Raw genomic sequence first — 54793 nt, forward strand, 5'->3', positions numbered from 1 at the left:
CGAACAGGAAGGCGAAGGAATTAAACAGCATGTTGCCTCCTGGCCGTCAAGGACTGGGCCTGGCAATAACAATCGGCAATCTGCGCGGCCACCCGTTCCCAGGTAAAACGTTCCACCAGGGCTTGCACGCGGGAGCGCTCGGGCGGCAACGCCAGCAGTTCGAGGATGGCCTGGCGTTGCGCGGGGCCATCGTCCCAGCGCACCTTGCGTAGCGCGAACGCGGAATCGGGCAAGTCCAGCGCGCTTTGCGCCGTCATGACGACGGGCGTACCGGCCGCCAGCGCTTCGAGCACGCTCAAGGGAAACACTTCGCCCTGGCTGGGCAAGGCCGCCACGGCCGCCGCATGGTAGGCGCTGGCCAGCAGCGGGTCGGCATGGTCGAGCGCGCCCAGCCAGCTGACGTGCGGCAAGTCCAGCAACTGTTGCAGATACGCTTGCTGTTCGCGCGGCGCGGCGCCGATCAGCACCAGGGGCAAGCCGGCCCCCACCAGCGCCTGCGCCAGTCCCAGCTGGTTTTTATACGCTGAAATGCTGCCCGTCATCAGCACGAACGGCCCGGCAATGCCCGTCTCGCGCAGGAACAGATCGCCATTGGCCGTGAAGAAATGCGGGTTGATCCCATTTGGCAAGACGCGGATGGCCTCGGCTCCCATGCCGAAACCTTGCACGATGGCGTCGCGCTCGGCCTCGCCCAAGGCGATCACCACGTCGGCCAGCTGCAAGGCACGCCGCGTTTGCGCATAACTGGTTTGCACCATCCATTCCGTCAGGCGTCCTGCCAGCCGGTCGGCCAGCCGCGCGCGCCAGGCGCTGGCGCGGCCCCAGCCAGGCGACAGCAGCGGCGACAGCACCACGGGCACGCCTTGCTCGCTGGCCATTTCCATGATGCGGTAAGTGCCATTACTGGCCGAAAACACGTGCAGCACGTCGAAATCGGCCAGCCGCTGATGGTTGGCGTCGACCAGTTGCACCTCCAATGGGCGCGCCGCCTGCTGGGGCAAGCGGTTCAGGGCGGCAATGGTTTCGCGTACCTGGATCTGCAAGCCGCCGTCGCGCTGGAACAGCATCGGGTAGGACAAGATACCGACACGCATGGTCATCCTTTCGTGCGCCCGCGCCGCTGCCGCGGCTCAGTGCGGTGATTTGACTGCCAGCCAACGGCCAGCCAGCTTGCGTTGCAACAACAAGAATTCGCTGGCGAGCTCATGCTTCAACAGGAACAGACCGGCCAGCCAGCACAGCAAGGTCGCCAGCGCCGTGCCCATCAACGCCAGCAGCGCCGGCGTATCAGGCGGCAGCCACAGCAGCGCAGCGACGGGCGCCACGGCACTAAAGCCGCAGAGCAGCAGACTCTTGCGCAATGCCCGCGCCAGGATACGCCAGTCGAGTGCGCTCAAGCGCCGCAGGCAGCCGTAGTTCAGCCAGCTGCGCAGCACATTGCTGAGCACCACGGCCCAGGCCATGGCCACCAGACCGAACGGCGCCGCAGCCAGCAGCAGCGCCACTTTTATTACGCCAGCGCAGGCATCGAGCCGCACCTGCGCATGCAGCTGGCCCGTCGCCACGAACAGGTAGCGGGCCATGCTGAACATGCTATACACGGCCGAAGACAGGCACATGATGCGGATCAAGGGCACACAGCCGATCCATTGTGTGCCGTACAACACCTTGACCAAGGGCAAAGCCATGCAGGCGAGGAAGAGAAAGAAAGGCCAGGCCAGCGCCGTCATGTAGCTGATCGTGCGCAGATACACGAGCTCCGCCCCGCCCTGCCCGCCCTGGCCCCCCCCTTCCCGCGCGCGCGCCGCGAACAGGGGAAACACCACGGGCGAGATGGCGCTGGTGATGGCCTGGTTGAAAATGTTCAGCACGCTTTGCGCCTTGCCGAACAGGGCCAGGCTTTCAATGCCGATCAGCTTGCCGATGATGAGGTCCGGTGCCGCCACGCCCGCCTCGTCGACCAGGCCGCCACCCGTCGCATATGCGCCAAAGCGGGCGATGGCGCCCATGCCGCGCCGTGCCGGCAGCCACGGCAGCTCGCCAGGGCGCACCAGCAGGCTCACCAGCAGCGAAGCGCAGGAACCGGCCAGTGCCGCCCACACCATGCTCATGTAACTGTAGCCATGCAGCGCCAGCAGCACGGCCACCAGCAAGTTGACCACGCTATTGGCCGCGTTGATGGCGTAGATGGCGCGAAAGCGCAACTGGCGGCGCAGCATGGGTAACGTTAGCGCACTGAACGGGATCAGCAGGAAATTGATCGCCAGCAGACGCAGCACGAGGGTCAGCCGGGGTTCGTCATAGAACTGCGCCAGCGGGGCGCTGGCCAGCAGCACCAGGCCCGCCAGCAGCCAGGCGACGAGCAGGCTGGTGGCCAGCGCGGCGCGCAATTTCACGGCATCGAGCTGCTTTTCCTGGATCAGGTATTGCCCCACGCCAAAATCGCGCACCACTTGCGCCAGCGCCACCAGCACGGCGCCCAACGAATACACGCCCACCTCGGCCGGCGTAAGCAGGCGCGACAGCACCATGGTGGCGATGACGCCCAGCAGCAGCACCGTGTATTTTTCGGCGAAGGAAAAGAAAAACGAATGGCGGGTGGCGCTCATGCGGGCCGCCCGCGCCTACACCAGGCCGGCATAGAACTGGCGCAACTGGCGCTCCAGGCGCGGCATCGAATAGCGCTGCACGGTTTCCTCGCGCGCCAGCCGTCCCATGCGCGCGCGGCGGGGCGCATCGGCCAAGAGCTGCGCCACGGCCGCGCAGGCAGCGTGCTCGTCGTCCAGCGGCAGCAGCATGCCGCCTGCACTGTCGTGCAGGATATCGTGGGTGCCCGGCACATCCGTGCCCACGGCCGGCACGCCGCAGGCCATGGCTTCGATGGTGGCGATGCCGAAACCTTCATTTTTACTCAGCAGCACATGCAGGTCGAAGGCGGGCATCAGCAACTCGATGCGCTGCTGGAAGCCGGCAAACACCACGCGTTGCTCCAGTCCCGCCTGGTGAACCTGCAGCCGCAGCACGGCTTCCAGCGGCCCCGTGCCCACCAGCACCAAATATAGCTGGGGAAACTGCGCAGCCAGCATGGCGAACAGGGCCAGCAGCGTTTGCGGGCGCTTTTGCGCGGACAATCTGGCCACGCAACCGAGCACCAGCGCGTCCGGCGGCAGCCCGAATTGCCGCCGCGCCAACGCCCGCCGCTCGGGCGAGACGACGAAGGTGTCCGTATCGACGCCGTTCGGGATCACGGCCAGCCGCGTGGCGGGCGGCAGCATATCGCGGTACAGGTCGAGGAAATGCCGCATGGCGGACGGCGACACGGCATACACGCCTTGGACGCTGCGAAACGCTTCCTGCAAGCGGGGCCGCTGCCAATCGCTGAAGGTTTCCAGAGGAAACGCATTGTGCACGCTGATCACGGCCGGCAAGCGGCATTGCCGCGCCAGCCACAGGATGGAAGCGCCATAACTGGTCCAGCAAAACGCCACGTGGACCAGGTCGGGCCGCAGCCGCCGCAGCCGCCAGGCGCCCGTCAGCCGGGCACGCAGCAGATTCCAGCGCCTCCAGGCCCAGTGTTCGAGAAATAGCGGCGGTTCATACACACGCACTTGCATCTGCCTTGCCCGCAAGCCTTGCGCCCAGGCAGTAAAACCAGGAAAGCGCCGCAGCGCCAGCACGCTGTCATAGCCGCTCTCGCCCAGCACTTTCGCCTCTTGCGCCATGCGCAGCTCCATGCCGCCCAGCTCGCCCGAATAGCTGCTGATGACGATGCGCGGCAGGCGTTTGCGCCGTCCCAGCCAGGCTTCATGGAAAAACCCCCGCAGCCAGGCCCGTTCCCACTGGCGCAGGAACAGCTCGGCGTGGTCGCGCCGCAGCCAGGCCCGCACGGCACCGAGCGTATCGCGCACGTATTTGCCCAGCATCCAGCGCGGCACGCCCAGCAGCTCCACGCTGGGCGCGAGCGTGGCCAGCCGGCATTGGCCCCGACCGAACAGCATGGCGCGGCGCAGTATCCAGGCGCGCTGCACTTGCTGTGGGCGGATGATATGCGCCACCTTTGCTTTCGGACAGAACCAGGAAGGGTTGCCGGCCGCATGCATCTCCAGGTTGAGCCGGGTTTCACTGCCCATGGCGTAATTGCTCCCTTGCGGGCCGATGCTTTCATCATAGCGGGCGCCCGCCTCGAAGATGCGGCGGCGTATCGCCATGTTGGCGCCCCACACGAGGCCCGGATACACGGGTGCATCGCGCAAGTCGGGGCTGGTGATGCCCCACGTCAAGCCAACGGGGGTCAGGCGCAGCAGCCAGTCCGCCACTTGCTCCCGCCAGGCGGGCACGATGGCGCCGCCGAACAAAGCGTAGCCGGGGTGGCTGCGCGCGCTGTCCTGCAAGCGGCACAGCCAGTCGGGCGCGGGCATGGCGTCGTCGTCGCCAAAGACGAACAGCTCGCTGCCATCGCCGCCCTGGCGCAAGGCGTGCTCGACCGCGCCATTCAGGGCGGGACTGCGGCCGCGCCGCGCCACGTAGACCGAGCTCAAGGGCAGACGACCGCGAAAGGCGGCGATCACCTGGGCCGTGGCGTCCGTGCTGCCATTGTCGGCAATGACCAGGCGCCAGCCGCCCACGGGCGCTCGCAGCGCCATGTAGGCGCGCAATACCTGGGGCAAGGTGCCGGCGCCATTGTAGGTCGCCATGAGAACGGTCAACAAGGACATGCCTCCTTGGTCTTACCATGACAAAACTGATGCACAGTTTCAACAACGCTGAGCAGTATTAATCCAGTGTACTGAGCCGGCCAGCCAGCCCGTTGACAGGCATCAATACCATGCCAACCCGGCCAAAACCAGGAGCCTCCCCTTCATGCGCGACATTGTGATCACCATCATCATCCTGGGTTCGCTGCCCTTCATCCTGAAGGCGCCGGCCATCGGCGGCCTGATGTGGGTCTGGGTCAGCGTGATGAACCCGCATACGCAGGCCTGGGGCTTTGCCACCCACATGCCGTTCGCTTTCATCATCGCCATCGCCACCATGCTCAGCCTGCTCATCACGCGCGAACCGAAAAACCTGCCGCTCACGCCCGTCAGCGTGCTGCTGTTGCTGTTCGTGGTGTGGATGAATGTCACGGCGCCGTTCGCCCTGCTGCCGGAAGCATCGTGGGTGCAATGGAATAAGGTCATGAAGATCATGCTGATGAGCTTTGTGATCATGATGGTGATACGCACGCGGCGCGACGTCGTGCGCCTCGTGTGGGTGCTGGTGGGCTCGATCGGCTTTTACGGCGTGAAAGGCGGCATCTTCACCATCCGCAGCGGCGGCACGGAGCGCGTCTGGGGGCCGGAAGAAACGTTTATTGGGGATAACAACGCGCTGGCCCTGGCCCTGATCATCACCATCCCCCTCATGTATTACCTGCAGCAAAGCACGGAGAAACGCTGGCTGCGCCACGGCCTGACGGCGGCAATGCTGCTATCGGCGCTGGCTGCGCTGGGCTCGTATTCGCGCGGCGGGTTGCTGGCCATCGCCGCCATGGGCTTGTTCATGTGGCTGAAAAGCGACCGCAAGCTGGTGCTGGGCGCGTTGCTCGGTGCGGTCGCGCCGCTGCTGCTGGCCTTCATGCCCGAGCGCTGGGCCGAACGCATGGACACCATCAACACGTATCAGGATGATGTCTCTGCCATGGGCCGCCTGAATGCCTGGCGCATGGCCTGGAACCTGGCGCGTGACCGCTTTCTTGGCGGCGGCTTCGATGTCTCCGACGCCAGCATCTTCGCCCGCTACGCGCCGAACCCCATGGATGTGCATGCGGCGCACAGCATCTATTTCCAGGCGCTGGGCGAACACGGCTTTGTCGGCTTACTGATTTACCTGGCGCTGGGCATCGCCACCTGGCGCACGGCCGCCGCCATCATCCGCCGCACGCGGGGCAAGCCGGAACTGCGCTGGGCGCACGGCCTGGCCACCATGAGCCAGGCCAGCCTGATCGGCTTTGCCGTGGGCGGCGCCTTCCTCAGCCTGCTGTACTTCGACATGCCGTATTACCTGATGGCCGCCCTGATCGCCACACGCATCATCGTCGAGCAGCAGGCACCCACCCTCACCCTCACCCCCAAGTCCAGCGCCCGCCAGGCCAAGGCCCGGGCCGCCATCGCGGAGCAGCCATGACGGCCACCTTGTCCATTTTGATCTACCACCGCGTGCTGGCGCGGCCCGACCCCCTGTTTCCCGGCGAAGTGGACGCCCGGCTGTTCGAGCGCCAGCTGCGCCTGCTGAAGCGCTTTTATGTGCCGCTGTCCCTGGCCGAGGCCGTGCACCGGCTGCAAGATGGCAGCTTGCCGCCGCGCGCCGCCTGCATCACCTTTGACGATGGCTATGCGGACAATGCGCAAGTCGCCCTGCCGCTGCTGCAGCGCCATGGCTTGCACGCCACGTTTTTTATCGCCACGGGCTATCTGGACGGCGGGCAGATGTGGAATGACACGGTGATCGAGGCCGTGCGCCATGCGGCCGGTCCCGTGCTGGACTTGCAGGAACACGAACTGGGGACGCTCCCCGTCGCCAGCCTGGCACAGCGGCAAGCGGCCATCGCCACCTTGCTGGGCCAGCTCAAATACCTGCCGTTTGCCCGGCGTCAGCAGCTAGCCATGCAGATCCGCCGCCAGGCGGGCGCCACGGCGGGCCAGGCCGCCATGCTGAGCACGGCGCAGTTGCGCCAGTTGCAAGCGGCCGGCATGGGCCTGGGCGCGCACACGGCCAGCCACCCGATTTTGTCCACTTTGCCGGACCACGCCGCGCGGCGGGACATCGCCAACGGCAAGCGCCAGCTGGAAAGTTTGATCCAGGCGCCCGTCTCCCTGTTTGCGTATCCGAACGGCAAGGCCGGGCGCGATTATGGCGCGCCGCATGTGGCAATGGTCAACAGCCTGGGTTTCGAGGCGGCCGTGGCCACGGACTGGGGCGTGGCGCGCCCCGGCGCGGGGCTGGACCTGCTGCAACTGCCCCGCTTCACGCCGTGGGATCGAGGACGCCTGGCATTTCTGTGGCGCTTGCGGCAAAACCGCCGGCAAGCGCACCCAGCGCGCCCGGATGCTGGCTGAGCCACTGTTCCAGCATCAGCAGCAGCCACACCATGGTGCCGTGATAGGCCGGATGTTCCGCCAGCAAGCGTCCTTGCAGATCGTCGATAAAGGCGGGCCGCACGATGCCGCGCCCGCGCAGCTGCGTCAGGTTATCAAAGGCAAATTCGCGCAGCGGCGCGTGGCTGTGCAGCCACTGGCCGAAAGGCAAGCCGAAGCCGTGCTTTTTCTTGCGCACGATGGCCGGCGGCAGGATCTCCGCCAGCGCCCGCTTGAAGAAGGGCCGCAGCTGCCTGCCATCGAGCTTGTCGCGCGGCGCCAGGCGCGCGGCAAACGCCACCATCGCATCGTGCAGGAAGGGAAAGGCCGCTTCCACGCCGGCCAGCTCGCACGCCTTGCGCACCTTGAACAGATCGTTGTCGGCCAAAGTAAAACGCATGTCCAGCGCCAGCAGTTCATTGATCTGGCTCAAGCCCTGGCCTTGCCGCTGCCAATACGCGCCATTCACGCAGCCGGGCGCCATGCCCGGGGCTATGGTGTCCATAAAACCCGCTTCCAGCACCGTGCCATGGCCATGGCGCAGCAGCAGGTTGTAGCTGTCGAGGCGGGCCGGCAGCGGCAGGCTCGCTTGCTCGATGTAGCGGCGCGCCTTGTCGCCCAGCCGCCACGGCTTGCCCGCGCGTTCGCGGAAGAGCAGCGGCTCGATGATGGCCTGGCGCAGCATGACGGGCAAGCGCCCGTACTGCGACAGCAAGGCCTGGTGCGCATAGCGCTCATTGCCGCCAAACAATTCGTCGCCGCCATCGCCGCCCAGCAAACGCGTCACGCCATCCTCGCGCGCCATCTGCGCGCAGTAAAAGGCGGGAATGGCCGAGGCATTGCCGAAAGGCTGGTCGAAAATGGCCGCCATGGCGGGAATGGCTGCCAGCACGTCGCTTGGTGTCACGTAGCGCTCGTGGTGGATGCTGCCCGCGTGGCTGGCGGCCAGGCGCGCATACGCCATTTCGTCATAGCCGGGCACGTCAAAACCGATGGAGTACGTGCGCGCGGGCCGGCCCGTCACTTGCCCCATGATGGCAGCCAAGGTGGAACTGTCCGTGCCGCCGCTGAGAAACGCCCCCGTATCGGCCCCATCCGCACCCAGGCTGCTTTCCACGGCCAGGCGCAGCAGGCGCAGGAATTCCTGCTTGTTGCCGGCAAAGCTGGCCCGCGTGCGCGCCGCGCTGGGCTCCTGGAAGGCCAACTGCCAGTAGCTGCCCTTGCATTGCTTGCCACCGTGCACATGCAGGTATTCGCCGGGCAGCAAGCGCTGCTGGCCCAGGTAAGCCGTGGCCGGGCCAGGCACCATGTGGAAGTACAGGTAGTGATACAGGGCTTGCGGATCGAGCGCGCCCCGCACCGATGGATGGGCCAGCAAGGCGTCATGCGAGGAGGCAAAGAACAGGCCCTGCGCATTGTTCGCATAGCTGAGCGGATGCATGCCGGCGCGGTCCACGGCCAGCAGGGCCGAGCCGGAAAAGGCGTCGAGGATGGCCAAACAGAAAGGCCCGGACAGGCTGGCGCAGGCGGCCACGCCCCGGCTCAGCCACAGGGACGCGAGGCGGCTCGCCACCTCGTCCGCCGAACCGTCGAGCACGGGCCGGCCCCAGATGGCCACTTGCAAGCCATCTTGCTGGTACACATGACGACTGCCATCGATGGCGGCCACGGCCATGCCGCCCACGTCGCTCACGCTGGCGGCCAGGGACGCGCCATCAAAACGCGACAGCGGTGCAGCCATGGCCGCCAAGGTGGCCCGCGCCGCGCCATCGGCTGCCGTGCCGCTATCGGCAGCAAGACCGGAAGCCGCCGCCAGCCAACCGCACAGGCCGCTCATACGAGCACCTCGGCCGGCAGCGGATGACCGAGAAAGGCCGTCGGGCTGGCCGTCAAGCCATACGCGCCCGACTGGAACACCACCACCAGGTCGCCCTCTTCCGCGCGCGCCATCTCCATCTGGTCGGCCAGCAAGTCCAGCGGCGTACACAACGGTCCCACGACGGACGCCACTTCGCGCGCCCCGCCCTGCAGCCGGTTGCCGATGGCGACCGGGTAATTCTTGCGGATCAGCTGGCCAAAATTGCCGGAGGCCGCCAGATGATGGTGCAAGCCGCCATCCGTGACGAGAAAGACTTGCCCATGCGACACCTTGCGTTCGAGCACCTTGCACACATAAATACCGGCCTCGGCCACCAGGTAGCGGCCCAATTCCAGGTTCAGGCGGGCGCCGGGCGCCGCCTGGGCCAGGATGTCGAGCTGCCGCTGCAAGCCTGCGGCCACGGGCGCCAGGTCGAGGGTCTGGTCGCCGGAGAAATACGGCACGCCGAAGCCGCCACCGATATTCAAGGTGCGCAAGGGCGACGGCGCGCTGTCGGCCAGCTGCAGGGCCAGTTGCACGCTCAGGGCCTGCGCTTCGGCCAGGGCCGCCGCCGACAGGTTTTGCGAGCCGGCATACAGGTGAAAGCCGTGGAAATCCAGCCCCAGTTGACCGATGCGGCTCAGCAGCCCCGGCACCAGGGCCGCATCGACGCCAAACGGCTGCGCGCCGCCGCCCATGCGCATGCCCGTGCGGCGCAAGGCGAAGTCGGGATTCACGCGCACGGCCACCCTGGCCGTCACGCCCAGCCGTTCACCGGCCAGCGCCACCCTTTCCAGCTGGGCACCCGATTCCACGTTGATCAGCACGCCTGCTGCCACGGCCCGCGCCAGTTCGCCATCGCTCTTGCCTGGCCCCGCAAAACTGATGCGCGACGGCGCCATGGGCGTATCGAGCGCCGTCGCCAGTTCGCCGCCCGACGCCACGTCGATGCCATCGACCAGGCCCGCCAGCCACTGCACCACGGCCGGCATGGGATTGGCCTTCATGGCGTAGTGCACGAGCACGCCGGTGGGCAAGGCGGCGCGCAGTTCGGCCACGCGGCGCGTGATGTGCGCGCGTTCATACGCATAGAACGGCGTGCTGCCCACGCGCTGGGCCAGCCGGTGCAAGGGCATGCCGCCAACCTGCAACATGTCGCCAGCCACGGCGAACTGGCGCAGGGGCGCGTGCGACGGCAGCTCCAGCCTATCGGGGCTATCCGGGCTATCCGGGCGGCTCAAATAGGCGTCCTTCATGCCGGGACCGTTCATGCCGCATCTCCTGACTGGACCGCATACGCGCGCGCCAGTTCCCTGGCCAGCAATGGACGGTCGATCTTGCCATTCGGATTGCGCGGCAGCACGCCGTCGCGGATCTCCACCCACAGCGGCACCATATAGCTGGGCAGGCGCGCGCGGCAGGCGGCCAGTACGCTGTCGCGCAGCAATTCGACGCCCGGCGCGGGCGTGACGAGCAAGGCGATGGCCTGGCCCAGCACGGCATGGGGCAGGCCCAGCGCGGCCGCCTCGCCCACCAGTCCGCTCGCATACACGATTTCCTCGATCTCGGCCGGGCTGACCCGGTAGCCGGAGGTCTTGATCATGTCGTCGCTGCGGCCCACGAAATACAGATAGCCGTCCGCATCGCGGCGTACGGTGTCGCCCGACCAGACGGCCAGTTCCGGCAGCACCAAGCCGCTCGCCTGCGGCGGCAGCGGCTTGAAGCGCTCGGCCGTGCGCGCCGCATCGTTCCAGTAGCCAAGCGCCACCAGCGCGCCACGATGCACCAGCTCGCCCGGCTCGTCGGCCTCACACACGCTACCGTCCGGGCGCAGCACCAGCACTTCCGCGTTGGGGATCGCTTGCCCGATGGAATCGGGGCGCCGCTCCAGCTGTTCCGGCGCCAGGTAGGTGGAGCGAAACGCTTCCGTCAAGCCATACATCAGGTAGACCTGCGTGCGCGGCAGCGACTGGCGCAGCCGGTCGAGGGTGGATCTCTGCATCACGCCGCCCGAATTGGTGATGTAGCGCAAAGGCGTGGACAAGGGCCAGCTCAGCTGCGACAGTTGCACCCACAGGGGCGGCACGGCGGCCAGGCCCGTGATGGCTTCCTGCTCCACGAGCTCGACAATGTCGCGCAGCAGCAGATAATTCATCAGCACGGCGCAGGCGCCGCTGGCAAAGGCTGTCGTCAGCTGGCTCAGACCATAATCAAAACTGAGCGGCAGCACGCACAAGATCCGGTCTTGCGGCGTATTGCGCAGGTACGACGAGACGCTGAGCGCACCGGCCAGCATGTTCCGGTGCGACACCACCACGCCTTTCGGCCGCCCCGTGCTGCCCGAGGTATACAAGATGGCGGCCATGTCCGTGTCGATCACCGCGTGCCACAGGGGTGCGGGCGCGGCGGGTATACCACTCCACGGCAGCAGCTGCACCTTGCCCAGATGCGATTCCGTCTCCCCTTCGCCCGTCAGCAGCACCGTCCGCAAGTCGGGGCAGGCGGCCAGCGCGGGCCCCAGCTGCGCCAGGCGTTCGCGCGAGGTGACAAGGATGGTCACGTTGCAATCGGCCAGGATGTAGGCCACCTGTTCCGGCTTGAGCAGCGGATTGACGGGCACGAACACGCCGCCGGCCGCCGCCGCGCCAAACATGGCGCTGACGTTTTCCGGGCGTTTTTCCAGGTACACGGCCACGCGCGCGCCACGCTGCAAGCCCAGCGTCAGCAAGGTGCTGGCCGCCTCGCGCACGGACTGCGCCAGCGCGGCATAGGCGAGTTCCTCGCCCTGCCACGACAGCGCCGGCGCGTGCGGCGCGCGCTGCGCCATGTCGAATATCAGCTCGTGTATCAGTGTCGCCATCGTTTCGTCCCCGGGTTGCCATGATTGCCATGCATTCCCCTATGATTCAGACAAACGGCCACGACGGTCTTGATTTTGATCAATTAACAGTTTCAGCAACACAGCTTGAGCCGGCGCAAGACCACCGCCGTCCGCTGCGCTCTAATGGACAACATTGGCTGCATAGCCGCCCCATCCTTTACCGCCATGGCCAGCTTCGCCCGTTTCCCCCATTTGCACCGGCTTGCCGCCAGCCTTCGCCAGCTGGGCTGGCGCGACAGCGCCTGGCTGGCCCTGGCGCGGCTGCTGGCAGCGGTGCCGGGCGGGCGCTGCGCGCTGCACCGCTACCAGTTCGTGGCACAAGCCGTGGCGCCCGGTTCGCTGTGCCGCGGGCGCGGCCAGTCGATCACCGTCACGCCCTGCCTGGCGGAGGCGGACTTGCCGCCCGGCCCCGAACGCCGTCCCGGCGCGCTGCGCGAGCGCTACCGCCAGGGCGCGCAATGCCTGGTGGCGCGCAGCCAACCAGACCCGGACAAGGACGCCATGGCCGGCTGGATCTGGCTGCTGCGCCACGGCTGCCAGGAAGACGAGGTGCGCGCCCGCTATGCGCTGGCGTCCAGGCAGTCTTCGTGGGACCTGGACGTATGGGTCCATCCCGCACAGCGGGGCGGCCTGGTCTTCGCGCGCCTGTGGGAAGAAGCCAACGCCGTGCTGTGCGCGCAGGGCGTGCGCTGGTCGTGCAGCCGCATCTCGCGATTCAACCGCGCCTCGCTGGGTGCCCATGCGCGCCTGGGCACGCATGCGCTGGGCACGGCCACCTTCCTGCGCTGCGGGCGCTGGCAATGGATGGCCGCCAGCCTGCCGCCGTATTTGCACCTGTCGCGCCGTCCGGACGACATTCCCTGCCTGGCCTTCGATACGTCTTCCCTGCCGCACTATCCTTCCCTGGAGCTGACATGCCGCATCTTGAAGCAGTAAAACACATCCTCGACACCACCCTGGGCTTGAACGGGCGCGTACTGGAAGCCCACACGCCGCTGCTGGGCAGCGTGCCGGAACTCGACTCGATGGCCGTGATCGGCGTGATCGCCGCGCTGGAAGACCATTTCGGCATCTTTGTCGCCGACGACGACATCCACGCGCGCCACTTCGCCACCGTGGGCACCCTGCACGATTTCGTCTTTGCACAGCTGCGACTATGAGCCATACCGCCACCGCGGCGCTGCCGCTGCTGCCCTTCTTCCTGCCCGCCAGCGGCGGCCAGCGCTATTGCCTGCTGCACCTGCCGCCGCCGGGCCGCAACGCGCGCGGCGGCATCCTCTACGTGCATCCGTTCGCGGAAGAACTGAATAAAAGCCGCCACGTGGCCGCCGCGCAGGCGCGCGCCTTTGCCGCCGCCGGCTACAGCGTGCTGCAGATCGACCTGTTTGGCTGCGGCGACAGCAGCGGCGATTTCAGCGAGGCGCGCTGGGACATCTGGCACAACGACCTGCACCTGGCTTGCGCCTGGCTGGCGCAGCGCGTCGACGGTCCATTGACCGTGTGGGGCGCGCGCCTGGGCGCCCTGCTGGCGCTCGATTTTTCCAGCCGCGCGCCACTGCCCCTGGCGCGTTTGCTGCTATGGCAGCCGGAAGCAGATGGACGGCGCAGCATCGACCGCTTCCTGCGCCTGCGCCTGGCCACCAGCATGCTGGCCGGCGGCGTGCAGGAAGCGCCCGGCCAGGCGCGCGCCAAACTGGCGCAAGGTGAGCCTGTGGAAGTGGCCGGCTACCTGCTGGCGCCCGAGCTGGCGCAAGCCATCGATGGCGTCAGCGCGTCCGCGCTGCTGCCCGCGGTGCCCGTCTACTGGCTCGATTACCAGGGGCCGGAGCAAACCTGCGCACCCCTGCCGCCGCTGGCGCGTCTATGGCGCGAACGCGGCGCCGCCGTGCACATGGCCAGCTTCGGCGACGGCCCGTTCTGGCACAGTGGCGAGCTGCTGGCGTGTCCGCAACTGCTGGACGCCACGCAGAAACTGTGCCGCGACTGGCTCGACGAGGAAAGGACGCCGCCATGAAGCGCGACAGCAGTCAGCAGCACCTTGCAGGGCAAACCGTGCACCAGCTGGCGCTGCGCTTTCGCAGCGCGGCCGAAGGTGCCGATGCGGGTGAAGACGGCGAGGCGCAGGCGCGCATGGTCGGCATCCTCAGCCTGCCCGCCGTGCCAGGGCCGCGCGGCGTATTGATCGTCACGGGCGGGCCGCAGTACCGGGTGGGCAGCCACCGCCAGTTCGTCTTGCTGGCGCGCGCCCTGGCCGCGCAAGGCTGGCCGGTGCTGCGTTTCGACCTGCGCGGCATGGGCGACAGCGAGGGTAGCGCGCGCGATTACCGCGCCGCCGGTCCCGACATCGCCGGCGCGCTGGCGCAATTCTTCGACGCCGCGCCCTCGCTGCGCGAAGTGGCGCTGTGGGGTTTGTGCGACGGCGCCACGGCGGCGGCCTGCCATGCGCCGCGCGACGCGCGCATAGTCGCCCTGATCCTGCTCAACCCGTGGGTGCGCAGCAGCGCCGGCCTGGCGCGCGCCACCCTGCGCCATTATTATCTGCCACGCCTGCTGCAAGGCGCGTTCTGGCGCAAGCTGGCTGGCGGCGGACTGCAGCTGGGCGCCAGCCTGGCCTCGCTGCGGCAAGTGGCGGCCGCCACGCAGAAACCGGCAGCACTGGAAAACGACGCGCCCGCGCCGGCCTTGCTGCTGGCGCTGACGCAGTTCCAGGGCAAGGTCTTGCTGATCCGCAGCGGCGACGACCTGGGCGCGCGCGAGTGGCAAGCCCTGATCGATGGCGATGCGGCGTGGCGCGCCGTCGCCGCGCGCGCGCACTGGACGCAGGCGCAGGTCGATGGCGCCAACCACACCTTCGCCAGCGCCGCCTGGCGCGGCGAAGTCGAACAGCTATGCGCCCGGTGGCTGCAGTCATGCTAGGGATCACGCCGAACGCGGCCCGACCGAACGCGGCCCGACCAAAACGGGTGCTGATGATCGCCTACCATTTCCCGCCGCTTGCTGGCGGCAGCGGCATCCTGCGCACCCTGGGCTTCGCGCGCCATTTGCCCGACTGCGGCTGGCAGCCGCTGGTGCTCAGTCCCGCGCCGCTCGCGTATGCGCAGCGGGGCGATACGCAGTTGGCGCAGATCGGCGCGCAAGCCACCGTGCGGCGCACCCTGGCGCTGGACGCAGCGCGCCACCTGGCCATCGCCGGGCGCTATCCGCGCTGCCTGGCGCTGCCCGACCGCTGGAGTTCCTGGTGGCTGAGCGCCGTGCCGGCCGGCCTGCGAATGATCCGACAGTACCGCCCCGACGCCATCTGGTCCACCTACCCGATCGCCACGGCGCACCTGATCGCGATGACCTTGCAAAAACTCAGCGGCCTGCCGTGGGTCGCCGATCAGCGCGACCCCATGTTGGACGACAGCGACCCGCTGGCGCCGTATCCGCCCGAAGCGCGTTTGCACCGCATGCATGCGTGGATCGAACAGCGCATCGCGGCGCGCAGCGCGGCCATCGTCTGCACCACGCCGGGCGCCATCGACGCGCACCAACGGCGCCTGGCGCAGGTGGGGCGCGAGCGTTTCTGCCTGATCGAAAATGGTCATGATGATGACGAAGGCGCCGTGCAGCCACACGCGCTGCATGGCCACCCCGGCCACCGCAGCCGCTTCCAGCTGCTGCACAGCGGCGTGATCTACCCGTCCGAGCGCGATCCGCAAGCCCTGTTCGAGGCCCTGGCCAAGCTGCGCCACGACGGCGTACTGCATGCGCGCAATTTCCAGCTGGTGCTGCGCGCCACGGGCCACGACGCATGGCTGGCCAGCCTGCTGGTGAAATACGGCATCCTGGACCTGGTGCGCCTGGAACCTTTGCAGCCGCACGGCGCGGCGCTGAAGGAAATGCTGGCGGCCGACGGCTTGCTGCTGCTGCAGGCGGCCAATTGCAACGCGCAGATTCCCGCCAAGCTGTATGAATACCTGCGCTGCCGCCGGCCCATCCTGGCGTTGACCGACCTGGCCGGCGACAGCGCGGCCAAGCTGCGCCACTGCGGCATCGACACCATCGGCCAGCTGGCATCGAGCGGCGACTGCGCGCGCGCCTTGCTGCGCTTCCTGGAACTGGCGCGCCAGGGCCGCGCGCCGCTGGCCAGCCCCACCGCCATCGCCCTGCAATCGCGGCAAGCCCGCAGCAACGCCCTGGCCGACTTGCTGGACCAGGTCAGCCACAGGAGAACAGCATGAAACACCTGATACTTGCCTGCGCCCTCGCCGCCTGTTGCGCCCATGCCGGCGCTGCCGGATGCCCGCCCTACGTGAAACACACGCCGGGCGGCGACTATACGAGCGCGCAAGACCGCGCCGGCCTGTCCGTGGTCGAGAAATTCCATTTTTCACGCGCCGTGGAAACGCTCACGCAAGGCATGACGGGCAGCCTGGGTGCCGATATCAGCTACACGCTGGAACACTTCCCGAATCACCACCGGGCGCTGGCCTCGATGGCCAAGCTGGGCTTGCGCCTGAAAAGCGCGCAGCCGGTCGGCGCCCGCTATACGGTCAGCTGCTACTTCGAACGGGCCATCGCCTTCGCGCCGCACGACGTGACGGCGCGCATGGTGTATGGTAACTACCTGCTGGCCACGGGCCAGGATGCGACGGCGCTGGAACAGCTGGACGCGGCCAGCCGCCTGGCGCCCGACCAGGCCACCATCCAGTACAACCTGGGCCTGATGTATGTCAAAAAGAAGGAATACGAGAAGGCCAGCGGGCACGCGCAAAAAGCCTATGCGCTGGGCTTCCCCTTGCCAGGGCTGAAGAACAAGCTGAAGGCGGCGGGCAAATGGCACGAACCGGAGCCCGCACCCGCCGTCGTTGACGCTAAGGAAACGAAGGAAGCGGAAGGAACGCCAGTACCCGCAGTGCCCGAGCCTGTGGAACCGCCTAGCGGGGAATGACGGCCGGCCGCTTGGCCAGGCTCAGATACCCCGTCGGCGAAGCAGTCAGCGCGGCGGCCAGGTCGCGCCGCGACTGCGCCTTGTCGGCGGCCTCGCTGAGGTACGCCAGCTCCGCTGGCTGCAGCACGGTGATGGTGAGCAGCATCACTTCCCCATACGGCGTGTCGAACGTTGAGGGAAGCGTGGCCGCGCCCTGGGCCAGCAGCACGCCCACCTGTTCGTTTTCATCTTCCAGTCCCTTAGGTGCATCCTGCAAGTCCAGCACCATCGAGACGCTGCCGTGGCGCTGCAGCAGCAAATCGATGGAGCCGTGGTCGGCCACGTTCTGGCTGACCTGGTAGACCAGGTCGAAGAGCCAGGACTGCGCCACTTCCTGGCCGTCGAAGGCGGCCAGCGGCGCCTCGATGCACACTTCCAGCAGGTGGCCACGCGGCACGAAGACGTCGGCGTCATCCTCGAACGGATCGCTCAAGCCATCGCTGGCGATCACGATCGAGCCGGGCCGGCGAATCACGCGCCAGGCCTGGCGCAGTGACGGCCAGCGTGGCCCGCCCATGAACGCGGGATTGAGCAGCGGCGCCAGCGCGTCGCCATCCATGGCGCCCAGCGTGGCATAAAAGGCGTCGCGCGCGGCGCAGGCCGTGGCCAGCATCTGCGCGCCCGCTTCCTTGCCGACGACGGCGTCGTCCGGTTGCGGCACTTGCGGGATAGCGTTTTCAGGCATGAGATTAGTCTTTGAATTAGTCGGCGGAAGGGAAATCGTCATAACTGCGGGGCAAATAGCCCCAGATGCGTGCCACGCTATCTCGTACCTCGAAATCGAAGCCGATGCGTTCCAGTTCGGGCACGATCCACACGCCGTGGTCGATGATTTTCTTTGGCAGCAGCATGCCCACATGTTCTTCCGAGTAGAGGCCGATGTCGAACCATTCCACGCCCATGAAGGGAAACGGCGGGTGGTAGTCCCATTCCGTATCCCAGCGCGAGACGTAGCCGGTGACGGAGCCATAGCGGTACGACGGCAGCCAATCGTCCTGCCCGCGCATGAAGGCCAGCAGCGCGTTCCACTTGCAGTCGTTGGCGGCGCCGGCCAGGTTGCGCCGCGCGATGTGGCCGCGCAGCTTGCGCTTGATATCGTCGCCGCCGGCGTCGGCCAGCGGCAGGCTTGGATCGGCCATTAAGCCACCATCAGCGGGCGACCGGCTTGACCTTGGACGCGGCCAGCACGGCGCGCGCGCGGGCCGTGTCGATATCGTCCGCCGTGGCCAGCGCCACGCCCATGCGGCGGCGGGCGAACGATTCCGGCTTGCCGAACAGGCGCAAGTCCGCGCCCGGCACGCTCAAGGCGTCGGCCACGCCTTCGAAGGCGATGCCCTTCGCTTCCAGCTGGCCATAGATGACGGCCGAGGCCCCGGGCGAACGCAGCGCCACGTTGACGGGCAAGCCCAGGATGGCTTTCGCGTGCAATTCAAATTCGCTCTGCACCTGGCTGGCCATGGTGACCATGCCCGTATCGTGCGGACGGGGGCTCACTTCCGAGAACCACACCATATCGTCCTTGACAAACAGTTCCACGCCGAACAGGCCCAGGCCGCCCAGGTTGTCCGTCACCTTGCGGGCGATGTCGCGCGAGCGCTCCAGGGCCAGCGGCGCCATGCGGGCCGGCTGCCACGATTCCACGTAATCGCCCTGCACCTGCAAGTGGCCGATCGGTTCGCAAAACTGCGTTTCGATCTGTCCCGACGCGCCCACGGCACGCACCGTCAGCAGGGTGATTTCGTAATCGAAGTCGATGAAACCTTCGACGATGACCCGGCCCGTGTCGACCCGGCCGCCGCTGGCCGCATACGCCCACGCCGTTTCCACGTCTTGCGGGCCATCGAGCTTGGACTGGCCCTTGCCCGACGAGGACATCACGGGCTTGACGACGCAGGGAAAACCGATTTCCTGGCACGCCAGTTGCATCTCTTGCAGGCTGCTGGCGAAGCGGTATGGCGAGGTCGCCACGCCGAGCGTTTCGGCCGCCAGCGTGCGGATGCCTTCGCGGTTCATCGTCAGCACGGCGGCGCGCGCGTTCGGGATGCAGGTGATCTGCCCCGCCGCTTCCAGCGCCGCCAGGGTATCGGTGGCGATGGCTTCGATTTCCGGCACGATCAAATCCGGCTTTTCCAGGGCTATCAGGGCGGCCAGGGCCACGCCATCGCTCATGTCGATCACGTGCGAGCGGTGCGCCACAGGGTGGCCGGGGGCATTCGGATAGCGGTCGACGGCGATCACTTCCACGCCCAGGCGCTGCAGCGAGATGATCACTTCCTTGCCCAGTTCACCCGAGCCCAGCAGCATGACTTTGATGGCGGTGGAAGACAGGGGCGTGCCGAAGGTGCGGGGCGCGATGGTGCTGCTAGTACTTGAAGTCATGGCAGGGTCTGTAGGCGGATGGAAAGATGGCTGGGACTATAACAAAGGCCAGCCATCTTGGACAGGGCGCGACGCTAGCGTACGGCGTGCGGCACTAGCCCGCGTACGCCCGCTTGATCTGCTCGATGTCGATCTTTTTCATGCCCATCATGGCCTTCATCACGCGCTGGGCCTTGACGGGATCGGGGTCCGTCAGCAGCTTGATCATGATGGTGGGCACGATTTGCCAGGACACCCCGAACTGGTCCTTGAGCCAGCTGCATTGCTGGGCTTCCGGCGGCCCGCCTTCGGACAGCCAGTTCCAGTAATGGTCAACCTCGTCCTGGGTTTCGCAATTGACCTGGAACGAGATGGCTTCGGAAAACTGGAACAAGGGCCCGCCGTTCAAGCCCGTAAACGTCTGGCCATCGAGTTCGAAAGCCACCGTCAGCACGCTGCCCGGCTCCTGGCCGTGGATTTCCCTGCCCTCCTCGCCATAACGCAGGATCTGGCCCACTTTCGAATTGGGAAATATTTCCGTATAAAACCGGGCCGCCGCCTCGGCGTGGCCGTTGAACCATAAACATGGGCTAATCTTTTGTACGCTGTGCATGATGTCTCCCTTGGTCGGAATAGTCAGGATAGGAACGCCCTCCCGCGCGGGAAGGATAACTATCAATATAGTCACTATTGCGCGGCCATGGCGCGCCGTGGCGCCAAACACATGCAGCTACGGCGCCGCCAGGGAAGAAGCAGCCGTCAGGGCTGCGCTCCAAAAGTCTGATCCTGCAATTGCTCCACCAGGAAATCGATCAACGCGCGCAGGCGCGGCGGCAGGTGGCGGCTGGCCGGCCACAGCAGCCAGAAAGCCGTGCGCGCCTGCGTATGCTCGTCCAGCAGCGAAACAAGTTGCCCCGCCGCCAGCTCGCGCTGCACGGCAAACGCGGGCAGATAGGCAATGCCCTGTCCTTGCACGGCCAGGAAGACGCGCATTTCCATGCTGTTGCAGACCATGCCGGACGCCGGCTGGACAGCCTCGTCCATCAGCGGCCACTGTTCCAGGCGGCCCGTGGCGGGAAAACGGTAGTCCAGGCGAGCGTGGCGCAGCAGCTCGGCGCCATCGGCGGGCCGGCCATGGCGCGCCAGGTAGGCGGGCGACGCCACCAGCAGGCGGCGGAACGTACATAGTTTGCGCCGCATCAAACCCGAGTCGGCCAGCTCGCCCGTGCGCACGGCGGCGTCAAAGCCGTCGCTGACGATATTGACCATGGCATCGGAGAAATCGAGGTCCAGTTCGATGGCGGGATAAGCTTGCATGAAGGCGCCGATGGCCGGCTCGAACAGGCCGCTGTAGCGTGGCAGGCTGAGGCGCAGGCGGCCGCTGGGCGCGCTGCTGGCCTCGCACAATTCCCGCTCGGCCGCTTCCACCTCCGCCAAGATGCGCTTGCAGCGCTGCAAAAACTTTTCCCCTTCCGCCGTCAGCGCCAGATGCCGTGTGCTGCGCTGGAACAGGCGCGCGCCCAGCCGCGCCTCCATGCGCGCCACGCTCTTGCCAACGGCCGACGATGACAGGCCCAGCAGTCGGCCCGTGGCCGAAAAACTGCCGCTGTCGGCCACCTGCACGAACATGGCGATGCCACCCAAGCTATCCATGTGATTCCCCATTGAAGACATTCTTGTCCGATATGTTCGGCAGTTTAGCCCATTTTTCTTCAATGACGGGTGCACCATACTCGCCCCTCTTTCTTTCCGAGCCGATCCCATGCCCTCACCCTCACGTCTTTCACTCCCCCTGCAAGTGCTGGCCGCCTGCCTGACGGGCCTGCTGATTCCCCTGTGCTTCACGGGCCCGGCCGTGGCGCTGCCTGCCCTCGGCGCCGAATTGCACGGCAGCACCGCCGCGCTGAACTGGGTCATCAATGCATATATTCTCAGCTATGGCAGCGCCATGATGGTGGCGGGCAGCCTGACGGACGTGCTGGGACGGCGCCGCGTCTGGCTGGCGGGGCTGGCGCTGTTTTGCGCGGTGACCCTGGCCATCGCCGTCGCACCCTCGGTGACATGGATCGCCGCGCTGCGCTTCGTGCAGGGCCTCGGCGGCGCGGCCGCGTTCGCCGCCGCCATGTCCTCGCTGGCGCCCCTGTTCCACGGTGCGGCGCGCAGCCGCGTGATGAGCATGCTGGGCACCACCTTCGGCCTGGGCCTGGCCTTCGGTCCGCTGACGGCCGGCGCCATGCTGGCGCTGGCCCGCTGGCCCGCCATCTTTTACGCCACGGCCGCGCTGGGCGCCATCGGCGCGCTGCTGGTGCTGTGCAGCGTGCCGGCCGATCCGCCGCGCAGCAAAGGCCGGCTGGACTGGCTTGGCGCCCTCAGCTTCAGCGCCGCGCTGGCCCTGTTGACCCTGGGCATGCTGCTGGCGCCCGAACACGGCTGGCGCAGCGGGGCCGTGCTGCTGCCCGTCGCCTCGTCCGTGCTGCTGTTTTTCATTTTTATCGTGATCGAACGCAGGACGGCGCAGGCCATGCTGGACTTGAGCCTGTTCCGCCAGCGCCGCTTTGTTGCCGTGCAAGTGCTGGCCGCCTCGCCCGCCTTCCTGTTCATCGTGCTCATCGTCATGCTGCCGGGGCGCTTCATCGGCATCGATGGCGTGTCGCCGTTGGCGGCGGGCCGCCTGATGATCGCCCTGGCCGCGCCGCTGCTGCTCGTGCCCATGCTGGCGGCGCTGCTATTGCGCTGGGTCAAGGCCGGCACCCTGTGCGCGGCGGGACTGCTGCTGGCGGCGGCGGGCCTGGCCTGGCTGGCGCAGGTGCTGGGCCATGGCAGCGCTGCGACGCTGGCCGGGCCGCTGCTGCTGATCGGCGTGGGCATCGGCTTGCCGTGGGGCTTGATGGATGGCATGGCCTTGAACGTGGTGGAAACGGAGCGGGCCGGCATGGCGACAGGCATCTTCAATACCGTGCGCATCAGCGCCGATGGGGTGGCGCTGGCCTTGGCGGGCGCCGCGCTGGCCGGCCTGATCGGCACGGGCCTGGCGCGGCAGCTGCCCGCCGATCTGCCCGTGCTGGCGGCCGCCAGCCGCGCCGCGCTCGGTGATATCCAACAAGCAACACAGCTGCTGGGCGGCCAGGAAGCGCTGCTGCGCGCCAGCTATGACGCCGCCTTCCGCCAGTTGCTGGGCGGTTTGGCGGGGCTGGCCGTGGCGCTGGCGGCGCTGGTGCTGTACTTGCTCAGAAAGGACAGGAATCAGGCATCGAGGCCGTAGAACACTGCGACGAGGATGGCGATATTGTTGCAGGCGCGGGAAAATGTCGTCGTCGCATAGGCAACGGCCACACCCGGTTCGCGGTAGCGCAGGTAGACAAAGCTGAACATGGCGCCCGAACCCAGCGCAACGATGGCGTGCAGCAGGCCGCCGCTGATGAAATGCACAATGGCCCACAGGATGGCGCCGATGAAGATGCTCAAGTGGCGGCTGGCGCCCAGACGCTTGAGGATTTCCAGCGGCAACAGCTGTCCCAGGAATGTTTCAAGAATGGGAGAATAGATGACGACCCAGAACACCAGCAGGGGCAGCGACATTTCGCGCTTGAACTTGGTCAAGCCCGTGTGTGCGCCCCAGTATTCGGGCGGCAGCAGCCATTTGGTGAAGAACAGGATGGCAAAGCACAGCATGCAGGTGAGCAAGCCCCAGCCCAGGCCGGCAAGGGCTAGCTGCAGCACGGGCGGCGCCGGTTTGTCGTCGTCCGGGCTGGATAGATCGTGGCTGCTGCGCACTTGCATGAGAAGTCCTGGCGGTGATCCAGCTCTCATTGTAGCGCGTAATATGACTATTGGCGCATGGCTGTTGGCGCGCCACGCTGGCGCGCTATCGGCCTCAGGCCGCCAGTCGCAGGGGAGCGTTGGCCGGCTGGGCCAGTTTGAAAATCCCCACTTCCTGCTCCAGTTGCGCCGCCTGCTGCTGCAACTCGTGCGCGGCGGCGGCCGCCTGCTCCACCAGGGCCGCGTTTTGCTGGGTGACGCGGTCCATGTCGACGATGGCGCGGTTGACTTGCTCGATGCCGGCGCCCTGCTCCTGCGTGGCGTGACTGATCTCGGCCATGATGCCCGTCACCCTGCCGATACCGGCCACCACCTCATGCATGGTGGCGCCCGCCTGCTCGACGAGCACCGTGCCCGTGCCTACCTTGCTGACGGAATCGTTGATCAAGGCCTTGATTTCGCGCGCGGCGGCGGCGGAGCGCTGCGCCAGGCTGCGCACCTCGGTGGCGACGACGGCGAAACCGCGCCCCTGTTCACCGGCGCGCGCCGCTTCCACGGCCGCGTTCAAGGCCAGGATATTGGTCTGGAAGGCGATGCTGTCGATCACGCCGATGATGTCGACGATCTTGTTTGACGAGGCATTGATCAAGCCCATGGTGTGCACCACTTCGGCCACCGCCTTGCCGCCCTGCTCCGACACGGTCGACGCTTCGCGCGCCAAACGATTCGCCTGCTGCGCGTTGTCCGCATTCTGGCGCACGGCGGAAATCAGTTCTTCCATCGACGAGGCCACTTCTTCCAGCGAGCCGGCCTGCTGCTCCGTGCGCTGCGACAGGTCACGGTTACCCGAAGCGATCTCGGTCGAGGCCGTGGCGATGCTTTCCGTACCGCGGCGCACCTTGCCGACGATGGCGGCCAGGTTGTCGCGCATGGTTTTGATGGCGAACAATAAACTGCTGTCGTCGCCGTGGCGCGTGTGCACGTCGATGGCCAGTTCGCCCAGCGCGATGCGCCCGGCGATCGAGGCCGCATATGCCGGTTCGCCGCCCAGCTGGCGCAGCAGGCCGCGCGTGATGACGGTGGCCACCGCAATGCAAATGAGCACGCTGAGCGCGGCCAGCACGCCGATCCAGCGCAGCGACTGGCCATAGATGGCGCGCGCGGCCACGCTGGCCTGCTCCGATTCGCGCTGCACGTTTTTCAGGACGGCATCGATGTCGTCGACGATCTGGCGCCGCAGGGGGCTGCATTCCTCGACGAGGAAGGTGCCGTACTGCTCCATCTGCCCAGTGGCGCGGAACTGGCGCGGACGCTGCAGTTCCTGCGCCATGGTTTTCAGGCCCGTGCTGACTTTCTCGAATTGCGCATCGCCGGCGAACTTTGGCGCCAATCGGGCCAGCGCGTCCAGGTACAGCGCCTTCTGGCTGTCGAGGATGGCCAGCTCTTTTTCGGCGGCGGCCTGGTCATGGAAGATATACGCGTTACGGGCGGCCAGGCCCGTCTGGTCGAGCGCTTCGCGCGCCACGTACAGCGGTTCGAGTTTTTCCAGTTGGACTTTTTCTTGCGCGTCCATGGCGCCGGAAATGGCGCCGATGCGCAGCAGTGCGAAGGCGGCCAGCGCCAGCATGAGTAAAACCAGCAGCCCGAAGCCTGCGCTCAGGCGCGCGCCTATCGTCAAACGATTGAATGACATCATTGTTGTTATTGCCCTGTAATAAAGTTGATTGTTTGCCGGTTCCGCTAAAACCGAACCAGCGATCTGCTCACGTCGTGTTGCCATTCCTGCATGGCGCAGGATGGGTCTCTAACTGGCGTTTTTTGGGCAGTCAGCTTCTATTCCGGGCAATGTGAACGCGCGGAAAAAACTCCCGCACGGTACAACAGCACACTGAATTATAAGCGAACGGCGTTCTGGATGATTTCACGCGCTCGCTTTTAATGCTTTGATGCAAGTCAAGGGGCGTCGATGACGGCCATGGTGATGCGCGAGATGCAGCACAGTTTGCCGTCGTCGTCGACGATGCGGATTTCCCACACCTGGCTGCTGCGGCCCCGGTGTATCGGCGTGGCGCGCCCCGTCACGTGGCCGCCGCGCACGCCGCGTACGTGGTTGGCGTTGATTTCCTGCCCCACACTCACGTACCGACGGCTGTCCAGGCAGGCATTCGCGGCCATGCTGCCCAGGGTTTCAGCCAGCAAGACCGAAGCGCCGCCATGCAACAGCTTGAACGGCTGCATGGTGCGGTGGTCGACAGGCATGGTCGCTTCGATCCAGTCGGGGCCGAATGCCGTGAATGCGATGCCCAGGTGGCGCATGGCCGTGCCCTCGCTGGCGGCGTTGAGCGTGGCCAGGTCCAGCGGTGCGTGCCAGATTTCCATGATTACCTCGGATAAGTGTGGATAAAAAACCATTGTAGGGCAGCCGGCGCGCGCGCGCTGCTTCATCTTTCCTTCACCGTGGCACGGAGTGGCGGTGGCATTAACTGGTTATAATTGCCCCATTCTTAAAAAACGAGGTTGTGTATGAAGTGGGCCTTGCTGGGCATTTTTGTGTTTTCTGTTTTACATATTCATTTTCGTGGCAAGGTACGCCTGCCGTTTCGCCGCCAGATCTTCGATCACTCCTCGTTCATGGCGCCGCTGAACCTGTTCATGCACACCTTTTCCAAGGTGCCGGCCACGCCCTATCTTTCCGTCGATCAATTTCCGGAACTGGCGCCGCTGCAGCAGAACTGGCAAATCATCCGCGATGAAGCGCTGCGCATGCAGGAAATGAAAAAGATCAAGGCGGCTGAAAAAAACAATGACGTGGGCTTCAATTCCTTCTTCAAGTATGGCTGGAAGCGTTTCTACCTGAAATGGTATGACGCGAATCACCCGTCGGCACAGCAAATGTGCCCGCAAACCTATGCACTGCTGCAATCGATTCCCTCGATCAAGGCGGCCATGTTTGCGGAACTGCCGCAAGGCGGCAAGCTCAACCCGCACCGCGACCCGTTCGCCGGCTCCTTGCGCTACCACCTGGGCTTGCAGACGCCGAACGACGACCGCTGCTTCATCGACGTCGATGGCGAGCGCCACAGCTGGCGCGACGGCCAGGCCGTGATGTTCGATGAAACGTATATCCACTGGGCCCGCAACGATGCCGACAGCGACCGCATCATCCTGTTCTGCGACATCGAACGCCCGATGCGCTACCGCTGGGCGCAAGGCCTGAACCGCTGGCTGGGCCGCACCCTGATGACGGCCGCCGCCTCGCCGAACGAACTGGGCGACCAGGTCGGCGGCGTGAGCAAGCTGTTCCAGATTTCCTGGACCATGGGCCAGTACCGCCGCCGCTTCAAGGCGTGGAACAAGACCGCGTACCAGGTCACCCGCGTGGCCCTGGTGGTGGGCGTGGTCGCGCTGATCTACTTTATCTAGCTTATTGAGTTGCTGCGCCGTTTCCCGCACAAGAAAACCGCCTTCGGGCGGTTTTTTTATCATGCGATGCCACTGACCAGGAGAATGTTGAAAAATGACCGAACGCGACCGCCAATACGATATCCAGATTGCCGATGATGCATGGATCGAATTCATCGACATCGCAGGGCGCTATGCCCAGGCCATCGACATCGATCCCTTGCTGGGAGAACTGTGGCCGCTGATTTACCGGCTGGAAACGCATTGCGTGGCCGGCTGTTGCGGCATGGATGCCTACGACTTCACGCGCGTAGGCATCGCGACGGCGCTGCTGGAACTGGATCGCGCGCAAATGCATGCCGCCTGCATGGCGGCCAAGGACGCCGTGACGGCGGCCGCCAGCGATGTATTGACGAGTGCCACGATGAATCACGTGGCGGATAAGCGCGTGTTCCTGCAATTGCTCGACCATCTGGACGAGTGCATCGTCGCACAGGATCGCGCAGGGACTTGACCTTGCCAAGGCGGGAAGGTCCAAGGTGACGCTATTGAAGGATAACCGAGGAGAATCCCGCATGCCAAAAATCACCGTCCTGCCCCATCCCGAGCTGGCCCCCGATGGCGCCGTCTTCGACGCGCCGGAAACAATCAGCATTTGCGACGCCTTGCTGCGCAATCAGATCGACATGGAACACGCCTGCGGCCAGGTGGGCGCCTGTTCCACCTGCCACGTGGTCGTGGTGCAAGGTTTCGAGTCGCTCAACGAACTGGGCGACAATGAAGAAGACATGCTCGACCAGGCCTGGGGCTTGCAGCCCCATTCGCGCCTGTCGTGCCAGGCGCGAGTGAGCAAGGAAGACCTGACCTTGGAATTGCCAAGGTACACGCTGAACCACGCCAAGGAATAGTCCCCGGCGCGGATGCCCAACTGCCCTACTTGCTTACCACATGATCACGCGCTGCTCGGGCGGCAGATACATCGGGTCGCCCGGCTTGATGCCGAACGCTTCATAGAAGCCTGGCTGGTTTTTCACCGTGCCCTTGGCGCGGAATTCGCCCGGGGAATGGGGATCGCTCTTGATCTGCGCGATCGCCGCTTCCGGACGCAATTTTGCGCGCCATTTCTGCGCAAAGCCGATGTACAGGCGCTGTTCGCCCGTCAGGCCATCGAGCACGGGCGACGGCTTGCCGTTCAATGAACGCTGGTACGCCTTGTAGGTGATCGACAGGCCGGAATTGTCGCCGATGTTCTCGCCCAGGGTCAGCTCGCCATTGATATGGTAGCCCGGCACGGGGCTGTAGGCGCCATATTGCTTGACGAGGCCGGCGGCCAGCGCCTTGAAGGCCGTGCGGTCTTCTGCCGTCCACCAGTTGCGCAAGCGGCCCTTGGCGTCATATTGACTGCCGGAATCGTCGAAGGCATGGCTGATTTCATGGCCGAAAGTGATGCCCAGCAAGCCGTAATTGACGGCATCTTCCGCTTTCACATTGAAGAATGGCGGCTGCAGGATGGCGGCCGGGATCGTGATGGCGTTGAGCGACGGGCTGTAGCTGGCGTTGACGGTTTGCGGCGTCATCGACCACTCATCGCGGTCGACGGGTTTACCCAGTTTCTCCAGGTTTTGCTGCCGGCTCCAGGCGCGCGAGGCGCGCACGTTGGCGATCAGGTCGTTCGACTGCGTCTGCATGCTGCTGTAGTCGCGCCAGCTATCCGGGTAAGCGATCTTCGGCTTCAAGGCTGCCAGCTTGAGCTGGGCTTCCTTCTTGGTTTCCGGGCCCATCCAGTCGAGCTGCTCGATGCCATCCTTGAACGAAGCGACGAAATTGTCGAACATGGCCATCACGCGGGGCCGGGTTTCCGGCGGCAAATACATTTCCACATAACGCTTGCCGACGGCATCGCTGATGGCGTTGTCCGTGAAGCGCAGCGCCAGCTGCCACTGCGGTTCGCTTTGCGGCACGCCGCGCAGCACCGTGCCGTCGAAGGCGAAGCGCTGCTTGACAGTCGCGCTATCGAGGTAGGAGGCATAGCTTTCGATGATGCGCCAGTTCAGATAGCTTTTCCACGATGCCAGCGGCACGGCAGCCACGGTCTCGGAAAAACCTTCGATGAAGCTGGGCTGGCGCACCACGGCCGAGGAAGCCTTTGGCGCCAGGCCGGCGGCGGCAAAGTAGGCGTTCCAGTCGAAGGCGGGCGCCAATGCCGTGAATTTGTCGAAATCGACACGATTGTACGATTTGACGGGGTCGCGCATCTGCACGCGCGTCCACTGCACGGCCGCCAGGCGCGTTTCGATGTCGAGGATTTGCGCCGCGTGTTCGGCGGCTGCCTTGTCGCCGCTCATGGCCAGCATGGTCTCGATATGCTTGAGGTATTTGGCGCGCACGCCCTGCAGCTTGGCGTCGTCATCCTTGAGGTAATAATCGCGGTCAGGCAAGCCCAGGCCGGACTGGCTGATGTTGACCGTGTAGCGCTCGGGGTCTTGCGCATCGGGCGCAACATAGGCGGAAAACGGCGTCTGGATGCCATTGCCTTGCAGGTAAGCCAACAGCGCTGGCAAGTCTTTCTTGTCTTTCACGCTAGCAACGCGGGCCAGCTCGGCGCGCAAGGGCTTGAAGCCGGCCGCATTGCGCGCCTTGTCATTCATGAAACTCGTGTACAGGTCGGCGATCTTGTGCGCCTCGCTGCCGGGCTTGCCCGGGTTCTTGACGGTGGCATCGATCAGGCCGCGCAACTGGCCTTGCGCGATTTCGCGCAATTCAATATATGTGCCCCAGACGGATTTGTCGGCCGGGATGTCCGTATTGCGGGTCCAGACGCCGTTGACGTAGCCGTAGAAATCATCCTTGGGGCTGACCGCGGGGTCCAGGGTTTTCAGGTCGATGCCGGAAACCGGCGCGGCAAAGTTTGCGGCTTGCTGGGCGTACAGCGACGGCGAGGATAAGGCGAGCAAGGCGCAGCATGCGGCGCTGATGAGTGAACGTTTCACGAAGATTCCTTTAATTGTTTTAACTTCATGTTGGGGAACATGCTGTGTCCAGGCATGAGAAGCAGGATTATAGTCGGCCTGCTTGCGGGGCAACAATGGCGGTTGAACAACTTCGGTCATCCGATATTCGCTGAAGCACGCCTCAAGCCCGCGCCGATGATCAGCAAATGTTACCATCTAGCAATAGCCATACCTGTCGCTCGCCACATCTTTTTGCCTGGCTCTTTGACTGGAGAAGTTTGATGCAGGAATTCAGATTCAATATTTTCGGCACGCTGATTGCCGTCCGGGAGAGTCAGCGCGCCTGGCGCGCCTTCTATCTCGGCGCGGAAGGCAAGTGCAGGCCTGCCGATTTCATTATTCCGGACGATATAAGCGCCGATGCACTATGCGAGTACCTGGCTGATCTGTTCCATGAAGAGGCGACGCCGCGCAATAATACAGCGACACAAATATTTTATAACCCCGAAAACACCGCTCCCGGGTCGAATAATGAAAGCTCGCCGTGAATAGATGGATGCAATACCTGTTCAAGGAACATAGCGAAAAAAAACTACGCAAGTGGGCACGGCGCCTGAAGTTCTTCCGTTTTTTCAGGGCCCTTGGAGGACATGCCAATGACGGCGACTCATTGGATGTCGCCTTTGCCTACGGCGAACCGGCACAGCTCGACACATTCTTGACGAGCCTGGGCGTCAAACTGGTGAAATTTGACGCAGCGCCACCGCAGCCTTTGCCGGGCGTCGCCTACCAGGGCGATGTATTCTTGCGGTTTCCCTCGCTGATTGATGGCACCTTGTGGCAACAGCCAGGTCGGTGCGACATCATGGGTATCGAGGTCTTCATCTGGTGCCACGCCGGGGTGGTGAAAATTTCTTTACATGATGGCTATGCAGTGTCAGAGCAAAATGTCCGCGACGCCGCAGCCATCGAAAAGCTGCTCGCCCGGGTAGTTCTTGAACGGATAGATCCGTCTGCCGATAACCGTCATTACATTTGCCCCTAATAGCATCCTGATGCAATGCGCCCCTATTTCACCGGCTCGAACGTCACCGTCAGCCCATTCCCTGTGGTCCTGATCAGCGTCGGCACGAATTGCACGCCCGCATAGCGCAATTCATCGGGCTTGAAGCTGTAGATCGGCGTTTCATGCATGAGCTGGTCGGCCACCAGGCTGGCCACCTTGGCGAACTGGCGCTGCTGCGACTCGTCCATGCCGTCGATAGTCACCTTGTCCACGCTCGCTTCGCTCAGGTAGACGGCATTGCGCTGGGCGTCGAGCACCAGGCGACCCGACAGGGCCAGGCTGCCGCGCCAGCTCTGGCGGATGAACGGCGGCAAGACGCTGGCGTCCACGCTGAGGGCGACTCTTTCGCGCTCGGGCTGTAGCGACAGCTGCGGGTGGGTCAGCTTGACGTCCAGCACGGACAGCACCCGTTTATCGATGGGAAAGCGGCGCTCCAGGCCTTGCTGCATCTTGCTCAGCGACACATTCACGTCGCGCGGGCCGATCAGGGTGGAACACGAGGCCAGCACCGTGCAGGCAAAGGCGGCGGTGGCGGCGGTTTTCAGCAAGGGACGAAAAGCGGTCACATTCATGGATAGTCTCGGTGGAAAGATGGCGCCATCTTACACATGCACCCGCTTCAACACAAACGGCGCCCGCTTGCGGCGGGCACCGTTTTTTACGTCGACGTGTTAATGCACGAACAGGGCAATCAGTATGACGATGGGCAATGGAATGCCCAGCAGCAGCAAGAGGATGGAACGCATGGCACTCTCCTAGATCGAATGGTGGATTAAATGGTCACATGGCGCAGCACGCGCTCATGGTCGCGCTGGCGCCCGCCGAACGTTGCCGCCAGGCTGGCGACGAAAGCGCCCAGCAGCAAGGCGACGAACATCCACAGGGCCGTGTGGGCACCGGCCTTGCGGGCCGTTTCGGCCGCTTGCTGGGCGGCCGCCTTGGCATCGGCGGCGGCCTTGGCGGCGCGTGCGTAGACGGCGTCGACGCGCGCTTCCGCTTCAGCTTGCGTCAAGCCCGTGCGGCTGGCCACGATCTGGCCCAGGTAAGCGCGGTCATCGGCGGCCAGGCTACCCGTGGACAGGCCCGTGGCGAAGATCTTGCCGATTTCCACGCGCTGGTCGGCGAACGTGCCGCCCGCCTCGGGCGCTGGCGCGGCGCGCAGCAGCATGTCCGAAAAATAATCGAGCGGATTGGCGCTGCTGCCGCCCTCGCCCGCCTTGGCGCCGGCAGCCCCGGCAGCAGCCGCTGCGGCCGGGGACACTACCGCCGCCACGCCGCTGCCCGCATCGATGGCGCCGCTGAGCACGGCCCGCGTGCCGCCGGCCAGCACGGCCACGGTGATCAGGGTGGCAACGGCCCAGGCCAGCAAGCCGTGCGCCGTATCGCGGAAATGCACCTCATCCGTGTGGATGGCACTCCATTTCACGCGCAGCCGGCCCGCCATGTAGCCGCCAATACCGGACGAGGCCAACTGCATGAAGGCCAGCCAGGCGATGCTCGACACGCCGATGGCCGTGGCGTTGAACGACCACGGCGACACGGACGACAGGCCCAGGCCCACGCCGAGGATCAGCAAGATGAAGGACAAGGCGGCCGCAGCGGCCGCGCCCGCCAGCACGGCGCCCCAGGAAACGCCCGGATTGTTCAGGTCCGACATGGACAATTGTGTAGCTTGCATGGAAGACTCCCTTGGTTGGTAATGTTTTAGGCGCTCAGGCGGCGCTGCCCGTCAGCTGTTCCTTGCGCGCGGCCATTTCCCGGCCCAGCGCATCGAGGTCGACGGCTGTATGGCGCACTTTGGGAAACATGTCGCCCTCTTCTTCCTTGACGTGGTGTTCGATCTGCTCGGACAGCACCTTGACCTTGGCGTCGTACAGGTCGTCGGCGGGGTCCATCGCTTCGATTTGCGCGATGAGTTCCTTGGCGCTCGCGTGCTCGACGACGGCTTCATCCATCAAATCGCCGTCGTGGATGGGGCGGCGCACGGCCGGGTAGAAAATCTCTTCTTCCAGCTGCGTATGCACGGTCAATTCCTGACAAATCTGGTCGGCCAGCTTTTTCTTGGTGGCAAATGAGCGGTCGCTCAAGCCTTCATACTGGGCAAACAGAGCTTTCACGGCCTTATGGTCCTGCATCAATAAACTGATCGCGTTCATGGCGCCTCCTTGTTGTAGATGAGGCAAGGATGCGCCACGGCGGCGCCAGTGTATGTGCGACGCCTTACACAAATTGATATTTAATCTATATCAGTATCGTGCACCTACTTGATGCCGTGGTGGCCCATCAGGTCGTACAAGGTGGGCCGGCTCACGCCCAGCAGCTCGGCCGCGCGGGCGATATTGCCGTCGGCCCGCGCCAGCGCGCGTACCATCACCTTGTATTCGGCCGCTTCGCGGGCCTGGCGCAGGTTCAGCGGCTCATCCTGGGGCGCCGCCTGGGCGCTGGCGGGCAAGCCCAGGTCGTCGGCCGCGATCTGCGGTCCGTCGCACATGATGACGGCCCGCCTGATGCAGTTTTCCACCTCGCGCACATTGCCGGGCCAGCCATAGCTTTCGATCAGCTGCAGCGCGCCCGCGCTGAAATGCAGGCTGCCGCGCCCTTCGCTGGCGCAGAACTTGTTCTTGAAATGGTGGGCCAGCAAGGCGCAATCGCCGGCCCGTTCGCGCAGGGGCGGAATGCGCAAGACGATTTCGCTGAGACGGTAAAACAGGTCTTCGCGGAAACGTCCCTTTTCCGCCAGCACCTTCAAGTCCTGGTGCGTGGCGCAGACGATGCGCACATCGACGGCGATCTCGGCGCGCCCGCCGACGCGCTCGATGACCCGCTCCTGCAGGAAGCGTAGCAGTTTCGCCTGCAGCGCTATCGGCATGTCGCCGACCTCGTCGAGAAAGAAGGTGCCGCCGTGCGCCAGCTCGATCTTGCCCAGGGTTTGCCGCGCCGCGCCCGTAAATGCCCCCCGCTCATAGCCGAAGAGCTCGCTTTCCAGCAGGTTTTCGGGAATCGCCGCGCAATTGATGGCAATGAAGCGCTGCGCGTGGCGGCTGGAAAGCGCATGCAAGCCACGCGCAATCAGCTCCTTGCCGCTGCCCGAGTCGCCCAGCAGCATCACGCTGGCGGACGAGGGCGCGACTTTTTCCACGCTGCGGCACAGTTTCAGCATGCCGGGATCGCGGCTGACGATGCCGGCCAGCGGCGAGTCCGCCTGCGTCTGCAGCATGCGGCGGTTTTCCTGCTGCATGGCGTGCAGGTAGAACGCGCGGGCGATGACCAGGCCCAGCATGTCGGCGTCGAACGGTTTCTGGTGGAAATCGTAGGCCCCCAGGGCGATGGCCTTTAACGCATGTGCCCGCTCCTGGTTGCCCGAGAGGATGATGACTTTCGTGTCCGGCGCCAGCGCGAGGATGTGCTGCAAGGTGGCCAGGCCTTCCGTGGCACCGTCCGGATCGGGCGGCAAGCCCAGGTCCATCGTCACCACGGCCGGCTGGTGGCGCCGCACCAGCGCCAGCGCCGCCTCGCGTTCGCCCGCCAGCAAGACCTCATAGCCGTCAAAACTCCAGTGCAGCTGCTTTTGCAGGCCGGGATCGTCTTCGATAACCAGCAGTTTCTGTTTGCCCATGGCACTCCTTTTCTAGGCCGCGTGCAGCGGCAGGATCACGCGGAACGTGGTGCCGACGTCGGGTTCGCTGCGCACTTCCAGGCTGCCGCCCACTTCGCGCAGGTATTCGCGGCTTTCGAACACACCGATGCCCATGCCTGCCGTCTTGGTTGTGTCAAACGGTTTGAACAGGCGTTCGCGGATGAATTGTTCGCTCATGCCCTGCCCCGTATCGTCGAGTTCGACCACGGCCGTATGCTGCTCGCGCCGCAGCCGCACGGCCACCTTGCCATCGCTGCCCGTGGCCTCGATGGCGTTCTGGATCAAATGGCCCAGCACGCGCTCCAGGCGTGCGCGGTTAGCCAGCACCGTCAGCTCGCCATCGACGATTTCCAGCCGGGGCGCCGGCGCCAGGCTGGCCTTGGCGGCCACGGCCTGGCGCAGCAAGCCATCGAGCAGCAGCGGCGCTGGCGCTTCCGGCGCCTCGCCGCGCGCCAGTTTCTGCAGCAAGGTCTTCATTTTCTGCACGGAATGGTCGAGCGTGCCCAGCATGTCTTCCTGGAAGGCGGGATTGGCGCGGTGCTTTTCGGCATTGCTTAATAGCAAGGACAGCTGGAACACCAGGTTCTTGAGGTCGTGCACGATAAAAGTGGACATGCGGTTGAACGAATCGAACTGGCGCGCCACCGTCAGGGTATCGAGCGATTCGCGGTGCGCCAGGTAGCTGGCGGCCTGGCTGCCGGCAATTTTCAGCACGTCGCGGATTTCCCAGTTCAAGCCGATACGCGTGCGGGGGCGCGCCAGCGCGACAAAGGCGAACAGCTGGCCATGCAGCATCAAGGGCACCAGCAGCCATACTTGCGGCAGCGCCAGCAGCGCCGGCGGCAGCAGCAAGCCACCGTACTGGCGTGGGTTTTGCTGGCAGTCAGGCACGTCGATCACCCATAGCTTTTCCTCCAGGAACTGGCACAGGCTGCCTGCCGCCGGCTCGCTCCACGTGCTGGGTGGCCAGTTCCAGCTGGCGGCCGGGGCAAACTGCCCCTGTTCACGCAAAATCCACAGCGCGCCGGCGCGGCTTTCCACCAGCTGCGCCATGGCCTGTATCGTGCGTTCGCCCAGGGCCGGGCCGTCTTCGGACAAGACCCGCGTGAATCTGAGCCATTCCTCGCGGTAATCGAAGATGGCATTGTAAAAATGTTTGTTGATAGTGACCTTGAGCTTGGCGCGCAGGCTGCCGGAAAACAGCACGCCCGCCAGCAGCAGGGCTGCGCCGACCAGGTAAGCCATCTGCATCAGGGAACCCCAGGTGCCGCCGAAATAGCGCAAGTAATAGGCGCTGGCCGCCATGGCCAGCAAATAGATGGCCGAACCCAGCAAGGCGGCCGAGCGGTACAGCATCTGGCGCGAGACGGACAGGCCCAGCGCCCAGCCCGGATTGCGCGCCGCCGAGACGGCCAGCAGCGGCGCGCACAGGGCGTCGACGATGCCGCGCGCGGCCCAGATGTCGTCGTTGATCGCGCGAAACAACAAGGCGTCGCTGTACAGATAGAAATCGTAGGCAAACAGGCCGCCCACGCCCAGGCAGGCAAACTTGATGCCCCAGCGTTTCAAGGGCGGCGTGTTGCGGTACCACTGTTCCACCAGCAGCATGCCCAGCACGGCCAGCAGCAAACGGCAGACACTGGCGATGATACGCGCCGGCAAAGGCAGCGCCAGCCAGGAGGAGGCCATCGAGAACAGCCAGGGCGCCAGCGCCGTGAGGGCGATGCCCACCAGCACCAGGCGCAGGCGGGGACGCGACGGTTCGATCAGCAGCAGCAAGAACACCAGCCAGGCCAGGGTGCGCAGCAACTCGAGCGCATCGCCGGCCAGCGCGATGCGCTGCCCCAGCAGCACGAGCACCACCGTGCCCGTGGCCCAGCCACCCGTCGCCAGGCAAGCCACCAGCAAGGCGCGCACGTTTTGCCGCGCGCGCCAGTTGCTGATGAGTAGCAGCGCCAGCACGAAGAAGGCCAGCGATGCCAGGCCATGGCTGAGGGCCGCCGCGTCGGCCGCCGCCAGCCAGTCTGACTGCGACCGCATCATCGGCTACCCTTGCCAAACAGCACCACCTGTACCGTGTCGAGCAGAATCAGCAAGTCGAGGAACAGGCTATTGTTTTTCACATAATACAAATCGTATTGCAGCTTCTTCACGGCATCGTCGACGGAGGCGCCATACTGATAGCGCACCTGCGCCAGGCCCGTGATGCCAGGTTTGATGCTGTGACGAATGTTGTAGTATGGCACCTGCTGCTTCAGTTGCTCGACAAAATACGCGCGCTCGGGGCGTGGCCCCACGAAACTCATCTCGCCGCGAAACACATTGAGCATCTGCGGCAACTCGTCGATGCGCAGCTTGCGGATCAGATTACCCACGCGCGTGATGCGCGCATCGTTGGTCAGCGCCCAGATGGGCTTGCCATCGCGCTCCGCATCGCAGCGCATGCTGCGAAATTTCAGCACATTGAAGGGCAAGCCGTCGCGTCCCACCCGCTCTTGCTGGTAAAACACGGGGCCGCCGTCTTCCAGGCGGATGCACAGGGCCGTCACCAGCATCACGGGCAACGCCGCCAGGCAGATGACCGCGCTGGCCGCCAGGTCGAACAGGCGCTTCGATGCGGCGCGGAAAAAACTCTGGTCGAAGCCGCCGCCATAGATCAGATAGCTGGGTTGCAATGAATCGATGCGGATCTGGCACGCTTCGCGCTCGAAAAACGTGGCCGCATCGATCACCTTGACGCCACCCAGCGCGCATTCCAGTAGTTGCTTGGCAGGAAACGCGCCATTGCGCCGGTCGCTGACGGACACGACGATCTCATGCGCGGCATGCCGCTGGGCCATGGCCAGCAGCGATGGTTCGGCCGGTAGCAAGGCCGAGGCCGGTACGCAGCATTGCTCGCCAGCCACATCGATACAGCCGACCACCGTAAACTGGTGAAAACCGATCTTGCTCGCTGCCAAGTCCATGCATTCGCGCGCCAGCGCCCCGCCGCCCACCAGGATCAGCCGGCCTTCCATCAGCGCCGATTGCGAGGATTTGAACACCACCAGGCGCGCCAGCAGCACGCCGATGGCGCCCAGGCCGAAGATCAGCACGCTGCCGCGCCCGAAATGCAAGGCCGGAATGAAGCGTATCAGCACGGTGAGCACGGCAAAACCCAGCGCGAACGACGGCAGGATGCGCAACAAGGTGTTGCGGATGTCTTCGCGCGAGCGGTGCTGGTACATGCCCAGCGCACTCATGCTGAACACGATGACCAGTGCAAAGATCGCAGACGACAGATAGACCTCGCCCACCCGCAGCACGCGGCTGCCGTCCGCCAGCCACAGCAGGGATGTCAGTGTGGCCGACAGCAGCAGGATCAGGATTTCCAGCAACAGCAATATAAACGCTGTTTTCGAGACATAATGGCTGAAGATGCGGATCATGGTTCCTCCTGCGGCAAAAAGCATCAGGCCGCGCACAGGGCGGCTTGCTGCTGTCTTGCCATGATGGCGAACTGTTCCAGCAGGACATTGATGCGCCACAAGCTACGGCCCCAGCTATCTTTCGCTGGCAGAATTTATCTCAACACATTACCGAATGAGGGGAAATGGCATATAGTATGCTTCCCCTAAAAGAGATAAATGTCATGAAATTTGATGTAGCGATTGTCGGCAGTGGCCTGGCGGGTTTATCGGTTGCACTGCATTTAGCTGAGACGCGCACTGTCGCGATCATTTCCAAACGCGCGCTGCTCGATGGCGCCAGCAACTGGGCGCAGGGCGGGATCGCGGCCGTGCTGGACTCGGGCGACAGCCACCAGCAGCACATCGAAGACACCCTGATCGCCGGCGGCGGCCTGTGCGACGAGAGCGCCACGCGCTATATCGTCGAGCACGGCCGCGAAGCCATCGAATGGCTGATCGAGCAAGGCGTGCCGTTTACGCGCGACGCTACGGCCGAACTGGGTTTTCATTTGACCCGCGAAGGCGGACACAGCCAGCGCCGCATCATCCACGCGGCTGATGCCACCGGGCACGCCGTGCAAGTGACGCTGGAAGAAAAGGTGCGCGCCCACCCGAACATCAGTCTGTTTGAACACCATTGCGCCATCGACCTGATCACCTCCGACAAGCTGGGCATGAAGCCGACGCAGCGCAATGCGCAACCGCATTGCCACGGCCTGTACGTGCAGGATGAACAAACGGGCAAGGTGCACACCTTTGCCGCCGAGCACACCGTGCTGGCCACGGGCGGCGCCGGCAAGGTGTATTTATATACCACCAACCCGGACACGGCCAGCGGCGACGGCATCGCCATGGCCTGGCGCGCCGGCTGCCGCGTGTCGAACATGGAATTCATTCAGTTCCACCCGACATGCCTGTACCACCCTTACGCGAAATCCTTCCTGATCACCGAAGCCATCCGTGGCGAAGGGGGCTTGCTGAAACTGCCGCCTGAAGCGGGCGCGGCAGCCGGCACGCGCTTCATGCTGGCCCACGATGAGCGGGCCGAACTGGCGCCGCGCGACGTGGTGGCGCGCGCCATCGACTTCGAGATCAAGAAGCGGGGCCTCGATTACGTGCACCTGGACATCAGCCACAAGCCGGCCGCATTTCTCATCGAACACTTCCCCACGATTTACGCGCGCTGCCTGGAACTGGGTATCGACATCACCAAGCAGCCGATCCCCATCGTGCCGGCCGCCCACTACACGTGTGGCGGCGTCGTCACGGACCTGTCCGGCCGCGCCGACTTGCCGGGCCTGTATGCGGTGGGCGAGACGGCCTGCACGGGCTTGCATGGCGCGAACCGCCTGGCGTCGAACTCCTTGCTGGAATGCATCGTCATCGGCCGCGCCTGCGCGCAAGATATCGAAAGCAAGGAAAAGCTGGGTACGCCGTACCTGCCCGACTGGGATGAAAGCCGCGTCACGGATGCGGACGAGGAAGTGGTGATTTCCCACAACTGGGACGAGTTGCGCCGCTTCATGTGGAATTACGTGGGCATCGTGCGCACGACCAAGCGCCTGGAGCGGGCCCAGCACCGCATTGCCCTCTTGAAGGAAGAAATCGACGAGTACTACCGCAACTTCCGCATCACCCACGATTTGCTGGAACTGCGCAATCTGGTCGACGTGGCGTCGATGATCGTCAACAGCGCCCTGTCCCGCCGCGAAAGCCGCGGCTTGCACTTCAGCCGCGATTATCCGGAGACCTTGCCGAAGGCGATCGCCAGTGTGCTGACGCCGCCGCATCGGTAGACGACAAACCAACCGCCTCCAGATTCTGAAAGCAGGCACATTGTGCGATCAGTCATTGCGGTGTTCTGCTATCGGCCAGATAGCAACCACTCGACATGACTCTAGCAGTTGTGATTTATTGAATCGCCACCAGTTTGCCAGACGCTCGCCAGCCGTTCGCTCTGTTAAGCCAATTGCATATCATTCTGCTATTTTGGCAACTAAAATTATATGGAATGAATCATGATTAGTAGCATCATTTTAAAATTTGGGCGCTCTCCTGGTGTGCCAGCGGAAAAGATCAAAGTCACACCCCTCACTGTGTTTGTAGGACCAAACAACTCTGGGAAGAGTAAGTTGCTGACGGAATTGAATCAGTATTGTCGTTCTGGGAACCGTGACGCGACGGCTGTGATACTGGAAGAAGTTGGTTTTGAGGGACTAACCGCAGAAACCGTAAGCAACGTAATTGATCGCCTCCAAGCAAAACCAAGCCAAGGGGAGCTTGTCCACCCAGATCACATTATTCTCGCCAGCAAATACGCCCGCCAGCAGGTTCATCGCGCGTCATACGTTGCAAATTTGCAGATGCCCATTGGAAATCTCGGGTACTTCTGCAATTATTATTTGGTCCATAAGACCTTATGGCTGGGAGGAGCAGATCGCATCAACCTAATAGCAGATCAAAGTGGAGGTGATCTGCAAGGACCGCCAACGAGCAGTTTGCAAATCCTGTTCCGCAATGATGCGATGCGATCCGAAGTGCGTCGTATTGTCTCGGAAGCGTTTGGCACTTATTTTGTGATCGATCCCACTTCATTGGGCCAATTGCGGGTTCGCCTAGCTCTCAGCCCTCCGGTCAGTAATCAGGAGGAAAGAGGCTTGCACAATGAAGCCGTGGAGTACCATAATCAAGCACAACTTATTAGTGCAGCAAGCGACGGTGTCAAAGCCTTTACGGGTATCGTGACCGAGTAATTGCAGGAGACCCTGACGTTGTACTGATCGATGAGCCAGAAGCGTTTCTTCATCCATCATTGGCTGCAAAACTCGGACTCGAGATTGCAAATGCTGCGCGCGCCGCTGCGAAACGGGTTTTCGTATCTACGCACAGTCCGACGTTCTTGATGGGCTGCATCCAGTCCAACGTTCCAACGAATATCATCAGATTAACGCACCGAGGTGGCGTCTCGACTGCCAGGGTACTGCCAAATGAAGAAATACTTGAGTTGATGCGTCATCCACTCCTGCGATCCACTGGCGTCCTAAGTGGGCTGTTTTACGAGTTTGTGGTGGTAACCGAATCTGATGCTGACAGAGCCTTCTACCAAGAAATAAATGAGCGATTGCTTCAACTCAGCCCTGAGCGAGGCATATCAAATTGTTTGTTCATAAATGCACAGAATAAGCAAACCATTCCGACCATTGTCGCTCCGCTGCGAAAGCTAGGCATTCCTGTTGCAAGTATTGTTGACATTGATGTTCTGAAAGAAGGGGGCGCAGTATGGGCTAATATGGCGAAAGCGGCAAATATCCCGGAACTGCTTCAGGCTAACATGGGCAACATGCGTGCAGCAATCAAGCAGGCGATGGAGAAAACAGGGAAAGACATGAAGCGACACGGCGGCGTCGATATTCTGGGACGAGAGGATCGTGAAAGTGCGGAGGCACTGCTTAGCCAACTTGCAAAATACGGAGTTTTCGTTGTGCCCAATGGGGAATTGGAATCATGGCTAAAACCTCTCAGTGCTAACGGTCACGGCCCAGCCTGGCTCGTTGACATTTTTGGGAAGATGGGCAGTGACCCGGACTTGGCAGATTATGTTCAGCCGGCCGAAGGTGACGTATGGGACTTCATGGCGAAATTGAAAGTCTGGCTTAATAATCCTCAACGTTCCGGCATCCCAGAATGAGGGAGACAGGTTTGAGGAACTTCTGCTTCGGGGCGAAAGCTGCCGCCCACAAAAGGCCCTGCTCGGCGTAAGCAGCCATGCGCCACGGTCCAGTCTAGGCTGGCAATGGTGTTTGTTTATACGCGAAATGACGCCACGGGCACGGTGCTGGGACTGGACGAACTCTGGACGCCATCCAGTGTCATTTCCAGTACTGTACATCCCTCGTAAAAAGGCAGGCCACGCATCAGTGATCGAACGGCAATGACTTTCCCTGTTCACGGTTCCGGCATCAGCGGTTCGATCCCATCCTCCGTGTACGACATCCTGGCTGACGCCCCGTTACATTCCCCCTGCACCACATCGGCGACATAGCGGCATTCGCTTTCCAGGCCGCCATCTGCGCGCCAGTGCCGCGCCCAGCCCTGGCGTTCGCCATCGACATATTCAATCAGCTGCCTTGGCTTGCCATCGGCGTACCAGGAACGCAATGCGCCCTCCTCGCGCCCGCCTGCGTTCCACAGTTTGTGTACGATCAATACGCCGGCCCGGCTGAAGCGCTGTTCGCTGCGCAATACAAAGTGGTCGCTGTGCGTGCGCTTGCTGGCGACCTTGCCGTCCGGATAATATTCGACGCTCTCGCCAGCGGGCTTGCCGTCAACGTAGGTGGCGGTGCGCTGCACCTTCCCATCCGGGAAATAGCTGGTGCTCGGCCCCGTCTGGATGCCGTTCACATACAGGCTGCGGCTTTCCACGGTGCCGTCCGGATAGAACAGCAGCAGTTCACCCTCCGTCTGGCCCTTGACCTGGGTCATGCGCGTGCGCAGCTTGCCATCCTTGTCGAACGTTTCCACCAGGCCATCGGCGCGGGCGCCGTTCTCGTACTGGCTGATCTCGTTCAGCTTGCCCGTATCGTGATAGATCCGCTGTTCGCCTTCCTGCACGCCATTGCGCCACATGTTGCGCATGGAAACCTTGCCGTCCGGGTAATACAGCGTCTGCGTTCCTTCCTGCACGCCGCGCCCGTCCTGCTCCACCTGCATCTCGACCTGTCCATGCGGGTAATACATGCTGTAGTTGCCCACCAGCTTGCCGCGCAGGTAATCGGGATCGTTGACCTGGCCGATCAGCCGCCTCGGTTCGCCTTCGCGCACATGATAGATCTCGACTTGCCAGGTGCCCGGTGTCTTGCCTGGCGGCAGCGGCAGGACCAGCGCATAGCGCGCCTGTTCCATTGCCTCGCTGCGCGACAGCTTGTGGTTCAGGTATAAACGGGCCTTGCCATCGGCACAGTGCGCATCGCAGCCGCGCAGCATGTGGATAACGGGAATGGCATCGGCGCCGGCAAGGTCGGGCGCCGGGCAGGTACGCAGGCGCACCAGCACGGGGTTCCTGTCGTGGATCATAATGGCCAGCTCGGCCTTCATGACGTCATACTGTTCCTCGCTCAGTCCGACCGACGCGGCATCCACGCGCAGCTGCCTGCCGCCGCAGCCCGTGTCGTCATCCACGGTCAACACATCGCCGCTGCCGGGCGCCGCCGTGATCGCAGTGATCACCTGCCGCTGCACGATCTCGGCGTGGGCCAGCGCCGGCAACAGCAGCATGGCGCCAAACAAATGTTTCAAAGTGCGCGCCATGCCTGCTCCTTGCGCTGCAGTTCCGGCGCTGGCGGCGCTTCGCCGCAGTCGCCCTGTGCCTTGCCGGCCACATACCGGCATTCATTCTTCAGGCTGCCATCCTCGCGCCAGCTGCGGCTCCAGCCGTCGCGCCGGTCGTTCACGTACTCGATGGATTGCTCTGGCGTGCCGCTTTCGTACCACGAGCGCGACGTGCCCTGCTCGCGCAATTTCGCATCCCAGCGTCTTTCCAGCACCAGCACGCCCTGGGGGCTGTAGCGCTGGACGCTGAGCAACCCGCCGTCGTCGCCATACTGCTGGCGGGTTTGCACCTTGCCGTCGGGATAGAATTCCAGCGCTTCCCCGACCGGCAGGTCGTTACGCTGCGTCATGCTGCTGCGCACGGCGCCATCGGGATAGTAATCGGTGGTGCTGCCATTGAACTTGCCCTTGCTCACTTGCGTCCGGCCCGCTACTTTTCCATCCGGGAAATACGCGAGCAATTCGCCTTCCATGCGTCCATCGCGCAGCACAAAACTGGTGCTCAGCTTGCCATTCGCGTCAAACGTCTGCACGGGACCGTCCACGCGCTTGCCCTCGCGGTACACGCTGGCCTCGCGCAGCTTGCCCGTGGCGTGATATTGCTGGTGCGTGCCTTCCGGCAAGCCGTGACGCCAGTTGCCACGCGATTCCAGGCTGCCATCGGCACGATACAGACTGGAGGCGCCATCCTGCCGGCCCTGTCCATCCTGCGCCACCTGTTTCTCGATCTTGCCATTCGGGTAATACGAGACATAGCCGCCCACCAGTTCCCCGGATGCATAATCGGCCTTGTTGACCTGGCCGGACAAGCGCAGCTTATGGCCGGCGACACTATAAATATCCGCCTTCCACGTGCCAGGCAGCTTGCCTTTCGGCAAAGGCAACAGCAGCACATTGGGCGCCTTTTCCTGCTCGATGGGGAAGAAACGTTCATGCAGGTACAGCCGCGCCCGGCCATCGGCGCAGGCGGCTTGTGTACAGGCGGCAATATGGCGCACGATGGGCACGGACCCGTCCACCGGGCACTTGTCGAGGCCGACGAGCATGGGCGTCCTGGCGCGCATGCGTTCAGCAAGCTGGACTTCCAGCGCCTCGTACGGCGCCTCGTCCAGCCCGACCGAGCGCGCATCCATGCGTATCTGCTTGCCGCCGCAAGCCGTCGTGCCCGCAATAGTAAACACATCGCCGCCTTCGCTATCGCGTTCGCCGGCCATGCTTGCCAGCACCTGGCGCTGCACGATTTCCGCCTGCGCCATACCTGGGCACAGCAAGCAAGCGCCCAGCAGCGCGCATAGGGTCTTGATTTTCATGGTATTCCTTTAATTTTTACCGGCATCGGCAGCGTCGGCCGGCACGAAGCTGACCCGGCCATCGCGGTAACGCACCAGCACCACCACCTTGGCATCCTGCAACTGACCATGCTTGACGGCAGGCAAGTAGGTCCAGCGTTTGACACTATCGAGCAAGACCTTGTTGAGCATCGGCTCCATCGGCAACTCGGCCGCCGCATAGCTCAGAGTGCCGTCGGCGGCGATGGTCAGGGTCAGGCGGTTTTCACCCGTTGCGTGCTTTTCGTCAAGCACGCCATAAGCAACCGTCGTCATCGTGTCGCGCTGCACGCCAGCAGGCTGGTCCGGCAAGGGAGGCAAGGCCTTGAGTTTTTCCGCCAGCAGCGCGCCATCGGCCAGCGCCTGGTCCCAGCGTTTCTGGTAGGCACCGGGCTGGGCCAGGCGCAGCACCTTGGCGGCGCGGTCCATGCGGTTGGCCGTGCGTGCGACGCCATTATCGGCCGCTTCACCAGGTCCGGCCGGCATGGCGCTCTCCACCGCGTAGCGGTAAGCCGTCATCTGTGCCAACGCCACCAGGTTCACGGCGTCCTGTCCGTCGCCGCCGCGCAGCAGCGCCGTGGCGGCGATGCCCAGCCAGGCCACGCCATCGGTGGGATGGGCCCAGACGGCTTGCTCGAAGTACTGGCGCGCCGCCTGCGGTTCGTTCAGGCTCAGGTGCATGCGACCCAAGGCCGCCGCCGCCAGGTGGTCGCGCGGATCGGCCAGCAACTGGTCAAGATAAGTATTCGCCAATTCGGGGGCGTAGCCCGGCATCGCGCCCAGGCCTTCCATCAAGGTGGTACGCAGACGCGCGCGCGTAGGATCGCCCCTGTAGCCGGACGACTTTTCCTGCCCCGAGCGGTACAACAGCTGCAAGCCCCGCGTGACGGCGCCATCGTCGCCCTTGCCCATCGCCTGCGACAGGCCGAGCACGGCCTTGCGAGCGTCCGATGGCTGGAAACCGGCCGTCTTGCGCTGGCGCCACGCAAATACTTCCAGGCCAGCCGCCTGGTCGGCCTGCGCCTGCATCGTAGCCTTGGTCTTGACTTCATCGGGCGACGAGGTCCAGGCCGCAAAGCCGATCAGGAATAGCACGATCAGCAGCACCACCACGGCCCAGCCCTTGCCTGTGATACCGCCGCTCGTCTTGCCCGCCATCGGGATGGTGACCTGTGCCTGTCCCGGCGCCGTGCGGCGCGCGCTGCGCTGCTGCGGCAACGATTGCTGTTGCAGTTGCATCTGCTGCGCCTGTGCGGACGCTTGCGCGGCCGCGACTATGACCCTGTCGCGCGCGCAGGCCGCGCAACCCTGGCCCGCAAAATGCTGGTGTTCGGGATTCACGGCGCAAATGACCAACTTGCCACCGCTGCGCTGGGCATAGCCGCGCAGCAACTGCGCCCAGTCGGCCGCCGACGGCCTCTGTGGCTGCGGTGATGGAGCAAAGGCGCGGTCGAACATGGCGCGCAGCTCGGGCGGCATCAGCGCGTGGCCGCTGGTGGCGTTCGGCGCCAGCTGCTTGTGGCGCTTCACGCCATACGCATAACAGCCGTCGCGGATGCGCCCGGGAATGTCGGTCGCCACTTGCGCATTGCCGGGCCGCCCGCTGTACGGGTGGATGCCAAAGTTCAGCAATTGGAAGATGACGACGGCCAGCGCGAAGCGGTCTTGCGCCATTTCCGTGCCCGCCGGCATGCCCTTGCGCTGGAATTCCGGCGCAAGGTAATCGGCCGTGAATTGCTCGGCAGGAAAACGCTCCGCATGGCCCTGGATGCTGAAGCCGTCGCAGTCGAGCATGGCGATGTACAGCGAGTCGCGGTAAAAACGCAGATTCACCGGTTTCAGATCGACCACGTAATGCTGCTGCTGGTGCAGCGCATCGATGACGGCGGCCAGGTTGGCGGCCAGCGTCAGCTTGGGTCCGAGTCCTGTGGGTAGGCCGGCCGCGCGCGCCTGCCGCTCCTGCATGATCTGTTCCAGCTCGGCCGTTTGCGCCATGTCCAGCAGGGGCATGACGAAACCGGCAAAGCCGCCCTGGCCGTCGAACACGGCCGATTGCGGCCAGGCTATCTGTACGTAGCGCTTGCCGTTTTCCAATTGATCGGGCAGTTCCGGCGACAGTTCCAGCATCGCTTCGAGCTTGCGCCGGTTGGCGGCCCGGTCCAGGTGAGGGTGGTATAGCTTGGCGACCTGCGCAGGCGCGCCGGGCAACAGATACACGCTGCCCGCGCCGCCGCTCTTGACGAGTTTGCCCAAGACAAGACTGCGGACTTTATCCAGCCAGATCTTGCCGCCCGGGATAAGTCCCGGGCTTACTCCCTGCTTCTGGCTCATGCGCGCAGGGCCAGCAGCAGGGTCTTGTCGTCGCCCGTGATCTGGTGCGTGCGCGGGTCGGCCAGAGTGGACGCCAGCGCCGCATTGCCCAGTTCCACGCGATCGACCGTGCGCAGATAGCCTTGCACGGCATCCATGAACGGCGCGTACAGTGCCGCATTGTTCTTGCTCATGGCAAAGGGCATGCAGCCGTCGGACATCAGCACCACGCCGCGCACGGCTTGCGGAATCGCAAGCAGGCGCAGCTGTTCGCGCCAGCGCTCGCCGCTGATAAAATATGTCTCATTGGCGTATTCGCCATTCGCGGGCAGCGAGATCAGCTCTCCACCGTCCGGCAATTGCGCCACGCCCAGGCCGTCGCCCAGGTGGAAAAAGAAACCGTTGTCCGCGCCCATGACCACGCCCACCACGGTACTTGCGTAGTCGTCCAGCGTGGCGCCAGCGGCGCGGGCGATGTCGTCCAGCGCGGCGCGGATTTGCGCCAAGGTGCCGGCCAGCGCGCCGTCAACTAAATCCTGCACGGTGGCGCCCTGCTCCAGCCGTCCGGCCAGCGCTTGCACGGTTTGCGCAGCAACAAACTGCGCGCCCTGCGCGCTCAGCCTGGCTGAACCGGCGCCATCGCAGACGATGGCCACCAGTACCCCGTTGACCACGGCGTGTGCATGCGCATCCTGGCAAGGTATCTCTTTATCCAGGTGCGCCTTGCCCGTGACGGACGCGCCAAACACGCGCCAATACTTGTTTACTATTGCCATGGATCAGCGGGCTTTCACGTATTCACGACAGACCAGCCGTCCGTCGAGGCCAGCTGCGCCTGCGCACCGGGACGCGATTGCGACACCACCTGCATGCTGGCGCTCAACCACAGGAACAGTTCGCGGAACTGCAAGCCCTTCAGCTGCTTCACGCCGCGCTCGCCACGGCTGGAAAACTGCGCCAGGGTATCGATATTCGCGTGGTCGCCCACGGCGATGGGGAAGATCGCCACTTTATTGGCCTGCTCGGCCGCGCGTGCCTGCTCGGCGCCGTGCTGCCAGCGGTCTGTCGGCTCGCCGTCCGACATCAGGAACAGCCACGGCCGCGTATATGCCACGCCCGCCTGGCGGAAACGCTGCTTTTCCTGCTCGATTTCGGCCAAGGCCAGTTCGACGGCCGCGCCGGTCGGCGTGGTGCCGTTCGCTTCCAGGCGGGGCGCCGTGAAATCCATGGCATCGCACCAGTTGCTGGCCACCATGGCTTCATCGTGGGCGCCAAATTGAATCACCAGGATGCGCACGCGCTTGGCGGCGATCACGTCGGACTTGAGCTCCTGTTCCAGCAAGGCCAGGCCTTCGTTCAGCAGCGAAACGGGCTCGCCATCCATGCTGCCGGAACAGTCCAGCACGAGCACCAGCGGCGTGCGTTGTTCGGTGTTGTCGACCAGGGCGACGTCGGGAATCATTATTGAACTCATGGGCAATCGGTAAATGTAAAATCGAACATAGTGCGGATCTTACATCATGGACTTGTTTTAGCAGCGCGAGTTTCCTACAGAACACTATCCAGGCAGATTTGCGCGCACCATTGCAGCAGCACTCTCTTTGTACTATCTTGAAAGTTGCCCAAGCCAGATGGCAGCGACCAGCCCTTCCTCACAAAGGTGCGGCGGATCGCTGCGCAACACCGCCCTTACCCAGTTCCGCACCTGCACGCCTGCGGCACACTGATCTAATCGGGCAATGGGGGCAAGCATGGGTACAGGTACAGTAACGGCGGATGTGGGTAAACTGATCACCGCCCTGTACGACGCGGCCTGCGGCGAAGGCGACTGGCCGCAGCTCGACAGCGCTAAGCTGAGCGGCCAGCAATGGCAGGAGCTCTTGCCGCATCTGCAACGCGCGCTGTGCCTGCAGCAGCGCCTGCGCGAGGCGCAACTGGCCAGCCACTGCGCGCTGGCGGCGCTCGACGCCATGGGCGCCGCCGTGCTGGTGCTCGATGCCAACCTCGGGCTGCGCTTCGCCCCCCGCCGGCTACGCCCTGCATACGGCGCAACTGGAACACGCTGCGCCGCCCGACTTGGTGCGCGCCGTGCGCCTGATCATCGCCAGTGCCGGCGGCGCAGCGCAATGTCAGTCGCTGCGCCTGGCGCGCAAGCAGCAAGCGCCGCTGGCCCTGACTGTCACTCCGCTTGCCGATTGCCAGCCGCCATGCGCGCTGCTGATCGCCCGCGACCCCACGCAAGCGAGCACGCCTGTCCCTGCCTTGCGCCAACTGTTTGACTTGACGCAAGCCGAAGCGCAAGTGGGCAAGGCGCTGGCGCAAGGGGCCACCATCGAGGAAATCGCCGCGCGCGGCGGCATCAGCGTCAACACCGTCAAGAGGCATCTGCACCACACCTATTTGAAGACGGATACGCGGCGCCAGGGCGAGCTGATCGCCCTGATCCATGGCGCAACGGCCCATCTGGCCGGACTCGATGCATGAGGCCGTGTCATCCGATCGAATGATGCGCAAGGCAACTTGCCTGCCTACACTGGCAAAACCGGTAGGCCGCGCCTTGCCAGTGTGACAGCAGCGCACACGCACCAGCCGGCTCGGTTTCCCTGGCACCTACATCAACATCGCCGCCCCGGCAGAGGACGGCACAACACTCAAGGATGGGCTGGAAAATGAAAACATGGATCCTGACCGGCACCCTGGGCGTCTGCGCCCTGCTGGCAAATGCACAATCGCTCCCCGACAGCCAGACCGTCGTCATTCCCGGCGGACGCCTGCAGATGATAGAACTGCCGGCACACAAACACTTTATGAGCCCGGAAACGTTTAGCCAGTTCCGCGGCGCCTACGAGCTATCGAACGGGTAGGTACTGCACCTGCGCAATGCGGGCAGCATCGGCACCTTCATGTATCCGCGCATCGACCATCAGGAAGAACACCGCATCATCGCCAGCAGGAGCGACAGCTTCGTGACGCTCGACCGGCAACTCGCCATGCGCATCGACTTGCGCGACGATGGCAGCGTGGGTGGCGAAGTGCTGATGCTGGTGCCGGCCGAGAAACTGGCCAGCGGCGACATCGTGCCCGCCCATGTGCAAAGCATGGGCCTGGCATCGCGCTAAGGCGGCAAGCCGCATGCCGCATGGGTGGCAGCCATGAGCAAACAGTATTCTGTCCGACAGCAAAACGCGCTGACCCTGGCCGCCATCAAACAGACGGCGGCCAGGTGGCGCGCCCGTCTGCTGCCCGACGCCTTGCGCCAGTGCGCCGCCAGCCATGGCGTGGCGCTGGGCACGGCTCTCATGCTCGAGCTGCAACTGGCCTGCCCCGGCATGCCCGCCGTGTACGGCAAGCTGCTGAGCGCCGATGGCCACTTCATTCATTTCGAGATGGAGCTCGACGACGACTTACGGCCCTTGCCCGGCAGCGTGCGGTGGCAGGACATCAGCGCCGCCTACGATCAGGCCGAGCACCGGCGCGGCAGGGGCGCGGCCTACGGTCTGCTGTGCAAAAAAGTATGCAAGAAATGAATCGCGGCGCGCCCTAGCGGGAGCAGGCCATCACCGGCGCCCAGTTCGGGGGTGCATGGCCAGCGCACATGCGCCCCCCCCATCCTTCACCCAGGCACGCTAAACTCCGGCGCCGCATCAGCAGCGTCATTCGCGCCGTGCCTGTCGCCAGGCACAAAAAATATTTAGTTGAGAATATTTTTTAACAACCAACCCATCAACGATGTTTACATTTTTATAATTACTTATCATAATAATTATTTTGGCAAAAGGGGAATGGCATGCAGTTTTTCAGAAAATCACTACTGTCCCTGCTCGTGGGAATGGCGGCAACATCGGCGTCCGCTGCACCTGCTTCGGCACCGCAATTCACGCTGACGCGTTTTAACTACACGCTGCCTGCGCATGTGTACGCTGGAGACATCAATTCGCAGGGGGAAATTTTTGGAATCGGCATCTCCCAGAACAAGGACGTCTGGTACAGCACCTCGGGCACCACTCTGAATGTAGCGGCCCCCTTGCCGGGGAATATCACGATCAGTTCGCTCAATGCATCAGGCCAAGGCATCGCCTATTCCACCACCGGCTCGGGCAAGCGGTCCTATTATTATGTGGAAAATGGTGCATTCACCCCCCTCGCTGTCAATGGCCAGCAGGCACGCGCCACCGCCATCAACGATGCCGGGCAAGTCACGCTCACCACATTCGACAGCAGCGGCAATGCGCGCGGCTATGTGTACTCCAGCGCCGGCGGTTATCAGGAAATCGGCGCGGCGGGCGGCATCGGCAACGCTGCCTCCAATATCAACAGTGCCGGGGCCGTCGTCGGCTACACCAATGGTGCCGATGGAAAAGCGGGGGCCTACCTGTATGCCAATGGCGTGATGACCCCGCTCGTCAGCGAGTTTGACGCACCAAGTTATGCCAACGGTATCAACAACGCTGGCCAGGTATCGGGCTGGGCCACGGGCGGCCAAGGCATGAACGGCACAGAAGCGTTCTTCTGGGCCAATGGACAATATCAAAGGATAGCGAAGCTCTCCACCTCCATCGGTATCGATGGCCTCGGCAGGGTACTGGGCTACAACGACTTCGGCACGCTGGCCATGCTTTGGGATGGTAATGAAACGTATGACCTGAGCGACCTGGTTGGCGAGACTGGCTGGTACTTCGGGCAAGTAGGCGGCATAAACGAAGCGGGCCAGATTTCTGCCTATGGCTGCCGCGGCAGCATATGTGAAGTCGTGCGGCTCGATCCCCTCTCGCCGGTTCCGGAGCCTTCGACCTACGCCTTGCTGCTCGCCGGCATGGCCCTGCTCACTTGCGCGGCACGCAAGCGTAGCTGATTCCGCATGCCAGCCACGCATGTGCCAGCGTACGGGCAGATGCGCAAACCGGCCGCTGTCCCGCCAGGGCGATTGCATGAAGCATCAAGTCGGCAAGCCCAATACCTTGGCGAGATAGTCGGCACTCCAGCCAGCTTTTAAGTGTTTGGTAGCGATGCCGACCTTGGTCGACTTTTCATTTTTCAGCAAGTTCAGGGCGATTCGGCGCAAGATGGCAAAGTTTTGTGCTCCTTCGCCGACCCGGATGCGGCAATCGTCCTCACGGAACGCGACATCGAGCACCCAGTGCATGCTATTTTCGATACCCCAGTGGGCCCGGATGGTGTGCGCGAGATGAGCTGCTTTCGCCGGGAGACTGCTGAGGTAATAGCGCCGCTCGACACTGACGGCACCGGTGCTGTTTCTGCCGATGATTTCGCGCGTTGATTCAATCATGATCAGGCTTTGCATGCTGGCCCAGTACTGGTTTTGCTGGTCTAGCCAAGTACGTCGTTAGTCACCAGGCAGCGTCGGGTTTCAATGCGCCCGTGGTCTTTTTCAGTGTGATTGTGGTCCCAGAACGGACGGTCTAACGTGCCTGCCTCGGCGGCATCGAACCACAGCTTGACCGCTTCGGCCAGACCGGCTTGGTTGTCCTTCACACCCAGCACATAATCTGCGCCGCTGGCGATGATCTTGGCCGCGATGTCGTGCTGACATCCCATCGCGTCGATAGTGATGATGGCCCCTTTGATGTCCAGCGTCGCCAGCAATTCCGGGATCGCGGCGATCTCGTTGCTCTTGTCGGCGGTCCTGACCTGTCCCAGCGTCAAGCCGCCGGCGCTGCTCCATGCCGACACCAGGTGAATCGCGCTGTGTTTGCCATCGTGCGAGCCGCGCACGCACTTGCCGTCGATGGCAATGCCGCGCACGCGGGTCGTTCAAGTCATCGAATGCTGCCACCAACGAGATCGGTTCGTTTGCCATTTGCGCGTCCAAATATTGTAAACGCCTTTCTTGGCAGGTTTACAAGCAATATTTTTGCCCTACGGCCAAACCGACCACTAATCCTTCATGCAATCGCCCTGCTGTCCCGCCGGAGACATGCTCTGTGGAAATGACTGCGTGCTATGATCAGCGCCTCCGCCGCGGCAACGCCGCAGCCACTCCATGGAGTATCATGTTTCAATCTGAACATATTCAAAGCCGCTTGCTGACGTGCATGCGCCGCGGCCTGCGCCTGCTGGCCTGGCCACTGCTGGCCCTGGTCAGCGCCGCCTGCACCAGCACCACGCGCCATCCGGCCAGCGAGCCCACGCAAGTCACCCTGCGCTTTACCTATGACGACGGCAAGCCGATGCGCCATGACGATTACCTGGCCAATGCGCGCCAGCAAACGTATATCAAGCACTGCAGCAAGATAGGCAGCACCACTGTCTGCGACATCGGCTCGGATGCACTCTTCATGGGTGGCGACGCCCCGCTGGACGCCAACGGCGAAGTGCGCGTCACCCTGCACTCGACTGGCCCCATCGGCAACAATCCGACCAGTCTTTGCATCAAGGGCAAAGGCTACGTCTTTGATTCCGGCGACTGGAGACGCGGTCCGTTTCACCATGGGCAGGTGATCGAGATCCGCTACAGGATTAACGAAGTGCAAATGACGTGCCCCTGGTCGTCGGGAACGCCGCCGTGGTGGGACAAGAGTTAAGCTAGCCAGCCGGGGCTGGCTGGCCTGGCAGTTACTGCAATTCGAACTCCGCAGGAGTCAAGCCCAGCTCGCGCGCGATCTTGCTGGCCACGCGCTGCTCGTTGGCATCGAAATTGCCGTCTGACGAAGCGACGGCGATGATCATGCGCACCAGCAGGCGCGACGCCTCCACATTCGACTTCATCTTGCCCAGCGCCTGATACGCCTTGGCTTCGCCGATATCCTTGTCGAACTCCAGCTGACCCACATATTCCTGGAAAGCCTTGATCACGTCCGTGGTGGTAAACACCGACAGCGCATCATTGCTTTCAATAAACTTCACCATCTTCTGCTTCTCTTCCGCACTGACACTGCCGTCGGCCATGGCGATCAGGGCCGACCCCGCCATCGCAGCGTTCAGGAAATCCTTGTTCTTGTACTTCAATGCCTCGGTTTTCAACTCGCTTGCCTTGGACTTCAGCTTGGACAAAAAAGAATCGAAACTCATGGTGTACCTCCGGGTTGGTCATTCATCAGTGCGGCAAGACACGCCGCCATGTGCGGTAGTTGAGGGTGCAAGCTTGAAATACAAGCAAGGGACGAGCAACAAGCTCGCAACTGAGCGCGCCGCCTTCCCCCATCGCCATGCTTTGCCCTCAAAAACAACTGCAACGCCACGCCAATTGAGCAACACGCAACGTTAAATAATTTACAGTTGAAAAATAAGTAACTTCATGGCAGCATGGAATGACATTTTCTTTACTGCAAGGTTGTGATGGACAAGCAATTGCTGTTGATTTGCACACTGACGTTCATCATCCACATTATCGGTACCCTCGCCTACTCCGTGCGCATCGCCGGCATCCGCACGCGGCGCATCGCCGTGTCGCTGGCACTGTTCAGCATTTTGATGCTGCTGTCGCGCACTTCGAACTCTTTCCTGGGCCCGTTTTTCAGCCTTACCTTCGCCAAGCGGGTGGAAACGGGCATCGACCAGCACGTCGCCGCCAGCACGCTATTGGTAGACTTCCGCTGGCTGCTATTCTCCGCCAGCCTGGCGACCATCCTCGGCGCGATACTGATCCCCACCTTCCAGCGCGCCTTCTGCCGCGCCGTCGAGCATTTCCAGGTACACCGTTCCGTACCAAAACTGCTGCTGCACACCGTCTTCAAGGGCGGCTTGTCCTACCTCAAGACCTCCGCCAGCCTGCCCAAGCCCGCCAACGTCACGGGCCTGCGCGAGAAATCCGGCGTCTCCATCTCCATGACAGCCATGAACGTCATCGCCACGGCGCTGTGGACGGTCGGCGTCTTCGCCGCGTTGTACGCGGGCGTGCTGGCCCCGACCGTGCGCGTCACCTCCAGTACGCTTTCATCGATCATCAACGGCGGCGCCACCATCATGATGGCCGTCTTCATCGACCCGCACATGTCGGGCATGACGGATGACGTCATCGAAGGAAAGATCGAAGAATCGCAATTCCGGCGCGCGGTGGTATGGCTGGTGGGGAGCAGATTGGCGGGGACGCTGATTGCGCAGTTTTTGCTGGTGCCGTCGGCGGTGGTGATTGTGGGGGTGGCGAATAATTTGTAAACGTAATTTTAGAAATACAATTTCATTAAAGCAATTTAAAGGTAAACATGAAGGTTTTTCTTAGCTGGTCAGGCTTAACAAGCCACAAAACTGCCATAATTTTTAGAGATTGGCTACCATCAGTTATTCAGTCCATTGTCCCTTACGTGTCAAGACCCGCTTGGTTATAAACGCGTTTAACAAATAAATCCGGCTTCTTTGCCTGCCACTCTTTGAGCGCCTGGATGGGTGTCTGGTGGTGTAAGGCGCGCTGCGGGATATTGT

Annotated in this window: 54 protein-coding genes and 2 pseudogenes (1 of these 56 running past the window's edge); 25 read left to right on the forward strand and 31 right to left on the reverse strand. The window is 63.7% G+C overall.

The window, feature by feature from the left end:
- The 4 genes in view from ACQ4WP_RS18690 to ACQ4WP_RS18705 are tightly spaced (at most 36 nt apart) and all read right to left on the reverse strand, a layout consistent with a single transcriptional unit that may run on beyond the window.
- On the reverse strand, nt 1-31 hold the 5' portion of the coding sequence (locus tag ACQ4WP_RS18690) for an MBOAT family O-acyltransferase (RefSeq protein WP_436523214.1). Its footprint begins 1523 nt before the window's first position; the window shows 31 of its 1554 coding nt (coding positions 1-31); the start codon lies at nt 29-31; its stop codon lies off the left edge, out of view.
- Nucleotides 21-1094, reverse strand: a complete 1074-nt coding sequence (locus tag ACQ4WP_RS18695; RefSeq protein ID WP_436523216.1) for a glycosyltransferase family 4 protein — start codon at nt 1092-1094, stop codon at nt 21-23. The genes ACQ4WP_RS18690 and ACQ4WP_RS18695 overlap by 11 nt, the downstream gene beginning before the upstream one ends.
- Before the next feature lie 36 nt (nt 1095-1130).
- Nucleotides 1131-2609: a lipopolysaccharide biosynthesis protein gene (locus ACQ4WP_RS18700; protein WP_436523218.1), complete on the reverse strand. Its 1479-nt coding sequence runs from the start codon at nt 2607-2609 to the stop codon at nt 1131-1133.
- Nucleotides 2610-2624: 15 nt separating this feature from the next.
- A complete protein-coding gene (locus ACQ4WP_RS18705) occupies nt 2625-4709 on the reverse strand; it encodes a glycosyltransferase (protein ID WP_436523220.1) in 2085 nt (694 codons plus the stop codon).
- Between the two features lie 151 nt (nt 4710-4860).
- On the opposite strand from ACQ4WP_RS18705, the gene ACQ4WP_RS18710 reads away from it, so the two are divergent.
- Both ACQ4WP_RS18710 and ACQ4WP_RS18715 read left to right on the forward strand, forming a co-directional pair.
- A complete protein-coding gene (locus ACQ4WP_RS18710) occupies nt 4861-6165 on the forward strand; it encodes a putative O-glycosylation ligase, exosortase A system-associated (protein WP_436523222.1) in 1305 nt (434 codons plus the stop codon).
- A complete protein-coding gene (locus ACQ4WP_RS18715) occupies nt 6162-7097 on the forward strand; it encodes a polysaccharide deacetylase family protein (protein WP_436523224.1) in 936 nt (311 codons plus the stop codon). Before ACQ4WP_RS18710 ends, ACQ4WP_RS18715 begins: the two co-directional genes overlap by 4 nt.
- Here ACQ4WP_RS18715 and ACQ4WP_RS18720 read toward each other — a convergent pair.
- The 3 genes from ACQ4WP_RS18720 to ACQ4WP_RS18730 are packed head-to-tail and all read right to left on the reverse strand — an operon-like array spanning nt 7006 to nt 11833.
- Complete coding sequence (locus tag ACQ4WP_RS18720; RefSeq protein ID WP_436523226.1) at nt 7006-8952, reverse strand: asparagine synthetase B family protein; 1947 nt, start codon at nt 8950-8952, stop codon at nt 7006-7008. The genes ACQ4WP_RS18715 and ACQ4WP_RS18720 overlap by 92 nt on opposite strands.
- Nucleotides 8949-10229: a pyridoxal-dependent decarboxylase, exosortase A system-associated gene (locus tag ACQ4WP_RS18725; protein WP_436523324.1), complete on the reverse strand. Its 1281-nt coding sequence runs from the start codon at nt 10227-10229 to the stop codon at nt 8949-8951. The genes ACQ4WP_RS18720 and ACQ4WP_RS18725 overlap by 4 nt, the downstream gene beginning before the upstream one ends.
- 11 nt (nt 10230-10240) lie before the next feature.
- Nucleotides 10241-11833, reverse strand: a complete 1593-nt coding sequence (locus ACQ4WP_RS18730; RefSeq protein WP_436523228.1) for an acyl-CoA ligase (AMP-forming), exosortase A system-associated — start codon at nt 11831-11833, stop codon at nt 10241-10243.
- Nucleotides 11834-11977: 144 nt separating this feature from the next.
- Here ACQ4WP_RS18730 and ACQ4WP_RS18735 point away from each other — a divergent pair, with 144 nt between their 5' ends.
- Genes ACQ4WP_RS18735 through ACQ4WP_RS18760 form a run of 6 tightly spaced genes read left to right on the forward strand, consistent with a single transcriptional unit; the run spans nt 11978 to nt 16787 of the window.
- Nucleotides 11978-12790 (forward strand): GNAT family N-acetyltransferase, encoded by an 813-nt coding sequence (locus ACQ4WP_RS18735; RefSeq protein ID WP_436523230.1) that lies wholly within the window; start codon nt 11978-11980, stop codon nt 12788-12790.
- Nucleotides 12769-13014 carry an acyl carrier protein gene (locus tag ACQ4WP_RS18740; RefSeq protein WP_436523232.1) on the forward strand — a complete coding sequence of 82 codons (246 nt, stop codon included), beginning with the start codon at nt 12769-12771 and terminating at the stop codon, nt 13012-13014. Before ACQ4WP_RS18735 ends, ACQ4WP_RS18740 begins: the two co-directional genes overlap by 22 nt.
- A complete protein-coding gene (locus tag ACQ4WP_RS18745; RefSeq protein WP_436523234.1) occupies nt 13011-13868 on the forward strand; it encodes a hydrolase 2, exosortase A system-associated in 858 nt (285 codons plus the stop codon). The genes ACQ4WP_RS18740 and ACQ4WP_RS18745 overlap by 4 nt, the downstream gene beginning before the upstream one ends.
- Nucleotides 13865-14770 (forward strand): hydrolase 1, exosortase A system-associated, encoded by a 906-nt coding sequence (locus ACQ4WP_RS18750; RefSeq protein WP_436523236.1) that lies wholly within the window; start codon nt 13865-13867, stop codon nt 14768-14770. Before ACQ4WP_RS18745 ends, ACQ4WP_RS18750 begins: the two co-directional genes overlap by 4 nt.
- Nucleotides 14764-16077: a glycosyltransferase gene (locus tag ACQ4WP_RS18755; RefSeq protein WP_436523238.1), complete on the forward strand. Its 1314-nt coding sequence runs from the start codon at nt 14764-14766 to the stop codon at nt 16075-16077. Before ACQ4WP_RS18750 ends, ACQ4WP_RS18755 begins: the two co-directional genes overlap by 7 nt.
- Nucleotides 16074-16787 (forward strand): tetratricopeptide repeat protein, encoded by a 714-nt coding sequence (locus tag ACQ4WP_RS18760; RefSeq protein WP_436523240.1) that lies wholly within the window; start codon nt 16074-16076, stop codon nt 16785-16787. Before ACQ4WP_RS18755 ends, ACQ4WP_RS18760 begins: the two co-directional genes overlap by 4 nt.
- On the opposite strand, the gene ACQ4WP_RS18765 is transcribed toward ACQ4WP_RS18760, so the two are convergent.
- From ACQ4WP_RS18765 to ACQ4WP_RS18785, 5 genes are all read right to left on the reverse strand, one after another.
- Nucleotides 16774-17511: a hypothetical protein gene (locus tag ACQ4WP_RS18765; RefSeq protein ID WP_436523242.1), complete on the reverse strand. Its 738-nt coding sequence runs from the start codon at nt 17509-17511 to the stop codon at nt 16774-16776. The two genes, ACQ4WP_RS18760 and ACQ4WP_RS18765, sit on opposite strands and share 14 nt — an antisense overlap.
- A gap of 16 nt (nt 17512-17527) precedes the next feature.
- Nucleotides 17528-17965 (reverse strand): DUF6678 family protein, encoded by a 438-nt coding sequence (locus tag ACQ4WP_RS18770; protein WP_436523244.1) that lies wholly within the window; start codon nt 17963-17965, stop codon nt 17528-17530.
- 10 nt (nt 17966-17975) lie between these two features.
- On the reverse strand, nt 17976-19205 hold the full coding sequence (gene purT / locus ACQ4WP_RS18775; protein WP_436523246.1) for a formate-dependent phosphoribosylglycinamide formyltransferase: 1230 nt from the start codon (nt 19203-19205) through the stop codon (nt 17976-17978).
- A gap of 94 nt (nt 19206-19299) precedes the next feature.
- Entirely contained in the window at nt 19300-19797 is a 498-nt protein-coding gene (locus ACQ4WP_RS18780) for a VOC family protein (RefSeq protein ID WP_436523248.1), read from the reverse strand.
- 146 nt (nt 19798-19943) lie between these two features.
- Nucleotides 19944-20837, reverse strand: a complete 894-nt coding sequence (locus tag ACQ4WP_RS18785) for a LysR family transcriptional regulator (protein ID WP_436523250.1) — start codon at nt 20835-20837, stop codon at nt 19944-19946.
- Between the two features lie 109 nt (nt 20838-20946).
- Here ACQ4WP_RS18785 and ACQ4WP_RS18790 point away from each other — a divergent pair, with 109 nt between their 5' ends.
- Complete coding sequence (locus ACQ4WP_RS18790; RefSeq protein WP_436523252.1) at nt 20947-22446, forward strand: MFS transporter; 1500 nt, start codon at nt 20947-20949, stop codon at nt 22444-22446.
- Here ACQ4WP_RS18790 and ACQ4WP_RS18795 read toward each other — a convergent pair.
- The 3 genes from ACQ4WP_RS18795 to ACQ4WP_RS18805 form a co-directional block, all read right to left on the reverse strand.
- Entirely contained in the window at nt 22428-22964 is a 537-nt protein-coding gene (locus ACQ4WP_RS18795) for a hypothetical protein (RefSeq protein ID WP_436523254.1), read from the reverse strand. The two genes, ACQ4WP_RS18790 and ACQ4WP_RS18795, sit on opposite strands and share 19 nt — an antisense overlap.
- Before the next feature lie 94 nt (nt 22965-23058).
- Nucleotides 23059-24639, reverse strand: coding sequence for a methyl-accepting chemotaxis protein (locus ACQ4WP_RS18800; protein ID WP_436523256.1), 1581 nt, complete (start codon nt 24637-24639; stop codon nt 23059-23061).
- A 257-nt stretch (nt 24640-24896) separates the two neighbouring features.
- Nucleotides 24897-25322 carry a hotdog fold thioesterase gene (locus ACQ4WP_RS18805; RefSeq protein ID WP_436523258.1) on the reverse strand — a complete coding sequence of 142 codons (426 nt, stop codon included), beginning with the start codon at nt 25320-25322 and terminating at the stop codon, nt 24897-24899.
- 144 nt (nt 25323-25466) lie between these two features.
- Here ACQ4WP_RS18805 and lpxO point away from each other — a divergent pair, with 144 nt between their 5' ends.
- From lpxO to fdx, 3 genes are all read left to right on the forward strand, one after another.
- On the forward strand, nt 25467-26366 hold the full coding sequence (gene lpxO / locus ACQ4WP_RS18810) for a lipid A hydroxylase LpxO (protein WP_436523260.1): 900 nt from the start codon (nt 25467-25469) through the stop codon (nt 26364-26366).
- 94 nt (nt 26367-26460) lie between these two features.
- Entirely contained in the window at nt 26461-26859 is a 399-nt protein-coding gene (locus ACQ4WP_RS18815; RefSeq protein ID WP_436523262.1) for a DUF6331 family protein, read from the forward strand.
- Between the two features lie 61 nt (nt 26860-26920).
- Nucleotides 26921-27253 (forward strand): ISC system 2Fe-2S type ferredoxin, encoded by a 333-nt coding sequence (gene fdx, locus ACQ4WP_RS18820; protein WP_436523264.1) that lies wholly within the window; start codon nt 26921-26923, stop codon nt 27251-27253.
- Nucleotides 27254-27286: 33 nt separating this feature from the next.
- Here the strand turns inward: fdx and ACQ4WP_RS18825 are convergent, their stop codons facing one another.
- Nucleotides 27287-29335, reverse strand: a complete 2049-nt coding sequence (locus ACQ4WP_RS18825) for a M13 family metallopeptidase (RefSeq protein ID WP_436523266.1) — start codon at nt 29333-29335, stop codon at nt 27287-27289.
- Nucleotides 29336-29577: 242 nt separating this feature from the next.
- Between ACQ4WP_RS18825 and ACQ4WP_RS18830 the strand changes: the two genes are divergently transcribed.
- Nucleotides 29578-29844: a DUF7661 family protein gene (locus ACQ4WP_RS18830; RefSeq protein ID WP_436523268.1), complete on the forward strand. Its 267-nt coding sequence runs from the start codon at nt 29578-29580 to the stop codon at nt 29842-29844.
- 8 nt (nt 29845-29852) lie between these two features.
- A complete protein-coding gene (locus ACQ4WP_RS18835) occupies nt 29853-30341 on the forward strand; it encodes a hypothetical protein (RefSeq protein ID WP_436523270.1) in 489 nt (162 codons plus the stop codon).
- A gap of 23 nt (nt 30342-30364) precedes the next feature.
- On the opposite strand, the gene ACQ4WP_RS18840 is transcribed toward ACQ4WP_RS18835, so the two are convergent.
- The 6 genes from ACQ4WP_RS18840 to ACQ4WP_RS18865 form a co-directional block, all read right to left on the reverse strand.
- Complete coding sequence (locus ACQ4WP_RS18840) at nt 30365-30934, reverse strand: DUF1439 domain-containing protein (protein WP_436523272.1); 570 nt, start codon at nt 30932-30934, stop codon at nt 30365-30367.
- 200 nt (nt 30935-31134) lie between these two features.
- Nucleotides 31135-32040: a hypothetical protein gene (locus ACQ4WP_RS18845; RefSeq protein WP_436523274.1), complete on the reverse strand. Its 906-nt coding sequence runs from the start codon at nt 32038-32040 to the stop codon at nt 31135-31137.
- Nucleotides 32041-32074: 34 nt separating this feature from the next.
- Nucleotides 32075-32518, reverse strand: a complete 444-nt coding sequence (locus ACQ4WP_RS18850) for a hemerythrin domain-containing protein (protein ID WP_436523276.1) — start codon at nt 32516-32518, stop codon at nt 32075-32077.
- Nucleotides 32519-32622: 104 nt separating this feature from the next.
- Nucleotides 32623-33978, reverse strand: coding sequence for a PEP-CTERM-box response regulator transcription factor (gene prsR / locus ACQ4WP_RS18855; protein WP_436523278.1), 1356 nt, complete (start codon nt 33976-33978; stop codon nt 32623-32625).
- 12 nt (nt 33979-33990) lie between these two features.
- A complete protein-coding gene (prsK, locus tag ACQ4WP_RS18860; protein WP_436523280.1) occupies nt 33991-36042 on the reverse strand; it encodes an XrtA/PEP-CTERM system histidine kinase PrsK in 2052 nt (683 codons plus the stop codon).
- Nucleotides 36039-37427, reverse strand: coding sequence for a TIGR03013 family XrtA/PEP-CTERM system glycosyltransferase (locus ACQ4WP_RS18865; protein WP_436523282.1), 1389 nt, complete (start codon nt 37425-37427; stop codon nt 36039-36041). Before ACQ4WP_RS18865 ends, prsK begins: the two co-directional genes overlap by 4 nt.
- Before the next feature lie 203 nt (nt 37428-37630).
- Here ACQ4WP_RS18865 and nadB point away from each other — a divergent pair, with 203 nt between their 5' ends.
- The 4 genes and pseudogenes from nadB (at nt 37631) to ACQ4WP_RS18885 (ending at nt 41136) form a co-directional block, all read left to right on the forward strand.
- On the forward strand, nt 37631-39244 hold the full coding sequence (gene nadB / locus ACQ4WP_RS18870) for an L-aspartate oxidase (RefSeq protein ID WP_353657322.1): 1614 nt from the start codon (nt 37631-37633) through the stop codon (nt 39242-39244).
- A 222-nt stretch (nt 39245-39466) separates the two neighbouring features.
- Nucleotides 39467-40201: an AAA family ATPase gene (locus ACQ4WP_RS18875; protein ID WP_436523284.1), complete on the forward strand. Its 735-nt coding sequence runs from the start codon at nt 39467-39469 to the stop codon at nt 40199-40201.
- Between the two features lie 23 nt (nt 40202-40224).
- A pseudogene (locus ACQ4WP_RS18880) lies at nt 40225-40338 on the forward strand (AAA family ATPase); the annotation flags it as partial.
- Between the two features lie 117 nt (nt 40339-40455).
- Nucleotides 40456-41136, forward strand: a complete 681-nt coding sequence (locus ACQ4WP_RS18885; protein WP_436523286.1) for a TOPRIM nucleotidyl transferase/hydrolase domain-containing protein — start codon at nt 40456-40458, stop codon at nt 41134-41136.
- A gap of 257 nt (nt 41137-41393) precedes the next feature.
- Here the strand turns inward: ACQ4WP_RS18885 and ACQ4WP_RS18890 are convergent, their stop codons facing one another.
- The 5 genes from ACQ4WP_RS18890 to ACQ4WP_RS18910 form a co-directional block, all read right to left on the reverse strand.
- Complete coding sequence (locus ACQ4WP_RS18890; RefSeq protein ID WP_436523288.1) at nt 41394-42755, reverse strand: toxin-antitoxin system YwqK family antitoxin; 1362 nt, start codon at nt 42753-42755, stop codon at nt 41394-41396.
- A complete protein-coding gene (locus ACQ4WP_RS18895; protein ID WP_436523290.1) occupies nt 42740-44086 on the reverse strand; it encodes a toxin-antitoxin system YwqK family antitoxin in 1347 nt (448 codons plus the stop codon). Before ACQ4WP_RS18895 ends, ACQ4WP_RS18890 begins: the two co-directional genes overlap by 16 nt.
- A gap of 9 nt (nt 44087-44095) precedes the next feature.
- Nucleotides 44096-46357 carry a hypothetical protein gene (locus ACQ4WP_RS18900; protein WP_436523292.1) on the reverse strand — a complete coding sequence of 754 codons (2262 nt, stop codon included), beginning with the start codon at nt 46355-46357 and terminating at the stop codon, nt 44096-44098.
- A gap of 74 nt (nt 46358-46431) precedes the next feature.
- On the reverse strand, nt 46432-47190 hold the full coding sequence (locus ACQ4WP_RS18905) for a PP2C family serine/threonine-protein phosphatase (protein ID WP_436523294.1): 759 nt from the start codon (nt 47188-47190) through the stop codon (nt 46432-46434).
- A 14-nt stretch (nt 47191-47204) separates the two neighbouring features.
- Nucleotides 47205-47888 (reverse strand): vWA domain-containing protein, encoded by a 684-nt coding sequence (locus tag ACQ4WP_RS18910; protein WP_436523296.1) that lies wholly within the window; start codon nt 47886-47888, stop codon nt 47205-47207.
- A gap of 521 nt (nt 47889-48409) precedes the next feature.
- Here ACQ4WP_RS18910 and ACQ4WP_RS18915 point away from each other — a divergent pair.
- From ACQ4WP_RS18915 to ACQ4WP_RS18935, 5 genes are all read left to right on the forward strand, one after another.
- A complete protein-coding gene (locus ACQ4WP_RS18915; protein WP_436523298.1) occupies nt 48410-48898 on the forward strand; it encodes a helix-turn-helix transcriptional regulator in 489 nt (162 codons plus the stop codon).
- Nucleotides 48899-49083: 185 nt separating this feature from the next.
- Complete coding sequence (locus ACQ4WP_RS18920; protein WP_436523300.1) at nt 49084-49278, forward strand: hypothetical protein; 195 nt, start codon at nt 49084-49086, stop codon at nt 49276-49278.
- A gap of 39 nt (nt 49279-49317) precedes the next feature.
- Entirely contained in the window at nt 49318-49533 is a 216-nt protein-coding gene (locus ACQ4WP_RS18925) for a hypothetical protein (protein WP_436523302.1), read from the forward strand.
- Between the two features lie 33 nt (nt 49534-49566).
- Nucleotides 49567-49941, forward strand: a complete 375-nt coding sequence (locus tag ACQ4WP_RS18930) for a hypothetical protein (protein ID WP_436523304.1) — start codon at nt 49567-49569, stop codon at nt 49939-49941.
- Nucleotides 49942-50201: 260 nt separating this feature from the next.
- Nucleotides 50202-51266 carry a PEP-CTERM sorting domain-containing protein gene (locus ACQ4WP_RS18935; protein WP_436523306.1) on the forward strand — a complete coding sequence of 355 codons (1065 nt, stop codon included), beginning with the start codon at nt 50202-50204 and terminating at the stop codon, nt 51264-51266.
- 84 nt (nt 51267-51350) lie between these two features.
- Here ACQ4WP_RS18935 and ACQ4WP_RS18940 read toward each other — a convergent pair whose 3' ends face one another.
- Nucleotides 51351-51716 carry an ISAs1 family transposase gene (locus tag ACQ4WP_RS18940; protein WP_436523308.1) on the reverse strand — a complete coding sequence of 122 codons (366 nt, stop codon included), beginning with the start codon at nt 51714-51716 and terminating at the stop codon, nt 51351-51353.
- A gap of 26 nt (nt 51717-51742) precedes the next feature.
- On the reverse strand, nt 51743-52177 hold the full coding sequence (locus ACQ4WP_RS18945; protein ID WP_436523310.1) for an ISAs1 family transposase: 435 nt from the start codon (nt 52175-52177) through the stop codon (nt 51743-51745).
- Nucleotides 52178-52425: 248 nt separating this feature from the next.
- On the opposite strand from ACQ4WP_RS18945, the gene ACQ4WP_RS18950 reads away from it, so the two are divergent.
- Nucleotides 52426-52956: a hypothetical protein gene (locus ACQ4WP_RS18950; protein WP_436523312.1), complete on the forward strand. Its 531-nt coding sequence runs from the start codon at nt 52426-52428 to the stop codon at nt 52954-52956.
- A 31-nt stretch (nt 52957-52987) separates the two neighbouring features.
- Here ACQ4WP_RS18950 and ACQ4WP_RS18955 read toward each other — a convergent pair whose 3' ends face one another.
- Nucleotides 52988-53443: a tellurite resistance TerB family protein gene (locus ACQ4WP_RS18955; protein ID WP_211549426.1), complete on the reverse strand. Its 456-nt coding sequence runs from the start codon at nt 53441-53443 to the stop codon at nt 52988-52990.
- Between the two features lie 267 nt (nt 53444-53710).
- Between ACQ4WP_RS18955 and ACQ4WP_RS18960 the strand changes: the two genes are divergently transcribed.
- Nucleotides 53711-54529 (forward strand): lipid II flippase Amj family protein, encoded by an 819-nt coding sequence (locus ACQ4WP_RS18960; protein ID WP_436523314.1) that lies wholly within the window; start codon nt 53711-53713, stop codon nt 54527-54529.
- 142 nt (nt 54530-54671) lie between these two features.
- Here the strand turns inward: ACQ4WP_RS18960 and ACQ4WP_RS18965 are convergent.
- Nucleotides 54672-54793, reverse strand: a pseudogene (locus ACQ4WP_RS18965) (IS481 family transposase); the annotation flags it as partial.

This window comes from Janthinobacterium lyxosi (assembly GCF_051380665.1).
In the GTDB taxonomy this organism is placed as follows: Bacteria; Pseudomonadota; Gammaproteobacteria; order Burkholderiales; family Burkholderiaceae_D; genus Janthinobacterium.

Excerpts from the sequence above, each read along its gene's own strand:
- ACQ4WP_RS18915 (WP_436523298.1), top strand. The coding sequence starts at position 48,410 with ATGCCAACCTCGGGCTGCGCTTCGCCCCCCGCCGGCTACGCCCTGCAT.
- ACQ4WP_RS18940 (WP_436523308.1), bottom strand. The coding sequence starts at position 51,716 with ATGCAAAGCCTGATCATGATTGAATCAACGCGCGAAATCATCGGCAGA.
- ACQ4WP_RS18930 (WP_436523304.1), top strand. The coding sequence starts at position 49,567 with ATGAGCAAACAGTATTCTGTCCGACAGCAAAACGCGCTGACCCTGGCC.
- ACQ4WP_RS18735 (WP_436523230.1), top strand. The coding sequence starts at position 11,978 with ATGGACAACATTGGCTGCATAGCCGCCCCATCCTTTACCGCCATGGCC.
- ACQ4WP_RS18910 (WP_436523296.1), bottom strand. The coding sequence starts at position 47,888 with ATGAGTTCAATAATGATTCCCGACGTCGCCCTGGTCGACAACACCGAA.
- ACQ4WP_RS18840 (WP_436523272.1), bottom strand. The coding sequence starts at position 30,934 with ATGAATGTGACCGCTTTTCGTCCCTTGCTGAAAACCGCCGCCACCGCC.
- ACQ4WP_RS18885 (WP_436523286.1), top strand. The coding sequence starts at position 40,456 with ATGCGTCATCCACTCCTGCGATCCACTGGCGTCCTAAGTGGGCTGTTT.
- prsR (WP_436523278.1), bottom strand. The coding sequence starts at position 33,978 with ATGGGCAAACAGAAACTGCTGGTTATCGAAGACGATCCCGGCCTGCAA.
- ACQ4WP_RS18805 (WP_436523258.1), bottom strand. The coding sequence starts at position 25,322 with ATGGAAATCTGGCACGCACCGCTGGACCTGGCCACGCTCAACGCCGCC.
- ACQ4WP_RS18925 (WP_436523302.1), top strand. The coding sequence starts at position 49,318 with ATGTATCCGCGCATCGACCATCAGGAAGAACACCGCATCATCGCCAGC.
- ACQ4WP_RS18835 (WP_436523270.1), top strand. The coding sequence starts at position 29,853 with ATGCAATACCTGTTCAAGGAACATAGCGAAAAAAAACTACGCAAGTGG.
- ACQ4WP_RS18920 (WP_436523300.1), top strand. The coding sequence starts at position 49,084 with ATGAAAACATGGATCCTGACCGGCACCCTGGGCGTCTGCGCCCTGCTG.
- fdx (WP_436523264.1), top strand. The coding sequence starts at position 26,921 with ATGCCAAAAATCACCGTCCTGCCCCATCCCGAGCTGGCCCCCGATGGC.
- ACQ4WP_RS18780 (WP_436523248.1), bottom strand. The coding sequence starts at position 19,797 with ATGCACAGCGTACAAAAGATTAGCCCATGTTTATGGTTCAACGGCCAC.
- ACQ4WP_RS18950 (WP_436523312.1), top strand. The coding sequence starts at position 52,426 with ATGTTTCAATCTGAACATATTCAAAGCCGCTTGCTGACGTGCATGCGC.
- ACQ4WP_RS18785 (WP_436523250.1), bottom strand. The coding sequence starts at position 20,837 with ATGGATAGCTTGGGTGGCATCGCCATGTTCGTGCAGGTGGCCGACAGC.
- ACQ4WP_RS18740 (WP_436523232.1), top strand. The coding sequence starts at position 12,769 with ATGCCGCATCTTGAAGCAGTAAAACACATCCTCGACACCACCCTGGGC.
- purT (WP_436523246.1), bottom strand. The coding sequence starts at position 19,205 with ATGACTTCAAGTACTAGCAGCACCATCGCGCCCCGCACCTTCGGCACG.
- ACQ4WP_RS18710 (WP_436523222.1), top strand. The coding sequence starts at position 4,861 with ATGCGCGACATTGTGATCACCATCATCATCCTGGGTTCGCTGCCCTTC.
- ACQ4WP_RS18765 (WP_436523242.1), bottom strand. The coding sequence starts at position 17,511 with ATGCCTGAAAACGCTATCCCGCAAGTGCCGCAACCGGACGACGCCGTC.
- ACQ4WP_RS18935 (WP_436523306.1), top strand. The coding sequence starts at position 50,202 with ATGCAGTTTTTCAGAAAATCACTACTGTCCCTGCTCGTGGGAATGGCG.
- ACQ4WP_RS18845 (WP_436523274.1), bottom strand. The coding sequence starts at position 32,040 with ATGCAAGCTACACAATTGTCCATGTCGGACCTGAACAATCCGGGCGTT.
- ACQ4WP_RS18720 (WP_436523226.1), bottom strand. The coding sequence starts at position 8,952 with ATGAGCGGCCTGTGCGGTTGGCTGGCGGCGGCTTCCGGTCTTGCTGCC.
- ACQ4WP_RS18695 (WP_436523216.1), bottom strand. The coding sequence starts at position 1,094 with ATGCGTGTCGGTATCTTGTCCTACCCGATGCTGTTCCAGCGCGACGGC.
- ACQ4WP_RS18830 (WP_436523268.1), top strand. The coding sequence starts at position 29,578 with ATGCAGGAATTCAGATTCAATATTTTCGGCACGCTGATTGCCGTCCGG.
- ACQ4WP_RS18715 (WP_436523224.1), top strand. The coding sequence starts at position 6,162 with ATGACGGCCACCTTGTCCATTTTGATCTACCACCGCGTGCTGGCGCGG.
- ACQ4WP_RS18750 (WP_436523236.1), top strand. The coding sequence starts at position 13,865 with ATGAAGCGCGACAGCAGTCAGCAGCACCTTGCAGGGCAAACCGTGCAC.
- ACQ4WP_RS18745 (WP_436523234.1), top strand. The coding sequence starts at position 13,011 with ATGAGCCATACCGCCACCGCGGCGCTGCCGCTGCTGCCCTTCTTCCTG.
- ACQ4WP_RS18755 (WP_436523238.1), top strand. The coding sequence starts at position 14,764 with ATGCTAGGGATCACGCCGAACGCGGCCCGACCGAACGCGGCCCGACCA.
- ACQ4WP_RS18760 (WP_436523240.1), top strand. The coding sequence starts at position 16,074 with ATGAAACACCTGATACTTGCCTGCGCCCTCGCCGCCTGTTGCGCCCAT.
- ACQ4WP_RS18770 (WP_436523244.1), bottom strand. The coding sequence starts at position 17,965 with ATGGCCGATCCAAGCCTGCCGCTGGCCGACGCCGGCGGCGACGATATC.
- ACQ4WP_RS18850 (WP_436523276.1), bottom strand. The coding sequence starts at position 32,518 with ATGAACGCGATCAGTTTATTGATGCAGGACCATAAGGCCGTGAAAGCT.
- ACQ4WP_RS18730 (WP_436523228.1), bottom strand. The coding sequence starts at position 11,833 with ATGGCGACACTGATACACGAGCTGATATTCGACATGGCGCAGCGCGCG.
- ACQ4WP_RS18890 (WP_436523288.1), bottom strand. The coding sequence starts at position 42,755 with ATGGCGCGCACTTTGAAACATTTGTTTGGCGCCATGCTGCTGTTGCCG.
- ACQ4WP_RS18800 (WP_436523256.1), bottom strand. The coding sequence starts at position 24,639 with ATGATGTCATTCAATCGTTTGACGATAGGCGCGCGCCTGAGCGCAGGC.
- ACQ4WP_RS18815 (WP_436523262.1), top strand. The coding sequence starts at position 26,461 with ATGACCGAACGCGACCGCCAATACGATATCCAGATTGCCGATGATGCA.
- ACQ4WP_RS18895 (WP_436523290.1), bottom strand. The coding sequence starts at position 44,086 with ATGAAAATCAAGACCCTATGCGCGCTGCTGGGCGCTTGCTTGCTGTGC.
- ACQ4WP_RS18875 (WP_436523284.1), top strand. The coding sequence starts at position 39,467 with ATGATTAGTAGCATCATTTTAAAATTTGGGCGCTCTCCTGGTGTGCCA.
- ACQ4WP_RS18955 (WP_211549426.1), bottom strand. The coding sequence starts at position 53,443 with ATGAGTTTCGATTCTTTTTTGTCCAAGCTGAAGTCCAAGGCAAGCGAG.
- lpxO (WP_436523260.1), top strand. The coding sequence starts at position 25,467 with ATGAAGTGGGCCTTGCTGGGCATTTTTGTGTTTTCTGTTTTACATATT.
- ACQ4WP_RS18865 (WP_436523282.1), bottom strand. The coding sequence starts at position 37,427 with ATGATCCGCATCTTCAGCCATTATGTCTCGAAAACAGCGTTTATATTG.
- ACQ4WP_RS18795 (WP_436523254.1), bottom strand. The coding sequence starts at position 22,964 with ATGCAAGTGCGCAGCAGCCACGATCTATCCAGCCCGGACGACGACAAA.
- ACQ4WP_RS18960 (WP_436523314.1), top strand. The coding sequence starts at position 53,711 with ATGGACAAGCAATTGCTGTTGATTTGCACACTGACGTTCATCATCCAC.
- prsK (WP_436523280.1), bottom strand. The coding sequence starts at position 36,042 with ATGATGCGGTCGCAGTCAGACTGGCTGGCGGCGGCCGACGCGGCGGCC.
- ACQ4WP_RS18790 (WP_436523252.1), top strand. The coding sequence starts at position 20,947 with ATGCCCTCACCCTCACGTCTTTCACTCCCCCTGCAAGTGCTGGCCGCC.
- ACQ4WP_RS18905 (WP_436523294.1), bottom strand. The coding sequence starts at position 47,190 with ATGGCAATAGTAAACAAGTATTGGCGCGTGTTTGGCGCGTCCGTCACG.
- ACQ4WP_RS18725 (WP_436523324.1), bottom strand. The coding sequence starts at position 10,229 with ATGAAGGACGCCTATTTGAGCCGCCCGGATAGCCCGGATAGCCCCGAT.
- nadB (WP_353657322.1), top strand. The coding sequence starts at position 37,631 with ATGAAATTTGATGTAGCGATTGTCGGCAGTGGCCTGGCGGGTTTATCG.
- ACQ4WP_RS18700 (WP_436523218.1), bottom strand. The coding sequence starts at position 2,609 with ATGAGCGCCACCCGCCATTCGTTTTTCTTTTCCTTCGCCGAAAAATAC.